50 protein-coding genes and 1 tRNA gene (1 of these 51 running past the window's edge) are annotated in these 57671 nt (G+C 60.4%); 26 read left to right on the top strand and 25 right to left on the bottom strand.

Annotated features, from left to right (window positions below; genetic code table 11):
- Window positions 1-1429: the end of a DUF6923 family protein gene (locus MHK00_RS03395; protein WP_250410456.1), read on the top strand. Its footprint begins 2081 nt before the window's first position; the window shows 1429 of its 3510 coding nt (coding positions 2082-3510); its start codon lies beyond the left edge, outside the window; its stop codon occupies window positions 1427-1429.
- Window positions 1430-1513: 84 nt separating this feature from the next.
- On the opposite strand, the gene MHK00_RS03390 is transcribed toward MHK00_RS03395, so the two are convergent.
- The 3 genes from MHK00_RS03390 to MHK00_RS03380 all read right to left on the bottom strand — a co-directional run bounded on the left by MHK00_RS03390 (window position 1514) and on the right by MHK00_RS03380 (window position 2862).
- On the bottom strand, window positions 1514-2443 hold the full coding sequence (locus MHK00_RS03390) for a class C sortase (RefSeq protein ID WP_005325456.1): 930 nt from the start codon (window positions 2441-2443) through the stop codon (window positions 1514-1516).
- 109 nt (window positions 2444-2552) lie between these two features.
- The gene (locus MHK00_RS03385; RefSeq protein ID WP_005325457.1) at window positions 2553-2741 is read right to left on the bottom strand and encodes a hypothetical protein; all 189 of its coding nucleotides are present in this window, start codon (window positions 2739-2741) and stop codon (window positions 2553-2555) included.
- 47 nt (window positions 2742-2788) lie between these two features.
- A tRNA-Gly gene (locus tag MHK00_RS03380) sits at window positions 2789-2862 on the bottom strand.
- A gap of 65 nt (window positions 2863-2927) precedes the next feature.
- Between MHK00_RS03380 and dcd the strand changes: the two genes are divergently transcribed.
- Window positions 2928-3491, top strand: a complete 564-nt coding sequence (gene dcd / locus MHK00_RS03375; protein WP_239191762.1) for a dCTP deaminase — start codon at window positions 2928-2930, stop codon at window positions 3489-3491.
- Between the two features lie 42 nt (window positions 3492-3533).
- Window positions 3534-4856: a UDP-glucose dehydrogenase family protein gene (locus MHK00_RS03370; RefSeq protein WP_250410454.1), complete on the top strand. Its 1323-nt coding sequence runs from the start codon at window positions 3534-3536 to the stop codon at window positions 4854-4856.
- A gap of 71 nt (window positions 4857-4927) precedes the next feature.
- Here the strand turns inward: MHK00_RS03370 and MHK00_RS03365 are convergent, their stop codons facing one another.
- From MHK00_RS03365 to MHK00_RS03345, 5 genes are all read right to left on the bottom strand, one after another.
- A complete protein-coding gene (locus tag MHK00_RS03365; RefSeq protein ID WP_250410452.1) occupies window positions 4928-6091 on the bottom strand; it encodes a YibE/F family protein in 1164 nt (387 codons plus the stop codon).
- Window positions 6092-6235: 144 nt separating this feature from the next.
- Complete coding sequence (locus MHK00_RS03360) at window positions 6236-7465, bottom strand: pyridoxal phosphate-dependent aminotransferase (RefSeq protein ID WP_179387070.1); 1230 nt, start codon at window positions 7463-7465, stop codon at window positions 6236-6238.
- 55 nt (window positions 7466-7520) lie between these two features.
- Window positions 7521-8162, bottom strand: coding sequence for a DUF1707 SHOCT-like domain-containing protein (locus MHK00_RS03355; protein WP_250410450.1), 642 nt, complete (start codon window positions 8160-8162; stop codon window positions 7521-7523).
- Window positions 8163-8219: 57 nt separating this feature from the next.
- The gene (locus MHK00_RS03350; RefSeq protein ID WP_250410448.1) at window positions 8220-9497 is read right to left on the bottom strand and encodes a cation:proton antiporter; all 1278 of its coding nucleotides are present in this window, start codon (window positions 9495-9497) and stop codon (window positions 8220-8222) included.
- Between the two features lie 34 nt (window positions 9498-9531).
- On the bottom strand, window positions 9532-12360 hold the full coding sequence (locus MHK00_RS03345) for a (Fe-S)-binding protein (RefSeq protein WP_250410446.1): 2829 nt from the start codon (window positions 12358-12360) through the stop codon (window positions 9532-9534).
- A gap of 244 nt (window positions 12361-12604) precedes the next feature.
- Here MHK00_RS03345 and MHK00_RS03340 point away from each other — a divergent pair, with 244 nt between their 5' ends.
- The 3 genes from MHK00_RS03340 to MHK00_RS03330 are packed head-to-tail and all read left to right on the top strand — an operon-like array spanning window position 12605 to window position 14230.
- Window positions 12605-13183 carry a DUF6230 family protein gene (locus MHK00_RS03340; protein WP_250410444.1) on the top strand — a complete coding sequence of 193 codons (579 nt, stop codon included), beginning with the start codon at window positions 12605-12607 and terminating at the stop codon, window positions 13181-13183.
- Window positions 13173-13640 carry a DUF6114 domain-containing protein gene (locus tag MHK00_RS03335; protein WP_239278565.1) on the top strand — a complete coding sequence of 156 codons (468 nt, stop codon included), beginning with the start codon at window positions 13173-13175 and terminating at the stop codon, window positions 13638-13640. Before MHK00_RS03340 ends, MHK00_RS03335 begins: the two co-directional genes overlap by 11 nt.
- On the top strand, window positions 13637-14230 hold the full coding sequence (locus MHK00_RS03330) for a hypothetical protein (RefSeq protein WP_250410443.1): 594 nt from the start codon (window positions 13637-13639) through the stop codon (window positions 14228-14230). Before MHK00_RS03335 ends, MHK00_RS03330 begins: the two co-directional genes overlap by 4 nt.
- A gap of 18 nt (window positions 14231-14248) precedes the next feature.
- Here the strand turns inward: MHK00_RS03330 and MHK00_RS03325 are convergent, their stop codons facing one another.
- From MHK00_RS03325 to MHK00_RS03315, 3 genes are all read right to left on the bottom strand, one after another.
- Complete coding sequence (locus MHK00_RS03325) at window positions 14249-16186, bottom strand: ABC transporter ATP-binding protein (RefSeq protein WP_285439600.1); 1938 nt, start codon at window positions 16184-16186, stop codon at window positions 14249-14251.
- Window positions 16186-17928: an ABC transporter ATP-binding protein gene (locus MHK00_RS03320; RefSeq protein ID WP_250410441.1), complete on the bottom strand. Its 1743-nt coding sequence runs from the start codon at window positions 17926-17928 to the stop codon at window positions 16186-16188. The genes MHK00_RS03325 and MHK00_RS03320 overlap by 1 nt, the downstream gene beginning before the upstream one ends.
- 85 nt (window positions 17929-18013) lie before the next feature.
- Window positions 18014-18433: a methylenetetrahydrofolate--tRNA-(uracil-5-)-methyltransferase gene (locus MHK00_RS03315; RefSeq protein WP_250409138.1), complete on the bottom strand. Its 420-nt coding sequence runs from the start codon at window positions 18431-18433 to the stop codon at window positions 18014-18016.
- Between the two features lie 172 nt (window positions 18434-18605).
- On the opposite strand from MHK00_RS03315, the gene MHK00_RS03310 reads away from it, so the two are divergent.
- The 3 genes from MHK00_RS03310 to MHK00_RS03300 are packed head-to-tail and all read left to right on the top strand — an operon-like array spanning window position 18606 to window position 21573.
- Complete coding sequence (locus tag MHK00_RS03310; protein ID WP_250410439.1) at window positions 18606-19391, top strand: phosphoadenylyl-sulfate reductase; 786 nt, start codon at window positions 18606-18608, stop codon at window positions 19389-19391.
- Entirely contained in the window at window positions 19391-20290 is a 900-nt protein-coding gene (gene cysD / locus MHK00_RS03305) for a sulfate adenylyltransferase subunit CysD (protein ID WP_250410437.1), read from the top strand. The genes MHK00_RS03310 and cysD overlap by 1 nt, the downstream gene beginning before the upstream one ends.
- A complete protein-coding gene (locus tag MHK00_RS03300; RefSeq protein ID WP_250410435.1) occupies window positions 20290-21573 on the top strand; it encodes a sulfate adenylyltransferase subunit 1 in 1284 nt (427 codons plus the stop codon). Before cysD ends, MHK00_RS03300 begins: the two co-directional genes overlap by 1 nt.
- On the opposite strand, the gene MHK00_RS03295 is transcribed toward MHK00_RS03300, so the two are convergent.
- The 4 genes from MHK00_RS03295 to MHK00_RS03280 form a co-directional block, all read right to left on the bottom strand.
- Window positions 21570-21758, bottom strand: coding sequence for a hypothetical protein (locus MHK00_RS03295; protein WP_250410434.1), 189 nt, complete (start codon window positions 21756-21758; stop codon window positions 21570-21572). The two genes, MHK00_RS03300 and MHK00_RS03295, sit on opposite strands and share 4 nt — an antisense overlap.
- Before the next feature lie 199 nt (window positions 21759-21957).
- Window positions 21958-22659 (bottom strand): LppP/LprE family lipoprotein, encoded by a 702-nt coding sequence (locus MHK00_RS03290; RefSeq protein WP_250410432.1) that lies wholly within the window; start codon window positions 22657-22659, stop codon window positions 21958-21960.
- A 102-nt stretch (window positions 22660-22761) separates the two neighbouring features.
- Window positions 22762-23451, bottom strand: a complete 690-nt coding sequence (locus tag MHK00_RS03285; protein ID WP_250410431.1) for an LppP/LprE family lipoprotein — start codon at window positions 23449-23451, stop codon at window positions 22762-22764.
- Between the two features lie 125 nt (window positions 23452-23576).
- The gene (locus MHK00_RS03280; RefSeq protein WP_250410429.1) at window positions 23577-24563 is read right to left on the bottom strand and encodes a flagellar basal body-associated FliL family protein; all 987 of its coding nucleotides are present in this window, start codon (window positions 24561-24563) and stop codon (window positions 23577-23579) included.
- A 372-nt stretch (window positions 24564-24935) separates the two neighbouring features.
- Between MHK00_RS03280 and MHK00_RS03275 the strand changes: the two genes are divergently transcribed.
- Both MHK00_RS03275 and MHK00_RS03270 read left to right on the top strand, forming a co-directional pair.
- Window positions 24936-25919, top strand: a complete 984-nt coding sequence (locus MHK00_RS03275) for a hypothetical protein (protein WP_005325497.1) — start codon at window positions 24936-24938, stop codon at window positions 25917-25919.
- A gap of 23 nt (window positions 25920-25942) precedes the next feature.
- A complete protein-coding gene (locus MHK00_RS03270) occupies window positions 25943-26533 on the top strand; it encodes a nucleosidase (RefSeq protein WP_005329359.1) in 591 nt (196 codons plus the stop codon).
- On the opposite strand, the gene MHK00_RS03265 is transcribed toward MHK00_RS03270, so the two are convergent.
- The 7 genes from MHK00_RS03265 to MHK00_RS03235 form a co-directional block, all read right to left on the bottom strand.
- Window positions 26530-27063 (bottom strand): hypothetical protein, encoded by a 534-nt coding sequence (locus MHK00_RS03265; RefSeq protein WP_005325508.1) that lies wholly within the window; start codon window positions 27061-27063, stop codon window positions 26530-26532. The genes MHK00_RS03270 and MHK00_RS03265 overlap by 4 nt on opposite strands.
- Window positions 27064-27267: 204 nt before the next feature.
- On the bottom strand, window positions 27268-28641 hold the full coding sequence (locus MHK00_RS03260) for an AI-2E family transporter (protein ID WP_250410427.1): 1374 nt from the start codon (window positions 28639-28641) through the stop codon (window positions 27268-27270).
- A 131-nt stretch (window positions 28642-28772) separates the two neighbouring features.
- Entirely contained in the window at window positions 28773-32216 is a 3444-nt protein-coding gene (locus tag MHK00_RS03255; protein WP_250410424.1) for a bifunctional proline dehydrogenase/L-glutamate gamma-semialdehyde dehydrogenase, read from the bottom strand.
- Between the two features lie 600 nt (window positions 32217-32816).
- Window positions 32817-33476, bottom strand: a complete 660-nt coding sequence (locus MHK00_RS03250; RefSeq protein WP_250410422.1) for a response regulator transcription factor — start codon at window positions 33474-33476, stop codon at window positions 32817-32819.
- 11 nt (window positions 33477-33487) lie between these two features.
- Window positions 33488-33640, bottom strand: a complete 153-nt coding sequence (locus MHK00_RS03245) for a hypothetical protein (RefSeq protein ID WP_200435578.1) — start codon at window positions 33638-33640, stop codon at window positions 33488-33490.
- 90 nt (window positions 33641-33730) lie between these two features.
- Window positions 33731-34921 carry a sensor histidine kinase gene (locus MHK00_RS03240; protein WP_250410420.1) on the bottom strand — a complete coding sequence of 397 codons (1191 nt, stop codon included), beginning with the start codon at window positions 34919-34921 and terminating at the stop codon, window positions 33731-33733.
- A gap of 183 nt (window positions 34922-35104) precedes the next feature.
- Window positions 35105-35281: a hypothetical protein gene (locus MHK00_RS03235; RefSeq protein ID WP_179387052.1), complete on the bottom strand. Its 177-nt coding sequence runs from the start codon at window positions 35279-35281 to the stop codon at window positions 35105-35107.
- 454 nt (window positions 35282-35735) lie between these two features.
- On the opposite strand from MHK00_RS03235, the gene dnaK reads away from it, so the two are divergent.
- The 5 genes from dnaK to exaC all read left to right on the top strand — a co-directional run bounded on the left by dnaK (window position 35736) and on the right by exaC (window position 41831).
- Entirely contained in the window at window positions 35736-37586 is a 1851-nt protein-coding gene (gene dnaK, locus MHK00_RS03230; protein ID WP_005325523.1) for a molecular chaperone DnaK, read from the top strand.
- Window positions 37586-38293 carry a nucleotide exchange factor GrpE gene (gene grpE, locus MHK00_RS03225; protein ID WP_005329345.1) on the top strand — a complete coding sequence of 236 codons (708 nt, stop codon included), beginning with the start codon at window positions 37586-37588 and terminating at the stop codon, window positions 38291-38293. The genes dnaK and grpE overlap by 1 nt, the downstream gene beginning before the upstream one ends.
- Window positions 38294-38390: 97 nt before the next feature.
- Window positions 38391-39596, top strand: coding sequence for a molecular chaperone DnaJ (gene dnaJ / locus MHK00_RS03220; protein ID WP_005329343.1), 1206 nt, complete (start codon window positions 38391-38393; stop codon window positions 39594-39596).
- 20 nt (window positions 39597-39616) lie between these two features.
- Window positions 39617-40066 carry a heat shock protein transcriptional repressor HspR gene (locus MHK00_RS03215; protein WP_005329342.1) on the top strand — a complete coding sequence of 150 codons (450 nt, stop codon included), beginning with the start codon at window positions 39617-39619 and terminating at the stop codon, window positions 40064-40066.
- A gap of 244 nt (window positions 40067-40310) precedes the next feature.
- Complete coding sequence (gene exaC / locus MHK00_RS03210; protein ID WP_250410418.1) at window positions 40311-41831, top strand: acetaldehyde dehydrogenase ExaC; 1521 nt, start codon at window positions 40311-40313, stop codon at window positions 41829-41831.
- Between the two features lie 17 nt (window positions 41832-41848).
- Here exaC and MHK00_RS03205 read toward each other — a convergent pair whose 3' ends face one another.
- Entirely contained in the window at window positions 41849-43015 is a 1167-nt protein-coding gene (locus MHK00_RS03205) for an alpha/beta hydrolase (protein WP_250410416.1), read from the bottom strand.
- The gene (locus MHK00_RS03200; protein WP_250410414.1) at window positions 43012-43275 is read right to left on the bottom strand and encodes a hypothetical protein; all 264 of its coding nucleotides are present in this window, start codon (window positions 43273-43275) and stop codon (window positions 43012-43014) included. The genes MHK00_RS03205 and MHK00_RS03200 overlap by 4 nt, the downstream gene beginning before the upstream one ends.
- Window positions 43276-43366: 91 nt before the next feature.
- Here MHK00_RS03200 and MHK00_RS03195 point away from each other — a divergent pair, with 91 nt between their 5' ends.
- Window positions 43367-44182 carry a carbon-nitrogen hydrolase family protein gene (locus MHK00_RS03195; protein WP_250410413.1) on the top strand — a complete coding sequence of 272 codons (816 nt, stop codon included), beginning with the start codon at window positions 43367-43369 and terminating at the stop codon, window positions 44180-44182.
- Here MHK00_RS03195 and MHK00_RS03190 read toward each other — a convergent pair.
- The gene (locus MHK00_RS03190) at window positions 44179-45351 is read right to left on the bottom strand and encodes a 2-polyprenylphenol hydroxylase (protein WP_250410411.1); all 1173 of its coding nucleotides are present in this window, start codon (window positions 45349-45351) and stop codon (window positions 44179-44181) included. The genes MHK00_RS03195 and MHK00_RS03190 overlap by 4 nt on opposite strands.
- A 179-nt stretch (window positions 45352-45530) precedes the next feature.
- On the opposite strand from MHK00_RS03190, the gene MHK00_RS03185 reads away from it, so the two are divergent.
- The 9 genes from MHK00_RS03185 (at window position 45531) to fbaA (ending at window position 57478) form a co-directional block, all read left to right on the top strand.
- The gene (locus MHK00_RS03185; protein WP_250410409.1) at window positions 45531-46898 is read left to right on the top strand and encodes a sodium/glutamate symporter; all 1368 of its coding nucleotides are present in this window, start codon (window positions 45531-45533) and stop codon (window positions 46896-46898) included.
- Between the two features lie 262 nt (window positions 46899-47160).
- Window positions 47161-48573, top strand: a complete 1413-nt coding sequence (locus tag MHK00_RS03180) for a TetR/AcrR family transcriptional regulator (RefSeq protein ID WP_250410408.1) — start codon at window positions 47161-47163, stop codon at window positions 48571-48573.
- Between the two features lie 132 nt (window positions 48574-48705).
- Window positions 48706-51261, top strand: coding sequence for an ATP-dependent chaperone ClpB (clpB, locus tag MHK00_RS03175; protein WP_005329335.1), 2556 nt, complete (start codon window positions 48706-48708; stop codon window positions 51259-51261).
- A 56-nt stretch (window positions 51262-51317) separates the two neighbouring features.
- Complete coding sequence (locus tag MHK00_RS03170; protein WP_005329334.1) at window positions 51318-52175, top strand: sulfurtransferase; 858 nt, start codon at window positions 51318-51320, stop codon at window positions 52173-52175.
- 95 nt (window positions 52176-52270) lie between these two features.
- Entirely contained in the window at window positions 52271-53722 is a 1452-nt protein-coding gene (locus MHK00_RS11910; RefSeq protein WP_285439599.1) for a TtfA family protein, read from the top strand.
- A 55-nt stretch (window positions 53723-53777) separates the two neighbouring features.
- Entirely contained in the window at window positions 53778-54368 is a 591-nt protein-coding gene (pyrE, locus tag MHK00_RS03160) for an orotate phosphoribosyltransferase (protein ID WP_005325539.1), read from the top strand.
- Window positions 54355-55053, top strand: coding sequence for a TrmH family RNA methyltransferase (locus MHK00_RS03155; RefSeq protein WP_250410407.1), 699 nt, complete (start codon window positions 54355-54357; stop codon window positions 55051-55053). Before pyrE ends, MHK00_RS03155 begins: the two co-directional genes overlap by 14 nt.
- A gap of 54 nt (window positions 55054-55107) precedes the next feature.
- The gene (locus MHK00_RS03150; protein WP_250410406.1) at window positions 55108-56298 is read left to right on the top strand and encodes a glycoside hydrolase family 76 protein; all 1191 of its coding nucleotides are present in this window, start codon (window positions 55108-55110) and stop codon (window positions 56296-56298) included.
- 145 nt (window positions 56299-56443) lie between these two features.
- The gene (gene fbaA, locus MHK00_RS03145) at window positions 56444-57478 is read left to right on the top strand and encodes a class II fructose-bisphosphate aldolase (RefSeq protein ID WP_250410405.1); all 1035 of its coding nucleotides are present in this window, start codon (window positions 56444-56446) and stop codon (window positions 57476-57478) included.
- The last annotated feature ends 193 nt before the right edge of the window (window positions 57479-57671 follow it).

Below are 57671 nucleotides of genomic sequence, written 5' to 3'. Positions count from 1 at the left end.
TCACTATGGTGTGAACGCTACCGACCCCACGGCAAAGTTTGAGGGCTTTGGTCCGGGATCTACCGTGGTCAACGGCCGTGGTCCGGGGCCCAATGAGATCAAACCTGAGAGCGGCATTTACGCCGGGATGGACGTGCCGTCAGCCACAAGTGGTGAGGTGGGGTACATGAAGGGTTACGTGGGTACCCTTCCCGGACACGCGAAGGTAGAGTATGTCGTCTCTGCGCCGGTGCGAAAAGATGAGAACGGCAACCTCAAGACGGTGTGTAGTCCCAACAAGGTGGCCTTCCAGGCCACGGACGGGGAGTCGAGCCCGGCTGAAGATGACAACGTTGCTACTGAAGCCTGCTTGAATAAGGTTGCTGTCGACAACACACCGCAACCTGTTCTTGGTGCAGTGAATGAATACACTGCGAAGTACAACGTCGTAGTTGAGGCACCGGACGCACCTGGCTTCGACACCAACGACGTGATCTACGGCAAGCTCACGGACACCCCGAAGTTCGTTGGTGCTGCCACGGTGACTGGAGCCACTGTGGTCTTCAAGGATGAGTTCAACAGGACCAGCCAGCCGCAGTCGTACCTGGGCGCCGGTCCGTACGAACTCAACAAGAATGACACTCCGAAGATCATTAAACCTAAATCCAAGGGTGTTGGCGGAAGTACAGGGCAGCATGTCTACGAGGTGACGGTGCGTTTCAAGCTGGATCGTTCAAAGCTGGACAGCACCTCTGTACCCGCCGGGTACCCGAGCCAACCTGCAGGAAACACCCGCTGCTACACCAAGGATGGCCTGCACGAGCCCAACTTTGGACTCATGAACGAGGCAGAAATAGGCGGCTGGAAGGATACTGACTGTATCCCGCTGGAGACCAAGGAAACTATGGACGTCCTGCTCGAAAAGGCGAGCTATAATCCGGACAACCCGGACGAGATCCAAACCGACGGGTTGCTTGGCGGCGCGCAGTTCACCGTCCACCGCGGTGATGCTAACGGCAACCTGAAGCTAAACGCGGATGGCAGCGTCAACGCTGATGCTAACCCCGTGGTGAAGCAGTCCACGACCACCACCACAGGCCGCGTCAAGCTCGAAGGCTTGGACGCCCCTGGCGTTTATTACCTCATCGAGACCAAGGCACCGAACGGCTATAATCTGCTGCCCGCGCCGATCAAGTTCTCGACGGAGTGGGATCAGAATGGCAATGCAGTCATCAAGGTGCTCTCCGGGGGGACCGCGATCACCAGTAATAGGTGCGCTGAATCTGACACCTCTGCCAACTGTGTGAAGAAAATCGGCGTCCTTCAGGTCGCTGACATCACCAAGGGTGCACTGCCCAAGACCGGTGGTGAGGGCGTAGGCCTGTGGGCGCTCGCTGGTGGCGCGATTGTCGCGGCAGGGTGCCTCGCTTTGCGACGTCGCCCGGCATAGAACCACCGCTTGCGGCAACTTTAGAAAAGGCCCGCTTTTCCAATAACCAGGGAAGGGCGGGCCTTATTGCATGCTCATTGTCGGTTAGGAGTCCTGCGGGTCGTCGTCAAGCGCGGCGCCCTTGCCGTTGCCCACATATTTGCGCCACCAGTAGATGAGAAGAAGCACGATGATGGCAGCGGCAGCCAGAATGGCCCACATCCACCACTGCCAGTGAATACCAGAGCTGTTGAATGCGGCCTCGTCTTCCGGATCCATTGGCACTCGGTGGCCGGTGACGAGCAAGCGGTGGGTATTTACACCGTAGGGGGTGCAGGTAATGAGCGTAACGAGGTCCTGGCCTGGCTCACGGTGGAGCGAGCTGGTGTCCGCAGGCTCGACGACCCGAATATCGTGCACCTCGTACTTGAGCTTCTCGCCGCCGGCGGCGATGTAGAAAGCATCGCCCTTCTTGACCTTGGTGAGGTTGTCCCACAGCGTGGCATTTTGTAGGCCAGTGTGAGCGGAAAGTGCTGCGTGCCGGCCCTCTCCACCACCGACGCCGCCGACAGGTAGGTCCGTGCCATAGAGGTGGCCAGCGCCGCGGGAGAGTGCTTTTTCTGAGGTGCCATGATAAATGGGCAGATCGGAATCGATGGAGGGGATAACAATGCGGCCCATGGCATCGGTCTCCGACAGCACAGACAGGTATTGGCGGTAGCGCTGGTACTCGGGGGAGTCTTCGTTATCGGTGGTGGTCCAAGCGTCTTCCACACTGATTTGGCCCAGCTGCGCGTTGTAAGACTGCGCCTCGTCCCACGCGGTGTGCAGTACCTCAGGCGGGGCTTGCTTTTCCAGCTTGGCGTATTCCTCCGCGGCGCGGGATTGGGTGTGGTTGTTCCACTGCGTGGCCACGACGGGGTAGAGCAAGACACCAAGGCCGACGAGAATCAGGATCAACGCGATGATGGCGTTGTGGTTGGTGCCTTTTTTCTTGGCTGCGTCGGTGTTTTCCGCTGGTTCCTGCTTGCCCATTGTGTCCTTCCTGTGTGGGGTCTGTTGCGGTGCGTCCTGGTATTGGCGTGGGGGTAGTTTTTGAATCTCAGGCTAGGGAAGATGTAGCTCTGAGAGAAAACGTGTCTGTCTAGTCGCCGATAACAAAGCACAGGGCTTCATACCGATTCAGAGTTGCCTCGTCGATGACCAAGATTTGATCAACCGCGCGCTGTTCGTGGAGCTCATCGATTGTGCGGGGCGCAAGATCTTGAAGTACATGCTCACGCTCAGCGCGAAGATCCGCTGTGGTTTTAGGCGTGAAGATAGGGGCTGTCATGGTCCATCCTGTAGGTATGAAATTAGTCCATGAAATGGGAAAACAAGTGGAGCCGACGACGGGAATCGAACCCGCGCCAGCAGCTTGGGAAGCTGCAGTTCTACCATTAAACTACGTCGGCACTGCGCGCTTGCACGCTCCGGCCTACTATACACCGCGGCCTTCGGCATGAGTAGAATTGGGGCCGTGCTTCTTTCAGATCGTGATATCCGTGCCGCCATTGACACCGAAGAATTGGGCATCGAGCCCTTCGACAGTGAACTTATCCAGCCCTCGTCCGTGGACGTGCGCCTAGATAAGTATTTCCGAGTCTTCAATAACTCGCGGTACACGCATATTGACCCCAAAGAGGAAATGCCGGATCTCACCACCTTGGTGGAAGTAGAAGAAGATCAGTCCTTCATCCTGCACCCAGGCGAGTTCGTGCTGGGTGCCACGCTGGAAAAATTCACCCTGCCGGCAGACTTGGCCGGCCGCTTGGAAGGCAAGTCTTCCCTCGGCCGTTTAGGATTGTTGACCCACTCCACCGCGGGCTTTATTGACCCAGGCTTTTCCGGTCACATCACGCTCGAGCTTTCTAATACCGCCAACCTGCCCATCGCCCTGTGGCCGGGCATGAAGGTGGGGCAGCTGGCTATCTTCAAGATGACTTCACCAGCGGAAAGCCCATATGGCACCGGCTCGCTGGGCTCGAAGTACCAGGGTCAGCGCGGACCGACGCCATCGAAGTCTTACCTGAATTTTCGATAGGCTTAAACCGGCATTCACATAGAGCCTCTAATATGGGGCTTTATGCGTATGACTGTAATCGGCACCGGATACTTGGGTGCAACCCATGCTGCCTGCATGGCCGAGCTTGGCCATGAAGTACTAGGCGTGGACGTAGATGACAATAAAATTTCCGCTCTTAAATCGGGCAAGGTTCCGTTCTATGAACCGGGCCTACCGGAGGTTCTCGAGCGCAATATCGAGGCCGGCCGTCTTGACTTCAGCACGGACTATGAAGAAGCAGCCGCGTTCGGCAACCTGCACTTTTTGGGCGTAGGTACCCCGCAGCGCCGCGGTTCCTACGCAGCGGATATGACCTACGTGAAGGCCGTCATCACGGATCTGGTGCCCAAGCTCAAGGGCGATCACATCATCTTTGGTAAGTCCACCGTTCCGGTGGGAACGGCTGCAGAGCTCCAAGAGCTAGCCAATGAGCTTGCCCCAGAAGGCACCACCGTGGAAATCGCATGGAACCCGGAGTTCCTGCGTGAGGGGTATGCCGTCAAGGACACCATCACCCCAGACCGCATCGTTCTCGGTGTGCGCGAGGGCGAAAGCCGTGCCGAAGAGGTAGCGCGCGAGGTTTATGCTCAGCCGCTATCGCAGGACACCCCATTCATCGTGACGGATTGGCAGACCGCCGAGCTGGTCAAGGTCTCCGCTAATGCGTTCCTGGCCACCAAGATTTCCTTTATCAACGCCGTTTCTGAGATCTGCGAGATTGCAGGCGCGGACGTTACCGCTCTTGCCGACGCCATTGGGCTCGACGAACGCATCGGCCGCAAGTTCCTGGGCGCTGGCCTCGGCTTTGGTGGCGGTTGCCTGCCCAAGGACATCCGCGCCTTCATGGCCCGTGCTGGCGAGCTTGGCGCCGACCAGGCGCTGACCTTCCTGCGTGAGGTGGATGCTATCAATATGCGCCGCCGTGACCGCGTGGTGGACCTTGCCAAGGAAGCCTTCAATGGCTCCCTGCTTGGCCACCGCGTGACCGTATTGGGCTGTGCGTTTAAGCCGAATTCCGATGACGTGCGCGATTCGCCTGCCCTTGCCGTTGCCGGTTCCCTGTCGCTGGCTGGCGCGGCAGTAACCGTCTATGACCCAGAAGGCATGGACAACGCGAAGAAGGTATTCCCCACCTTGGATTACGCCGCGGACACTGACGATGCCCTGCGTGAGGCTGAGCTAGTTATTCTGGCAACCGAGTGGAAGCAGTTCAAGGAATTGGATCCGCAGCAAGCGGGCCAGCTCGTGGACAATAAGCACATTATCGATGGCCGCAATGTGCTGCCTGTCGCAGACTGGCAACAGGCGGGCTGGAAGGTCGATGCCTTGGGGCGCACCCTCTAGGTCCGCTACATCTGAGATACAAAGGCTGAGCAGCGTGATTATTGCGCTGCTCAGCCTTCTGCATAAGGGCCCTAAGCTTGTGCGCGCTGTGGCACTGTGAAAGCTGCAATGGCTGTGGTGATGGGAACCGCGAGGGTCAATGCCATCGCACCTACTCCGGAACGCAGCAGCTCCGTTGCGACGAGATCGCTGCTTAAAATCTGGCCTGCGGGGCGCTCCGCTGCGGTGATCAACATGAGCAGTGGCAAGGTCGCACCGGTATAGGTCAGAATTAGCGTATAAACCATTGAGGCAATATGGTCGCGGCCCACCTTCATTGCGGAGAGGAAAAGCTGTGAAGGGCGAGCATCAGGGTCCGCTCCGTGGAGTTCGGTAATGGTGGATGCTTGGGCCACGGCGGCGTCGGCAAGGCTGCCCAAGGCACCGACCACAAAACCGCATAAGAGCACGCCCACGATGGACACGTTGGGCATATAAAGAAGTAGCTTCAGGTTGTCCTCGGAACTATAGCCTTGTAGCTGCGAACTATCGATAGCGGCCCACGCTAACGCTGCTGCAAGAATGAGAGCGATAAGGGAGCCGCCCACCGCCGATGCCGATTTCCAATTCAGTCCATGGACGAGAGGAACGGCGAACAGAATGATGGCGGAACAGGCAACAAGGGCGGACCAGAGGGGGTTATGGGCGTCGATAAGAGCGGGGACGAGGAACGCAAAGATCACGCCTAGGCTAAGCGTCAAGCCGATAAGGGCGCGCACGCCATGCCAGGCCGCAAAAGCGATAATGACGACGGCCACGATAACTGCCCACAGAGCTAGGTTTCCGGTGCGCTGATAATCAGCGAAAGCATAGGACACAGCACCGGAAGGGTCATTAGCCTTGGAAAGAACAATGTTGTCGCCCGGTTTAAGCTGCGGATCGCCGGCATTGCCGTAGGTGACCAATTGGGTCATGCGTCCTTCGTCCTCGCCGGAGGTGATGTTGACTAGGGCACGGTCGCACTGCACTTCCTCAGTCCCAGGAATAAGTGGCGGCGTATCGAAGGCCTGCCCAGTAAGTTCCGATTGGCAAGCCGAGTGGTCTGTCGTATCGACCGTGCCCTCCACCTGTGGGTGGTTGAGGGCATAGGTTTGCTGAAACTCAGTGGAGGTGTGCTCGGAAGCTGGACTCTGAGGCCACAGCAATGCCATGCCCGCAATGGTGGCAATAAGCGCTGTGACGAGCACACCGAGCAAAGTTAATCGCCATGGATGCTGAGTTATCGAAGCAGAGAGCCGACGCCATGAACTAGGGGTCGGCTGAGATTTAGGTCCCGCAGAATGTCTTCCCATGCACCATATTGTTATGGATTATCACTATCGTTAGCAACTGGTGGGAAACTACTGCTTGTAGCTCACTAGGAAGTTACCTAGGCGCTCAATGGCGTTTTCGATTTGGGATGCCCACGGCAGCGTCACCACGCGGAAGTGATCCGGGTTCGGCCAGTTAAAGCCGGTGCCTTGCACCATGAGGATCTTTTCTGCCTTCAAAATATCCAGCATGAGCTTGGCATCATCATGAATCTCATACACGTTCGGATCCAAGCGCGGGAAGAGGTAGAGCGAGCCCATGGGCTTTACCGCAGAAACGCCCGGAATCTCGTTGAGCTTTTCGTAGGCAATATTGCGCTGGCGCAAAAGGCGCCCGCCGGTACCGGTGAGCTCGTAGATGGACTGCCGGCCACCTAGCGCCACCTGGATAGCGTGCTGCGCCGGCACATTCGGGCACAGGCGCGTTCCGGCTAGGAGCTCCAGTCCCTCGATGAAGCCACGGGCGTGGTGTTTAGGGCCGGTGAGCACCATCCAACCAGCGCGGTAGCCACACACGCGGTAGGCCTTGGACAAGCCATTAAATGTGATGGTGAGCAGGTCTGGGGCGAGCGAAGCAATGGAGATATGCTGCGCGCCGTCGTAAAGAATGCGGTCATAGATCTCATCAGCCAAGATGAGCAGGTTATGCTCGCGGGCGATGTTGACAATCTTCTGCAAAACTTCGCGTGAGTAGACAGCACCCGTTGGGTTATTCGGGTTGATGACCACAATGGCCTTGGTCTTATCCGTAATCTTGGACTCGATGTCTTCAATGGATGGATTCCAGTCATCCTCCTCATCGCACAGGTAGTGCACAGGGGTGCCGCCTGCCAGGGACGTAGCTGCGGTCCACAGCGGATAATCCGGCGCCGGAATGAGAACCTCATCGCCATTATTAAGCAGCGCCTGGGTGGTCATGCTGATGAGCTCGGAGACGCCATTGCCCAAGAAGACATCGTTGATATCAAAGGGCGGAAAATCTTCAAGCTCGTAGCGGGTAACAATGGACCGACGAGCAGAAATGATTCCCTTGGAGGTGGAATAGCCCTGGGAAGTAGGCAGGGCAGCGATCATATCGCGCATGATGACATCGGGAGCCTCGAAGCCAAAGACGGCTGGGTTACCGGTGTTGAGTTTTAAGATGGTGTGCCCATCGAGCTCCATGCGTTCCGCTTCCGCAGAGACCTCGCCACGGATGTCATACGCGACGCCCTTGAGCTTGTCGGACTGGTCAAAAATGCGGTGTTTCGGAGAAGTCATGGAATTATTGTGCCACGATTCACAGCCACACAAAACGCTTTAAAAGCAGCGATGACTATTTTTTATTCCACTCGTTGAACTTGCGCTTGGCCAGATCCATAGCCTGCCCGGTAATTTCGCCGGCTTGCATGCGTCGATCGGCCCACATCTTTTCTTCGATCATCTTTTGCTGTGCGCGCTCATGCGCCGTGAGCGCGCGAATCTCGCGCAATTGTTCTTTCTCAATCTGGCGTACAGATGGGGCGTGCCACGAGGAAGGGCCCACCTTGGCAACATAGAGCAGAATCCACAGGATAGGGATGAGCGCGGCTGCTGCCGCGCCTCCGAGCAAAAGCCATGGGCTGCTCAAGGTCGCGCTCATCACGATAAGCGTTGGACTGGCAACGGCAAGCAGCACCGAGCCGGAAAGTGCGGTCGCAAACTTTGGCTTCTTGCCCGCATTATGGGCGCGCGTGACCTCACCGCGAGAATAAACCTTGACCTCGTGGGAACCACGCGCCGGAATGTCTTGAAAGACGGGCACGAGGTCTTGGTGGGTGCTAGCGCGCATGACGTCGTCCGAGCGATCCTCGAACTCTTCCATGGTTAACCGGCCTTCACCCACGGCGCGGGCGAGGTCATTGATGGCATCGTTGCGCTCGGAATCGGACAGGCGCATCGTCCGATTGATAGGGGAAGAACCAAAGCTATTACTCACGCTTCCCAGTTTAGGAAATTTCCTCCCTGCTAGGGACGTGCTCTTAGCGAACGCTGCCTATAGGTCCTTGGGCTCAGTGGTGGAGTTCGCCTCGTCTTTCTTCTCGGGCTGTTTCTTGCCGCCCACCAGGCTGGCGAGGAATGGGAAGAGGGCGACGGTAAGTGCGCCGCCGGAGACAAAGATGGAGGCAATTTCGGGTTCCATAATCTTGGAGTTCACCGCCAAGGTGGTCACCGCCACGATGATCGGCAGACCGGTGGCGGAATACAAGCCCACTTGGAGGCGCTCGCGGATGGTTTCAATATCGGATCCGGTATGCGCTACATTTTCGCGCAGGAAGACCGGCAGACCACGTGTCACCAGAATAAGGGCTGGAATGCCCAGCACCTTCCACGGATTATTGGCGATGGTATCCCAGCTAATGCTCATGCCAGAGACCACGAAGAAAACTGGGATGAGCATGGAATAAAACACCACATCGAGGCGGTGTTCAAGGCGGCGGTGGAATTCATCCGGGATGATGCGGTTCAAAATAATGCCAGCGGCAAAGGCACCGAGCACGATATCGAGTTCAAAGACTGCCGTAACCGCCATGAGGATGGCCAGAATCAGGATGATAAGACGCAAGATCGTCTGGTTGGTGGAGCCCGCACCGGAGATAAAGGCGGTCTTCACCCAAGGGATGGTCGAGGCGATGGCCGCCGGCATAACGGCGACGGCAACGGCGATGATGATGAAGAACAACAAAATGATCATCGTCGTCAGCGTGGAACGAGTACCCAGCAGCAGCGCCATTGCGGTAATGGGGGCGACCTCACCAATGGCACCGTGAATCATCACGGAGTTGCCCACCTTGGTGCCCAGAATGCGGTCCTGTTTCAGCATCGGCGTGAGTGTGCCCAGCGCCGTTGACGTTAGCGCCAAGGCGACGACGATGGCACCGGGGACGTTATCCACCAAGAAGTAGGCGCCCACGCCACAGGCGAGGGCACAGATGATCCAGGTAGATAGTGCCGTGCCGGCTTCTTTGGTTTTGAGGGTAGAGATTTGAATCTCAAAGCCCGCGAGGAGGAACAGCGCGCCCACGCCGAGCTCCTTGAGCATTTCGATGCCTTCATCCTCGGCTGCGAGGTCGAGTACGGAGGGGCCAATTATCATGCCGAAAATCAGCAAGAGGGCCACCGACGGCAGGCGGTAGCCCAACATATAAGAGACCAGCGGCGCGAGTAGAGCCGCGGCCATAATCCAGGCGAAAGAGACTAGGGAATTTGTATTTTCGGTTGCGCCTGCCGCCAGCAGCAGGGCATCGGTGGGGAGTCCCGCATTAAAATGCATGGACTACAGCGTACGCACCAATGCCCCTGCGCGCCTACTCAGATTCAGGTGGCTTTGGCACGCTTTCCGACGCCGGTGGTGCCGGAGCCGCCGGAGGTGCTGGCGGGGTTGGTGCGGCTGGCGGCTCAGCCTTTGGCGGGGTGGACGCAGCAGGGGCCTGTGGCGGTTTCGGCGCCGCTGGAGGCGTCGGTGCTACGGGTGCTGCGGGTGCGTTTGGCGGTGTTGGAGCGGCTGGTGCCTGTGGTGCAGGTGCTGCCGGGGCGCTCGGTGGGGTAGGCGCGCTTGGTGCTGCGGGAGCTGCCGGTGCTTGGGGAGTCTGCGGTGCAGCTGGCGGGGTCGGTGCCGACGGAGCAGAAGGTGCACTTGGCGCGGGCGCAGCCGGCGCTGCGGGTGCGCTTGGTGGTGTTGGAGCGGCTGGTGCCTTGGGCGCAGGTGCCGGCGGGGCACTTGGAGGGGTAGGCGCGCTTGGTGCTGCGGGAGCGGCTGGAGCCGCTGGTGCTTGGGGAGCTTGTGGCGCAGTTGGTGCGGCTGGTGCCGCTGGCGTTGCAGGTGCGCTAGGCGGGGTCGGCGCGCCTGGTGCCTTGGGCGCAGGTGCTGCTGGAGCACTTGGAGGGGTGGGTGCACTCGGTGCCGCGGGAGCCTTTGGCGCTCGAGGAGCTTGCGGTGCAGCCGGCGCTGCGGGTGCGGCCGGTGCTGCAGAAGCGGCCGGGGTGTGGGTGGTGTTTGGGGTGGCGGAAGTGGGGGCGTCGGCAAGCGGGGTTTCTTTGGCGCTGGCCGACTTTTGGTGGCGCACAGGGGTGGAGAGGAAGGCCTTGGGATTGGGCTCCGGCAGGGTGCCTGACTCGTCGAGGGAGATGGAATTGCGCAGCATAACCGCCACGTCATTGACCTTGGTGGTGGGGGTGGAATCCTGCGCCAAGGACTTCACGCCGCCAGTCATCATGACATTGCAGAAGGGGCAGCCGGTGGCGATTTCTTCCGCGCCGGTCTCTAGGGCCTGCTCGGTGCGGAAGTCATTGATGCGAGTGCCGAGCTTTTCCTCCATGAACATGCGGGCGCCGCCGGCGCCACAGCAGAAGGCTTCATCGCGGCTCTTGTCCATCTCGCGCAGCTCCACGCCGGTGGCCTCGAGCAGCTCGCGCGGAGGATCGAAGACCTTATTGTGGCGGCCGAGGAAGCACGGATCGTGGTAGGTAATGGGCTTGCGATTCTCCGGCGTGCGCGGCACCGGCTTGAGCAAGCCCTCGCGGACCAGCCGGTTGAGCAGCTGGGTGTGGTGGAAGACGTCGAAGTGCCCGTCAAAGTCCGGGTACTCATTGCGGATCGTGTTAAAGCAGTGCGGGCAGGTGGTGATGATCTTGCGCTGGCCCTCCGGGACCCCGTCGAAGGCGTTGTTGAGGGTCTCCACGTTTTGCTGCGCCATCATCTGGAAAAGGAACTCGTTGCCGGCGCGGCGGGCAGGATCACCCGTACAGGTCTCACCCGTGGAGAGCACGCCAAACTTCACGCCTGCGGTATGCAGAAGGTCTACTACGGCACGAGTGGTGCGGCGGCCATCGTCATCATAAGCGCCAGCACAGCCCACCCAGAGCAGGTATTCCATATCGGAGAAATCGGCCTCGTCCTCACCAATGATGGGGACGTCGATGCCATCGGCGCGGGCCTCATCGATCCAGGCGCGGCGCTCAGAATTATTCCGGCCCCATGGATTGCCCTTGTTTTCCATATTCTTAAACAGGCCGGTGAGCTCGGAAGGGAAGTCCGATTCCGCAAGCACCTTGAAGCGGCGCAGATCCGCAATGTGATCGATGTGCTCAATATCGGTAGGACACTGATCCACGCAGGCACCGCAGTTGGTACAAGACCAGAGCACGTCATCATCGATAACGCCGGCCATGGACAGCACATCCAGGCCCTCGTGCGGATTGTAGTTATCCAGTGCGCCCTGGCGCAGGTCCATCATGAACTTTTTGGGGCTCAGCGGCTTTTCGGTATTCCACGCCGGGCATAGCTCTTGGCAGCGGCCGCACTCGGTACACGAGGTGGAATCCAGCAGCATCTTCCAGCTACCCGGGGTGATGTCTTCCTCCAAGTCCGGGGTGGGCAGGGATTGCAGCGCCTTTTCACCGGTGGCGTTGCGCTGGAAGAAGATATTGAAGAAGCTGGTGAAGCGGTGCCACATCACGCCCCACTGGAAATTGCGGGAAATAAAGACAATAAACAGCATGCCGGACAGCAGCTTGAACAGGGCGAAGAAGCTCACCAATGCTGGGGATGCAGGGAAGAGCTTGGCAAGGTGGACGCTCAAGAAATCCGCCCAGGCGGAGCCGCCGCCGTAGGTGGCGATCTTGGTGGACTTCACCAGGATCATGCCGAGTCCCTCAGAAAAGACAATGAACTCTACCCAGCGCGCCGCGGCGGTCTGGGAGTTGAAGAAGCGGCTGCCCCGCTCAGTATCGCCGAGTTTGAGGCGCACGCCGATGAGGAAACCAATACCTAGGACCGTCGCGATGCCTAAGACTTCCTCGACGAAGTGGTAGACCGGCCAGTGGCTGAGCCACGGCCAGCCCTTATCCGGCGCGAAGGTTTGGATATAGGCCTCAAACCACACCAAAATGCCAAAGAGGAAGCCCACCATTACCAGCCAGTGGGCGGCATTGACCAGCGGTTTACCCTTGAAGTGGGAGTGGCCAAAGACCTCCGCAATTACGCGCCATAAACGCTTACCCGGACTATCGGTGCGCTTGAGCTGGGTGGGTCCGCCCGAGCGGATGAACTTAAAGAGGGCCCATACGCGGGTGAAAAAGTACAGCCACACCGGAATCGATGCGGCTATAGCTATCCAACCGAACACGGTGGTCATGCGTGCTCCTTTATTACTGATGCTCCACGTTGTTATCTACCTTAAAGCCTAGGGGTGGAAATCAGAGAGTCTGCATTCAGTGCGGTATCACGGCAGGGTGGGCTGTACACTGTCAAGATGAGAAACTCGGCCGCCATATTCTGCTAAACGTGCTGTGCACGGCGGCGGAATAATACAGTGTCGGCGTCCGTAATGTGGCCGGGCAAGAAGAAGACCGAGACTGCCGCAGAAAGGGTAAACCGCCATGGGCAAAACCAATATCACCAAGGCCGCGGTGGCCTTGACCGCAGGCCTTGCTGCCTTTGGTGTTACTGGATTCGCCGTGGCGCAGGGCGGCTTGACCGCGAACCTGGCCCTTTCCGGTAGCTTCTTTAGAATCACCATGGGGCACTTGGATGGAGAGGGCTTTTCGCTTTTTGTTGATGATGATCAAAAGGCCGAAGAGCACCTTCCCGTCGCGCGTATCAAACTGGAGCATGCGAAGGTCTCTGATCTCTGCCTTTCCGTGACGGTTCCCAAGGTGCCCGGCGTTGGTGGGGAGGCCACCCTAGCGCTGAAGGCTGAGGGCGAGGGCAGTGTGGAATCCGATAGCCTGCTGGTCGGTGCGACCGACGTGGATGGTTCCTTGGTGATGCAGGATGTCAACGTGGGCATCGATGCGAATCAGCTCAGCGATACCGCCGATCCCGGCGCCTGGGGTCTCTATTCCAAGCAAGTTTCCCTCAAAGCGGATGATGTGAAGGCCACCTCCGTGGGCGCGCAGCGCCTTTCTGCCAAGAATGTGGGAGTGACGGTGAGGAGGGGGTCCGATAATGGCTGCTGAGTCCAGCACGGAAGAAACACAGACCCTCCCGGCGGCGGAGGCAACGGGCGAGGAGGAATCTAAGCCCAGCCTGTGGCAGCGCTTCCGCCACTGGCGCAGTGGTCGGCCCTTCCTTCCCGGGCTATTGCTTATTTTGTCCGGCATCATCATTGCCGCGCCGGCCTATATCACCATTCGGATCTCTGACCTTTTGGTGATGATTTCCACCATCTCTGGCGTCTCTACGCTGCTTATCGGCGTCTTGTTGGCCATGTTCGGCCTTGGTGCGTGGTTCCAGCCGGCAACCTCGACTTATGTCGGTGTGCTAGGCATCATCGTGGCCATTATCGCCTTGCCGACGTCCAATTTGGGCGGCTTCGTCATCGGCTCCCTGCTCGGCATCATTGGCGGGGCCTTTACCTTTGCGTGGCAGCCGGGGGAGCAAAAGCGCCGCCCTAAGGAAGCAGCAGAGCAATGACGAGGGCGATGCCGCGGGCGGCGCGTAGCTGCTTGGCCGTACTCACCTGTGCCCTGGTGGTGGGTGGTGTGAGTGGTTCCGAACGGGTTAATGCGCAAGATGCCCCGGCGGTTCCGTACTTCAGTACCGTCTTCGCGGATAAGGTGACGCTGACGAAAAATGTCACCGTTTCTTTGGGTACTTTCCCCACCGCCAGCGGTGATGTGCGGGTTCTAGAGCTGAAGGGCGAGAACCTCGACATCGACAACCTTGGCATCACGCTGCCTGGCCGCTACGGCGTTGGCATGCTGACCACGGGAGGGGATACCACCGAGGTACGCGGCGGACCGGTGACCATTATGGCTACCGAGCTCACAGCCACCCCGGCGGTGGGTAAGGTTTCTGCACCCCGGGCGAATATCGATTTAAGCCGCGACGATATCAATGCCGTGTTGGACAAACTTGGTGTTCCAGAGCCGCATCCCGTCCCCGATGCGGAAGTGCCCGACGTAATCATGGAGCACATTGAGCTGCGCGATGTCACCCTTGAGCTGGTAAACCTCAAGGGTGCTCACTTTAACGCGCCGACCGTGACGGTAGGGCTGGAGTAGCTCGCCGCCGGGGAAGGTCTACCCTTGAGCGAACTGGGACTGGTGTAGACGCCAGTATGCGCCTTGTGCCGCAAGGAGATCGTCGTGCGAGCCCTGTTCCACGATGGTGCCGTCTTCCATGACGAGGATGAGGTCAGCATCGCGAATGGTGGACAAGCGGTGGGCAATGACGAAGGAGGTGCGGTCTGCACGTAGCGCGTTCATCGCCTCCTGGACGAGGACCTCGGTACGGGTATCGACCGAAGAGGTGGCCTCATCGAGGATGAGCAGCGCGGGCTGGGCCAAGAACGCGCGGGCGATGGTGATGAGCTGGCGCTCGCCGGCGGAGATTGCGCCGCCGTCTTGGTCGATGATGGTGTCGTAGCCGTCGGGCAGGGCGTGAACGAAGCGGTCCACATAGGTTGCCTTTGCCGCCGCGATGACCTCTTCGTCCGTCGCATCCAAGCGGCCGTAGCGGATATTCTCCATGATCGAGCCCTTAAAGAGTACGGCGTCCTGGAGCACCATGCCCACCTGGGAACGCAGGGTATGGCGCGGCATACGGGCGATATCGTGCCCATCAATGAGGATCTGACCGTCATCTAGCTCATAGAAGCGCATGAGCAGGTTGACCAGGGTGGTTTTGCCGGCACCGGTGGGGCCGACAATGGCCGCGGTCTGGCCAGGCTCCACGCGCAGGTTGAGGCCGGTGATGAGCTCCTTATCCTTTGCGTAAGAGAAGTCAACGTCCTGGAACTCCACGAGCCCTTGGGCGCGGCCGGGAAGGTCCTCGTCGGTGGTGTCGGGGGCTTGCTCTTCGGCGTCGAGAAGCTCAAAGACGCGCTCGGCCGAGGCCACGCCGGATTGCACCTGCTGCATCATGCCGCCGAGCTGGCCGAGCGGCTGGTTGAACTCGCGGGAGTACTGGATAAACGCGGTGGCAGCGCCCAGAGTCATGTGTCCATTGGCCACGCGCAGGCCGCCCAGGACCGCAATGGCCACGTAGGACAGGTAGGACAGGAACTGCATGATGGGCATCATGATGCCCGAGAGGAATTGTGCCTTAGCTGCGGAGTGGTAGAGCTCCTCGTTGCGCTTGTCGAATTCCTCCGTCATGGCCTCCGTGCGGCCAAAGACGATGGCGAGGTCGTGGCCGGAGAAGGATTCTTCTACCTGGCCGTTGAGTTGACCGGTGGAGCGCCACTGGGTTTTGAACTGGCGCTGCGAGCGGCTACCGATGACACCAATGACTAAGCCGGTAAGCGGCAGGGACAGGAGGGCCACCAGAGCGAGTTGCCAGGAGACGCTGAACATCATGATGGTGATGCCAATGACCAGCAGCGCGTCATAAAACAGCTGCGATAGCGCCTGCTGCAGGGCCTGCTGCACGTTGTCGATGTCATTGGTGGTACGCGAAAGGATATCGCCGCGCTGCTGGGAATCAAAGTAGTTGAGAGGTAGCGCATTAATCTTCGCCTCCACGCGCTCGCGCAGGTCAAACACGGTATCCATGCTTACCTGGTTGAGGATGGCTCCCTGCCACCACTGGAAGCCAGAGGAGACGATGTACATCGCGATCACGGTGATGATGAGCGTGCCCAGGTGGTTAAAATCGATGCCTTCACCGGGGACGAAGTCCATCGCGGAAGCCATATCCGCAAAGCGGTCCTGGCCCTCAGCGTGCATGCCCGCAATGGCTTGCTCGGCGGAGATATTAGAGGGCAGGTTGCGCGAAATGACGCCGGCAAAGATGACGTCCATGGCCTTGCCCATGATCTTCGGGGCTACCACGGCCAAGAAGATACAGACTATGTTCATTGCCGCGACGGCCCACAGACTGCGCTTGAAGGGAGCAAGCAGGGAGAAAAGGCGTTTGGTGGAGGGCCAGAAATTCTTGGCCTGGCGGGGTGCGGAGCCGCCCATCGGATCAAAACCGGCATCCGTGGACTCGGCGGTAGAAGTGGTGTTCTCAGCCATTAGTTTTCGCCTCCTGCAACACCGGCGGTTTCTTGGGAATCAACGATTTCTTGGTAGACCGCGCAGCGGCCAAGGAGCTCCTCGTGCGTGCCACGGTCAACGATGCGGCCGGCGTCCAGCACCAGGATTTGGTCGGCATCTCGAATGGATGCCACGCGCTGGGCGACGATAATGCTGGTCACCGGCTGCTCGCGCTCGGCAAAGGAGGCGCGCATTGCGGCGCGCACCTTGGCATCGGTGGCCACGTCCAGCGCGGAGAAGGAATCATCGAAGAGATAGACCAGCGGGCGGGCAACAAGCATGCGCGCAATGGACAGGCGCTGGCGCTGGCCACCGGAGACGTTGGTGCCGCCCTGTGCGATGGGCATGTCCAAGTCTTCTACGAAGTCCGCCTGAGCCACGCGCAGCGCCTCCCAGAGCTCGTCATCGGTGGCTTCGGGGCGGCCCAAGCGCAGGTTGGAGGCCACAGTGCCGCTAAATAGGTAAGCCTTCTGCGGGACGAGGGAGACGCGCTGGACGATGTCCTGGCGGGCCAGGGAGGTGGTAGGGGTGGCGTCGATAAGCACCTGGCCCTCCGTCGGCACGTACAGGCGTGGGATGAGGGAAACCAGGGTGGTCTTGCCCGAGCCCGTGGAGCCGATGATGGCGGTGGTGGTGCCGGGCTTAGCGGTAAAGGAAATGTCTTCTAGCACCGGCGCATCCGCACCGGCATAAGAAAAGCCCACGTTGCGAAATTCCACCGTGCCCGCGCAGGCCTCCGGAGAGGTGGTGGAGCTGGGTGGGGTAATGGAGGGCTCGTGCTGGAGCACCTCGGTGATGCGGCGGGCACAGATGATGGCGCGCGGCAGCATCATCGCCATGAAGGTACCCATCATGACCGCCGCCAGAATCTGCAGCAGGTACTGCAGGAATGCGGTGAGCGAGCCGACGTTGACCAAGCCCTCATCTACGCGGTGGCCGCCGAACCACAGGACCGCGCCGGTGGCCACGTTGAGGATCACCGTAATGAGCGGGAACATCACCACGAATAGCCGGCCGATGTTCAAGGACAGGCGGGTGATGTTTTTATTTTCCTCGGTAAAGCGCTCGGACTCATAGGCCTCGCGCACGAAGGCACGCACCACGCGGATGCCGGTGATCTGCTCGCGCAGGGTGCCATTGATGGAATCCAGCTTGTCCTGCATGGAGCGGAAGAGCGGCATGAGGCGGGAAATGATAACGGAGATGGTGCCGAGCAGTACCGCTACGGACACCCACACCAGCCAGGACAAGCCTGCGTCTTCGCGCACGGCCATAATGATGCCGCCGATGGACATGATGGGTGCGGTCACCATGAAGTTCAGCATCATCATGTAGACCATCTGCACCTGCTGGACATCATTGGTGCCGCGGGTAATGAGCGTAGGCGTGCCAAAGCGGCTCATGTCCTCAGTGGAGAGGGAATTAACGTGGCGGAAGACCTCGCCGCGTAGATCTCGGCCGACACCCATGGCGGTGCGGCTGCCGCACCACACCGCGCCAATGGCGGTGATGACTTGGGCAAACGCGACGGCCAGCATGATGCCGCCGGTGCGCCAGATGAAGTCCACATCGCCCTGAGATACACCTTCATCGATGATCTTGGCGTTAAGCGATGGAAGGTACAGCGTGGCGGCCGTAGATAAGGCCTGCAGGACAAGTACCGCGATGAAATACGGCGTATATGGCGCCGACCGTGTAACGAGAATGCGAACCAGGTCCATGGACTCGCGCCCCTTTCCTTGCCGTGGCTGGGTAGCCGTGCAAGTTTATACCGGTGGTGGGTGGGGCGCTAGTTGATAACTGCTGCTAAATCCCCACGTGAGCCAGCTGTGCGCGGGTGATGACGCTGCGCCAGTCTTCAAAATCCTGCAGTGGGGCGCATAGGCCCTCCCACGTGGTGACGGCCACGCCGCGAGCCTTGAGTTCCAAGACGAGTAGCTCGCGGTCGCCAGAGGCGGCCAGGCGGTGGATTTCATTATGCGTGATATCGCCGTCTGGTCCTACCCGCACGTTGCCGATAAGGCGCAAGCGGGGAGTGGTGCCGGGGTCGCAGTGGGAGCCCGTGACGGCGTCGCCCAGCACGCCTGCCAAGCCCGCAAAGCGGCGAAGTAGACCGAATGGTGCGGTGCATTGGGCAATGAGGTCCACACACATGCCAGCGCTGATAAGCTTCTCGGCGGTGGATAGGGCTGCCGGGCCCTCCCCGATGATGGCTATACGCTGCATGAAAGTGCCTCCTTGAGCGGGGCGCGGACGCCCGAAATAGACTGTCTTGTCTGTAAATCTAGTCCGCTTGGTACGGATTGGAAACTTTTTATTCGCACCTCCCGCCAAGCTCAGCGGCTTTTCGCCCAAAATCCGCTGCGCCGCCTCGGGGTTTTGCCTAATGTGTGACGGCATGAACCCAACGACGAACCTGCTGGACGGTGGCAAGAACTACCGCGACCCCAGCATCTCCCCGGAAGGCACGCGCGATACCGCGCCGCTGGACGCCGAGGTAGCCGCGCGCAACCAGCAATTGGTGGACCAGTGGGCTGATAAGCTTTATGACGCCTCAGCGGAAACCATTACCGAATGGGCTGCCGAGCACGCACCCGGCCGCTTGGCCGTGACCATGTCCATGGAGAACACGGTCTTGGCCGAGCTCGCCCACCGCGCCGGGCTCGATGCAGACCTGCTTTTCATCGATACTGGCTGGCACTTCCAGGAAACACTGCAGGTAGCCGATGAGGTAGAAAAGCGCTACCCGGACCTGCCCCTAGTGCGCGTGCTCCCGTTGCTCAGCCCAGAAGAACAAGACGAGGTATACGGCCCGCGCCTCTACGCCCGCGATACCGCGGCGTATAACCGAATGCGCAAGGTCGAGCCGCTAAATATGGCGATGGACCCATATGCTGGCTGGGTCACCGGCCTGCGCCGCGCCGATTCCGAACACCGCGCCACCGCCCCGGCGCTGAGCCTCGACCGCACCGGACGGTTGAAGATCTCGCCCATCATTATCTGGGATTTGGACGATACGGACCGCTATATCGAGGACAACGACCTCATCATCCACCCACTCACCCTGCAGGGATACCGCTCCATCGGCTGCGCCCCGCTGACCTTCCCGGTTGGTGAAGGCGACGATGCCCGATCCGGGCGCGTATTTGCAGACGGCAAGACAGAATGCGGGTTACACGAATAATGAGCACACTTTCTCCACACTTAAAGGACCTAGAAAACGAGTCCATCCACATCCTGCGCGAGGTGGCCGGGCAGTTCGACAAGGTAGGCATCCTCTTTTCCGGCGGCAAGGACTCCGTCGTTGTCTTCGAGCTAGCCCGCCGCGCCTTCGCCCCGGCCACGGTGCCGTTTGAGCTGCTCCACGTCGATACCGGCCACAACTTCCCTGAGGTCATCGATTTCCGCGACCGCCTCGTGGAAGAATCCGGCGCTCGCCTCCACGTCGCGCGCGTCCAGGATTGGATCGACCGCGGCGACCTGCAGGAGCGCCCCGATGGCACCCGCAACCCGCTGCAGTCCGTGCCGCTGGTGGAGACCATCGCCGAGCGCGAATATGACGCCGTGTGCGGTGGTGCCCGCCGCGATGAGGAGCGCGCCCGCGCCAAGGAACGCATCTTCTCCATCCGCGATTCCTTCGGCGGGTGGGATCCCCGCCGCCAGCGCCCCGAGCTGTGGGACCTCTACAACGGCGGCAAGATGGCCGGTGAAAACGTCCGCGTCTTCCCCATCTCCAACTGGACCGAGTCCGATATTTGGGAATACATCGGCGCCCGCGAACTGGAGCTGCCCTCCATTTACTACTCGCATGAGCGCGAGGTATTCAAGCGCAATGGCATGTGGCTAGCGCCTGGCGAATGGGGCGGCCCGGCCGAGGGCGAGGAGCTGGAAGCCCGCACCGTGCGCTACCGCACCGTGGGCGATATGTCCTGCACCGGCGCCGTGGAATCTACCGCATCGACCCCGGACGAGGTGCTCGCGGAGATCTCCATTTCCACCCTTTCCGAGCGCGGCGCCACCCGCGCCGATGACAAACTTTCCGAGTCCGCCATGGAGGACCGCAAGAAGGAAGGCTACTTCTGATGACCACGACCCTCGCGCCCAATGTTGGCGCCCTCAAGCAGCGCGATACCCTGCGCCTGTGCACTGCCGGCTCCGTTGATGACGGCAAGTCCACCTTCGTCGGCCGCCTGCTCTATGACACCAAGTCCGTGCTCGCGGACCAGGTCGAGTCCATGGAGCGCACCTCCACCGACCGCGGCTTCGACGGTATGGACCTTTCCTTGCTTGTCGACGGCCTGCGTGCCGAGCGCGAGCAGGGCATCACCATCGACGTGGCCTACCGCTACTTTGCCACGGATAAGCGCACCTTCATCCTCGCCGATACCCCCGGCCACGTGCAGTACACCCGCAATACGGTCACCGGCATGTCCACCTCCCAGGTGGTGGTGCTTCTTATCGACGCCCGCCATGGCGTTGTCGAACAAACCCGCCGCCACCTCAACGTGGCCGCCCTCCTCGGCGTGCGCCACGTGGTCCTCGCGGTGAACAAGATCGACCTGGTGGACTACGACGAGCAGGTCTTCCGCGATATCGAGTCCGAGTTCAACCAGATCGCCACCCGCCTGGGTATCACCGATACCACCGTGGTACCGATTTCCGCCCTCAAGGGCGATAACGTGGTCGAGCGCTCCACCACTATGCCGTGGTATACCGGCCCGACCGTCCTCGAGGTTCTCGAGACCGTCCCCGTGGCCACCGGCCGCGCCGATGAGCTGGACTTCCGATTCCCCATCCAGTACGTCATCCGCGAGCACGCCTCCGATTACCGCGGCTACGCCGGCCGCGTAAAGGCGGGCTCCATCTCCGTGGGCGACGAGGTCCGCCTCCCTGAAGGCCGCACCAGCACCATCACCCAGATCGATACCGCTGACGGTCCGGCCGACTCCGCCGCTACTGGCGACTCCGTGACGCTCCTGCTTGCCGACGACGTCGATCTCGCCCGCGGCGATCTCCTCGCCGGCCCCCAGCGCCCCGCGTCCACCCGCGAATTCGACGCCACCGTTGTGGGCCTGACCGAAAAGGACATCAAGCCCGGCCAGATGCTCAAGCTGCGCTACGGCTCCTCCCTAGTCAAGGCCCGCGTTGCCGCCGTCACCCGCACCCTGGATCTTGATGGCGTTTCCGATGTCGAGGACCCCGAGTCCGTCGCCATGAACGACATCGCCCACATCAGCATCCAGACCCAGGCCGAGCTCCCCGTCGAGGACTATGCCGCCCGCGGTGCTGTGGGCAATTTCCTGCTCATCGATCAATCCTCCGGCAACACCCTTGCCGCCGGCTTCGTAGGCCACCGCCTGCGCTAGTCACCCTTTGTGCCGCTGCTGCTTCTCTCACCGAGCATCATTATGATGCCCGTGATGCCGAGCAGCAGCGGCGTGGAGATACCGAACACCGTAGGCCCTACTACGGTCAAGTTCACGATCAGCAGGACAACCGCCGCCACCAGCGCGAAAGCCCCGAACTTCTGCTGAAACGTCTTCTCGCTCATTCCTATCTCTCCTTCGGCTACGTTACGGCCACGATAACCGCTCCTGCTTCCCGCGAAAAGCCTAGAACGCGGCCATTTCTTGGCTTCCCGCACCCCCTTGATGCCCCACAGTCGCTTGGCGTCACGCAGCGCACAAAACAAGCACGTTTCGCCGCCTAGCTGGTGAAATTTTAGCGAAACGTGCTTGTTTTACATCGAGCTATTGCATAGGCGGTACGTCGCCGGACATGACTACCTTTTGCGCACCTTCATCCCAGCGGAAGCCGGCTTGTGTTGTCCCCGATGCCTCAGCGTTGCCCTCACCTTCCTTTGGCCAGCGGTAGGTGACTGCAATCTCGGAATCATCCACTCGGCTGACCTTTGGCGAAAACCCGTATGCCTTTGCAGTGGCCGTTCCTAGGTATTCGCCATTGTGGAAAAGCAGGATGTGATATGGCGAGGAAGCAGTCGCTCCTTCAAGCGTGACGGTTATCCACGAAAGATCTGCGCACGGGTCAAAATTGGAGTCAAAAGGCCTCCACGGCCTATTAAGTCCTGGATATGGTTCGACCTGAGCGATTGCCTTTTCATAGGCACTCTCGTCATTGTCGGAGCTGCACTCAGAAGAGCCACCATTGTCTTGACCCCGGCTAGGTGCACTCTCGTCCTGCTTCTTCTCTGGAGGAGTTTCGACTACGGTAGTGGTCTTTTGTGCGGGCTTTTCTTCAGTATTTCCGTCGGCGGAAGAGGGAGCTTGATTCGCTTCTGGAGCGCTTTCCTTTGCAGCAGAGAAAGAAGGCGAATCTTCTGGATCCGCAGAATCACTTCCACAGGCTGTTAAGGAAAGGCAGAGAACACCGGCGCTAGCCACTGCTGCTGCGGAACGCAGTTGAAGCAAGAAATGGTCGAGGCTGTTGAGCATGGTCGAGTTTCCTTTCGCGGGACTATTAGCAGGAAGCCGAGTCAAACCCGAGAATAGCAACAGGGCTGGCCAAGACAAGCCGAAATGACGATCCTAGACTCTTTATCCCGTTGGCGGTACGTCGCCGGACATGATGACCTTTTGCTGTCCTTCATCCCACCGGAAGCCTGCATCGGTCGTGCCTGAGCGGTTGGCATTGCCTTCACCCTCGCGCGGCCAGTGGTAGGTTACCGCGATCTCGGAATCACTCACGCGCTCAATAGTGGGGGCGAATCCATAGGGCTTTGCCGTTGCGGTGCCTAAGTATTCGCCGTGATTAAACAGCATGATGTGGAAAGGCGAAGAACTAGTTCCTCCCTCAATCATTAGGGTTTCCCACGATAGGGACGCGCAGGGGTCATAGCCGGAGGAGTCAAAGAGCTCCCATCCAATGGTGCCCCACGGAGCGACTTGGGATACTCCCTCAGTGAATGCTGTTTGGGCATCAGCTGCGCCACACGACGAAGTGGTGTCGGCTTCTGGACTCGGCTGCTCGTCATCCATCACGACGTTCGGTGGCACCGGCCGAGTAGGTTCTTCTTCCGTCGCAGCAGAGTCAGTGGGCGATTCTTCCGGCTTGGCATCGCTGTTTACTTCTGTAGTGGACAGTGTCGTCGACTCAACTGAAAACTCCTGTGCGGTTGTATCCGATGTTTCGTCATCGCAGGAAGCCAGGGAGAAACTAATGAGGGCGGCGCTCGCCGCAATGCTTATACGGCTAATTCGGCCTAGGTGGGCAGATGATTTAGGCATAAAATACTGCTTTCACATTGAGGCGGTAGATGAAAGGTCAAAGGGGCGCACGCTGCGTTGTAGCGGGGGGTAGGGAGTCAACGCAGCAGAAGGGGAGTGACAGGGAATTGAACGCGGAATCTGGGTTAGCAGGGGTCAGAGAAATCCGCGTCGTTATTGAGGGAACGGGCATTGCCGCCGTACTTAGCCTTGAGCTCGCAGACCTTGTCCACGCTGTGGCCGGCTTCGTAGATGATGGCATAGACAGAGCCGCTTTCAGTGCGGCTGCGCAGGGAACTACATGTGCCGCCCTTGATGATCTTGGAGCCTGGGTACTTCTTGTGTACTCGGTAGGGTTCAGAAATCGGATCAGTTGCCGGCGGGATGATGACCGATTCCGCGATGAGTACATAGCTGCCGTCGCATTCGCCGTACCAATAATCTTCGGGCGGAAATTCCTCTTCAGCGGTAATGGGCTTGTCGCGGACCTTGGGGGTTGGAGTTGCCTGAGAGTCGCAGAGTTGCAGCTGGTTGGTCAGCTCCCTCGGGGCGCCTGCCTTGTCCAACTTGCCCTTGTCGTAGCACTGATTGACGGAGTCTCCAGTCGTATCGTCATACCGGTACACCTTCCACTCATTATCGGTCCAATAGAAAAGTCGGTAATTCGAGGAATTCTTTTGCGCGAGGTACTGCCAGGTGCCGTCGCAAAACAGCTGAAGCGTGCCACCAGGCGCGTCCATTTTGTTATTGGCTAGAGTTCCGCACTTCTCCTCTGTAGAGGGGCCAGTGCTAGCGCCCTTAGCTTGTGTAGTCTTAGCTTTCTTCTCAGGCGTGGATTCTTTCTCAGAAGTTGCCTCTTCGGTGGTTTCCTCGCTGCTGTTTTCTTGAGAATGAAAATTCGGTTCAGCGCTGCTCGAACCATCAGAATCCTTGTTTCCCGTTAGCGCCCAGGCGCCACCGCCAATAAGCGCAATGATGGCGAGAGCGGCAACGACAATAATGGCGGTGCGCGTGCCTTTGCCTGAAGATTCAGTGCTTGTTCCTGTGCCGGGGTCCTGCATAGGGGAGGCAGGCCCGTTCGAATCTGAAAGTGGGGTTGAGTCTGGTGGACCCCAAGAATTCTTGTCGTTCAAAGGTAAGGCTCCTTTGTGCGCTGTCCAGAAAGAGAAATGCGAAAGAAAGAGAATGATTAAGAATCATTCCGCGTCATACTATAGGCATAAGAGTTGCAAAGATTCTCTCGAATGGGACTATGAAAGGGGTATTTGCAACGTGCCACTTTTCTATTATGTAACTCGTAGGGATTAAGTACGTCATAATTTGCTTGACCGAAAGACCAACAGCGACGAAGCTGAGAAGTCCCAAAACCTCCTAGAAAGGCTTCATCTGACGCCTACTTTCCGAGACAAGACCCCAATGAAGGACACCGGGTAAGACCAATGTCCGGCTTAATCCCAAGCATGACCAAGAATTAAATCCCCGATGAGGGGGAGAAAGGAGCCCTCGTGGGCCTGGACCGCAATCTCAACGCCGCGGAATTGCACGCGACCCGCAACCGGGTGAGCGTGTCCCCGGATCTCATCCGCCGCTTGGGCAGTGCCCTGGGGTATGACGCAATTGAGGCTTTTGGCTCAGAGGCGCATACAGAATTGAGCAAGGTCTTTGATTTGGGAGACATCATCGATTTGATGCTGCTTAGCCAGTTGCCGGAGATGGAAGTCGCGCCGGGAATGGAGCAGCAGGTAGAGGGGGACATCGCTAAGCAGCTGCTGCGGCGCATCAGCGCGGGTGATTATCTGACGCGCGAGCAGGTGCACGACCGCCTGCCGCGGGCGACGGTGATGCTGTACCGCATGGGACATCCGCGCCTATGGGCTTTTGCCGCCCGCCAGCGCCTGCCCCAGGACGCGGAAAGAGCCGTGCCGGATTCCTTCCACCGTGATATCACCGGCCCGTACACCACTCCGGAGGAAGCGTGGCTGGGCATGTACGTGGCCGATGCCACGCGGCTCGGGGAGCTAAAAACCCAGGTAGATGGTGCTGGGTTGGACGAAGACAGGCAGCAGCGCTTGCGTCTGGGTATGAGCTTGGCCGATACCTACCGCCAAGTCTGGAGCTCCGCGCGCGGCCATTGGCGCGTCAGCCCCCAGACGCGCTATATCGTGCCTTCGCGTTTTGGCTATTGCCCCTTTGTCTTCCGCGTGGCCGAGGGCGGGTGGCGCCGCGATTCCTTCGACGGGAGCCACGATCGCTTCATGGCCACGGAGGGCTATTGGATTGATGTGGAGCGCGAGCGGCTCATTCACCTCGGCGCGCCAGACCCGCATGATGCTTGGCTGCCTACGGCGCGGGTCGCGGCCGAAGCACCGACGGAGGAAGACCTGGCTGTCGCCCGGGTGCTCAGCGGGAAAATCATTGCCCTTGGTGCCGGCCAGAAAAACATTACGATTCGCCTGCGCCAGAAGAACCGCACATTGAACTTTGACTAGGGCGGGCAGGTATTCTCGCAGGCATGGAGAATCTCAACGGACGCACCCTTTTCGTCGCCGCTGTGGATGCGGAAGCCGCCCACATTCCGGAAGGCGAACCCCTGCTCATTACCGGAATCGGTACGGTTCCGGCGGCCATTGCGCTGACGGAAGCTCTTGCCGACGCCCGCGCTAACGGCGCCCTTCCCGATCGCGTGGTCAACATTGGCACGGCCGGCGCGCTTGTCGACGGCATGGCTGGCGTCTTCGAAGTAGACAAGGTCACCAAGCATGACTTCAAGCTAGAAGTGCTTACCGATATCAACCGCTACCTGCTGCCAGAGGCTATCGAGCTCGAGACCTCCGGCCGCCTGCCGGTGCGCGGACTGGCCACGGGCGACATGTTTGTCTCCGATACCGCCCTGCGCACCGAGCTGGCCAAGAAATCGCAGCTGTGCGACATGGAAGGCTATTCCATCGCCGCAGTATGCCAGCGCTTCGATGTGCCCTGCACCCTACTTAAGCAGGTGTCCGATTCCGCCAATGAGGAATCCAAGGGCACCTGGGCCAACGTCCTTGACCGCGGTGCGCGCCAGCTCGCCTCGGCCGCTACGGACCTAGGCTTTCTGCGCTAAAACTTGATACCGAACTGCGCAGCCATCTTGCGCAGCTGTGCTTCAGCCTGGCGGATCTGCGCTTCAAACTGCGCCTGCAGTTGAGCGATGGTCGGCAGGCCGAACTGCGAAGACAGCTGAGAGATCGGATCCTTGGCGCCAGCGCGCAGGCAGGCGTTCATATCATTGCGCTGAGTCTGCAGCTGACCGCGGAAAATCTTAATACGGTCGATGCGGCGCTGCTCGTCAGGGGTTACGCCATTGCGCTGGTAGGTAGCGATCTGCTTATTGGACCAACCGATGAGATCGTCGTGCTTGCTAATATTCCAGCGCATGTAATCATCACTGAGGAAATTCTTTTCCTGATCTGAGCCCCAGGGAGTGGCCTCACCGACTAGTTCCTCGGGAACTACTAATTCATCCTTCTCCGAAATCGCCCAGCAGCCGCCGTCCGCCCGCTCAAAAGTCGTGACCTTAGCCTCTGCGGCAGGAATAGCGATGGACGATGCTACGAGAGTGGCGGCGAGAGCGCCTACAAATTGCTTACGCATGAATACTCCTTGATATGAAATAGAAAGAGAAATGGGCGTCTTCTTGGGCCCGTTGACAATGCTAATTTCACGGGAGGCGGCCGCAACTGCAAGCGGAGGAAATGTCTTGTGCGCAGCCCAATTGCACTCTTTTAGGGGTAAGTGTGTCGGGGAAAATAAAAGCGCGCCGGGGAGGGCCGGCGCGCTGCTAGTGGTGGCTGAGTCTTAGCTCAGCGGGCTCATGGACTGGTAGAGCTGCTCTACCTTGTCGCGTGGAGTTTCGTCATGTTCGTAGGTGACGTCGCTGAAGTCTTCAGGATCATCCTTGGAGCCGGTGATGATGTCTATATCGGAGGCCTCGACTTCGCCGGAGCGCAGCGCGGCCATCTCGGCGTGGTAGCGCACAACAACAGCGATGGTTGCGGCCACGGGGACGGCGAGGAAGGCGCCGACGATGCCTGCCAGGGTAGAGCCGACGGTGACGGAGAGTAGGACAACGGCCGCGTGCAGGCCCATGGCCTTGGACTGCAGCATCGGCTGGAGGACATTGCCTTCCACCTGCTGGACGATGATGATAAGGGCAAGCGCCAGCAGCGCGTTGGTCAGGCCATTGGAGACCAGCGCGATGATGATGGCGAGGGCACCAGCGGTGACCGCACCGATGATCGGGATGAAGCTGGCGAAGAACGTCACCACGGCGATGACGAGCGCAAGCGGAACTTGCAGAACCCACAGGCCAAGGCCAATGAGGACTGCGTCCACCATGGCCACGGCGGCCTGCGCCTGGATGAAGCCGGACAAGGTCTTCCAGATGCGGGCACCGAGTTCAGTGACGTGCCAGCCGGTGGAATTGCCGGTGTACTTGCGCAGCCACGGCAGGAACTTGTCGCCGTCTTTAATGATGAAGAAGGTGACAAAGAGCATGATCAGCGCGGCCACCACGATGGAGCTGGCCATCGAGAAACCAGAGATAACGCCGGTGGCGATGGTGGAGGCTTGGCCCTTGGCAAACTTGACCACGTCCTGGAGCACGGACTGTAGCTGGTCACTTTGGATATCGATGGGGGACTTTTCCACCATCTCCGTGAGCTGGTTGATGCCGTCTTCGGCTTGATTAATGAGCGTTTGGCTTTGGCTGGTGACTACGGGGGCCATGGCGGCAAAGACGCCGCAGAAGACAATGATGAGGCCGAGCAAGGTGCTCACCGCCGCAAGCGAGCGCGGGAATCCCTTACTGCGCAGCCACGCGCTGATGGGGTAGAGCACGGTGGAGACGAGAATGGCGAGCAAGACCGGCAGCAGGCCTACCCAAATGAACTTGAGCAGGTAGCCGGCCAGCGCTAGGCCGGCGACGATGAGGATGAAGACTACCGAGACCTTGGCCATGGTGCGGAAGTCCTTGGCCAGGACGGCGGATTTATCGTCGCGCTCGGCAGGGTGCTCGCTGGCAGCCTCTGCACCAAGGTGCGCGTCATCATAAGCGACGAGGGTATGAGAATCTTCCTCGCCCGGCTTCTGGATCTGGGTTGCGTTGCCTTTTTCCTGCGCAGACGGGCGCTTGGCCTCGTCGCGGGAAGACGAATTATGTGACGTAGACATTGTCTACCACTATGCCACATAAAACTCGCAGCGCATATACGAAAAAGGAGGTAGCGGCCCACGGGCGGGGCGCTACCTCCCTTCAGTACCTTTAACGCGTCCTTTAACGCGTCCGCTGACGCGGCCGAGAATTACTCGTCACGCAGGTTACCTACGTTGCGGATAATGCCGAAGCGGTGCATGGTAACCGAAACTGCCTGCTCAAGCAGGTAAGGCATGAGCTCACGGCGGCCGTCGGCAAGCACGGGCTGGTCCAGCACCACGGAGTTGGAGCGCACCGCGGCCTCGTAGATGGAATCCGGCACGGTGCCCAGGGCGCGCACGCGGGAGGAGGCGTCATTGGCCACGTCGGTAGCAAAAGCCTCGTCGGTGATGGCCTTGACGTCGAAGCCCAAGTCCTGCAGCTGGGTGGCAACCTCCGGGGTGGCGGAGATTTCCGTGCCGGTGCCGGTAATTGCGGCGGCCAGCACCTGACGAGCAACCTCGCGCAGCTCGTAGCCTTCGCCCACGCGCACGCGCAGCTTGGTCAGAAGTGGGCGGTAGCGGAAGATATTGGCCTCAGAAACCAAACCGGTGCGGTCGTGGTTGCGGCCAAACTCTTCCTGCCACGCCACCTGGTCCAGCTCAGCGGCGCGCCATAGCCAGGTGATGTCCTCCTCGGTGAGCTTGCCAGAGAGGTTATCGCGCAGGCGGTGCAGCGCAGCGAGGCTTGCTGGGGCAATGTCCACGTTGCGCGGCTTGAGCTCGCCATCGGCCCACTCACCCATCTGTGCCACGTAGTTCGGGCCGCCAGCCTTGGCGCCCGGTCCCATGACGGACTTCTTCCACCCGCCGAAGGACTGGCGCTGAACAATCGCACCGGTGATGCCGCGGTTGACGTAGGCATTGCCCACCTCAACGTTGTCGATCCAGTACTCAATCTCGGCGTCGTCAAGCGAGTGAATGCCGCCGGTCAGGCCATAGCCGGTGTCATTTTGCCAGGCAATAGCCTCTTCCAAGGTATCGGCGTACATGATGCCCAGGACGGGGCCGAAGCACTCGTTCTTGTGGTACCAAGAGCCCGGCTGCACATTATCGCGGATGCCCGGGGACCACAGGGTGCCTTCCTGGTTGAGCTTTTCCGGCTTGAGCAGCCACTTCTCGCCCGGCTCGAGCTGGGTCAAACCGCGCAGGAGCTTCTCGCTCGGCGCTTCCGCCAGACCGTTCATGGTGGTAGTGATATCGAAGCCCGGGCCCGGCTTAAGGGTCTTGACCGCGTCCAGCAGCTGGGTGCGCAGGCGCTCGGACTTGCCGGCCGCGCCGACGAAGATAACCAGGGAGGCCGCCGAACACTTCTGGCCGGAGTGGCCAAAGGCGGAGTTGTAGAGGTCATCGATGGCCAAGTCAGGGTCCGCAGCTGGGGTGATGATGAGCGCGTTCTTGCCGGAAGTTTCTGCCATGATGTTCATCTTGGGCTTCCAGGAACGGAAAAGCGCACCAGTATCGGACGCGCCGGTGAGGATGACATTGTCCACGTCATCGTGGGAGAGCAGGGCCTTTCCGGCCTCGGCTTCATCAGTAAGCACCAGCTGCACCAAATCTGGATCCAAGCCCTGGGCCTCGAGGGCGGTGCGGAAGGCCTCCACCACGAGCTTGCCACAGTGAACTACCTGCGGGGCTGGCTTGACGATAACCGCCGAGCCCGCTGCCAAGGACGCCGCAATGCCGCCGGTAGGGATAGCAATGGGGAAGTTCCACGGCGGGGTCACCACGGTGACGGTGTGCGGGGTGAACTCGGAGTAGGACTCTTCCAGCAGGCGCGCGGACTGGCCGTAGTAGGTGCAGAAGTCAATCGCCTCAGAGACCTCAGGGTCGGTCTGGGTAACAGTCTTATTGGCCTCATACGCAGCCACGGAAATGAACTTGCCGCGCTGGGACGCAATCTGATCCGCCACGGCCTCCAGTGCGGCGGCGCGCTCGGCGGCAGGGCGCTTGCCCCACTCGGTGCCCAGTTCCTTGGCGCGGGCGATGTGGCCTTCGACCGCGGCAGGGTCGGTGACCTCCGCGATGCCGTGCTCGCCCGGATTGCGCTTGAGAGCTTCCTGCGCCCACTGGCGGTTCGGCGCGAGCGCCGGGTCAGTATCTGCCTCGTTGGTAAAGCGGCCGGTGCGCGGTGCCTGGCGGCCGTCCTCCTCAAGGCGGTTCTGGGTGCGACGGGCACCAGCGAAGGTTTCCCAGCGCTTGGCGACGGCCCGACGGAACGTCTCTTCCTGGTCCGCCAACGGCTCCTCGCCCGGGGCGAAGAGGGCGTAGAGGAAGTTCTGCGGCGCGGAGTTCTCCTCTAGGCGGCGCACCAGGTAGGACACGGCGACGTCGAAGTCATCTGCGTGGACAACCGGGGTATAGAGGATTTGGCGGCCGTCAAAGACCTTGCGTACCGCTGCCTGCTGGGCAGGGGACATACCCTGCAGCATCTCCGAGTCCAGCATGTGCAGCACGCCGCGCTTCTTGCCCAGCTCGTAGGCCATGGCCGCGGTGTATAGGTTGTGGGTGGCTACGCCGATGCGGACGCTATCGGCGTATTCCTCGCGCAGGATGAAATCCAATAGGCGGTAGTAGTTAGCGTCCACGTCGAGCTTGTTGGTGTAGGTAGCCAGCGGCCAATCGTGGACCTCGCCCTGCACGTTTTCCATGGACAGGTTTGCGCCCTTCACGATGCGTACCTTGACCTTGCCGCCGCCCTTAGCCACGCGCTCCTTGGCAAAATCGGCGACATCCTTGAGCGCATCAAAGGTATCCGGCAGGTAAGCCTGGAGCACGATGCCGGCGTCCAGGGTGAGGAATTCCGGCTCGCTGAGCAGCTCCTTGAACAGGCGGATGGTTAGGTGGAGGTCGTGGTACTCCTCCATGTCCATGTTGATAAAGACCTTGTCGGTACGGTCGGCCGCAGCCTGGTACAGCGGGCGCAAGCGCTCCTTGAGGCGCTCTACCGAGCCATCGATATCCCAGTGGTTGAGCTGGGCCACCATGGAAGAAGCCTTAACCGATACGTAGGTCACGCGGGGGTTTTTGATGAGCTTGAGGGTGCGCTCCGCGCGGGACTTCGCCTCTTCCTCACCGAGTACGGCCTCACCCAGCAGGTTGAGGTTAAGCTGCTCACCGGATTCGGCGGCCTTGTCCAGGATCTTGTTGAGGGCATCAGACTCGGCGTCTAGAACCAGGTGGCCAACCATCTTGCGCATGTATAGGCGGGCCACCGGCATGACCAGGTTCGGCAGGATGGGGCCGAAGAAACCACCGGCGCCTACCAACGCACCATTGATGCTGCCCAGGAACGACGGGTCATAGTGGGAAGAAATATCCTTCAGCGCGTGCGCGGCAACCTTGTCATCTTCTGGGCGCATGACGCGGTCGACGAAGTCCATGGTGAACTTCACGCCGTCCTCATCGCGCAGCAAGTCCGCGAGCTGTTCGGTGGCCTTATCTTCTTCGTCCGCAGTGGACTTCAACCAGTCGTGGGCGCGGCTGATAGCTGCGGGCAGGACTGCCTCCACATCATCAGAGATGGGCAAGCGGGTATTTGCAGGAGAAGTCATATGGGTTCTACCTCTATTTCAAACGGGTCACATCCCAGCAGCCACCCTTCACGCGGGAGTGAAGGTAGATGTATCTGCGCCGGTCTGGGACTGCCGGGCGATACGGCGTCTGGATGGTGAGCGGTGAGCTATGTGGTGCTGCAGAGTGCAAGCGGGGTGAGGAGCGAACACGCGGGTGCGCGCGACGCAATGTGAGGGTCGCAGGGATTCAAGATGAAGTGCGATGTTCAGCGGGCCATTATGCGGGCCGAATGTGGACGGGAGGCCTATCGCTGCTGCGACGAACGCGCGCCAAGTTGGTGTTCAACACTCACCTGCTTTCTATGACGTGGCTATGGGTGGGCAGAGGAAGAAACGCGAGCGGCTTAGCGCCCTGACGTGCGGCAACCCTGCAGGTTCAGGCTGCGATTGTTGCCTAGGAAATACTATGAACTTTGGTGTTGTCGTAATTATAGGGAAGCACCAAACGTGATGCTAGTCTCCTTTGCAAAACGGTATACGGGGGTAGAAAAACAAAAATAAACCCCAGCATGTGGGGTTTAGAGGGGGTATTGACGCATCCGGGGGTAGTCCACCCCCGGATTGTCCAACAATCGGGGTTTAAGAACCGTAGCCGGCCTTGAGCGCCTTCACTGCCAGCTCAAGCCGCGACTTGGCGTGGAATTCACTGAGTAGGGTGGATACATACTTCTTCACCGTGCCCGGTGCATAATGCGTACTCTTGGCAATCTCTTCGTTGGACTTGCCCTGGCAGACCAAATCCAAGACCTGCTCTAGCGCAGGAGAGATGTGGTGATTGTCCTTGATCTTTGCGTTTGCGGCTGCCGCATTGGCGCCTGCTCCCTCAGCGTTCCAATCGGGAAGCTGCTCAAACAAACGGGTAAGCGACTGCGGGGTGACAACCGTGCCGCCGCGTACGGCCTCGCGCACGGTATCCAAAATGTAGACCGGCTTGGAGCTTTTCAAAATATAGGCCGCCGCCTTATTGGACATGACCTCTTTGAGGGTCTCGTCATTGTCCATCGCGGTCATCGCAACAAAGACCGGCGGGTCTTCCAGCTTGTTGACCTCGCGCAAGAGGGTCGTGCCATCCATCTCGGGCATATGGATGTCCGCGACAATGACGTCGAAGTCCTGCTCTTGCAAAAGCTCGAGGGCGACCTTGCCATTTTCTGCGGTGGCGCGCACCTCCATGTCCTCAGCCGAGGCGAAATAGCGCCCCAAGGCCTCAAGGACAAGTGGGTCGTCATCGACGACCAAGAGGGATGTTTTTACTTCACGCACCATGGGGAGGGGCAACCGAAAGCGAGCTCGACTGCAGACTTGTATTCGGTGGTGGCTGGGAGATCGCCCGGGGTAAGGCCACCCAAGAGGGAGGAGGACAGCATGAGTGGAGTGAGAAGACTTGCGAGTGCGGCCTGCATTAAGGCGCTCCTTTTGTGAAAGTTTGAATAGGCAGAAACAAACGAAAGCTTAGTGTATGGATTAAGCCTTTGCTATACATCGTGGTGGAACTAACGCCGCTTATGGGCACTGGGCGGCAGAGATAAGATCAATTCCCATTTCCCCGATTCCAACTCTGTGTCTAATCGTGCGTCAATCGTGGCTGCAATCCGGTTCATGGAGGACATGCCTATACCCGAGGACATTTCAATGTTCTTGCTTGTTGGTTTAGCTACGGGGTTAGTGATGGTAATGACCGTCCAGCCCATATGGGGTTGAACAGAAATTACAATCTCTGCCCCTGGTGGGGAATACTTCACCGCGTTTAGGCAGGCTTCTGTGGTGATGGCTGCAATGGAATCGAGAATGGCTTGCGGGAATTCCGGTGCAAACTCTTCCCCTGTGACTTCAACAACGGGTGATCGATTGAGGCGGGAAAGGCGTTCTTCCTCCTCCGAAATGAGCTGGGCAAAGCTCGATGGCTTTGTGGTTGTGCCAAAACTCATGCCATCGTTAATCCCATCGATATTATTTCGCAGGACCTTAGTCAGTGCCCGTACTTCCGACATGGAAGAGCGCATGGAATCGCTGAGCTCATCGAGTTTCTTCGCTAGCTCTGGCTGCTTGGAATATTCGAGGCTCAGGGCCTCTAGCTGCATGGTATTTACCGTGAGGTTAGAAACAACCGAATTGTGCAAGGTTTCTGCGAGGTCGGATTGGCGGCGCTTCACGTCGTCGTTCCATTCCACCATTGCATTTTTGTAGCGTCGAGCGGAGTGTGCGAGAGTAGCGCCAATCACTGCGCCGACTCCGATAAACATGGCCCAAGTAAAGGCCGAGGCGGGGTTAAAAACTAAACTACCGGCCTCTGGATCGAATTGGCCTACGACCCACAGGATGAAACCAACACCGAGAGTTTGAGCATGTCTTTCGTGAAAAGCCACCACTGCCAGGAAGACAGGGGTAAGGAAGACGCAGGTTAGGTAAGGTGCTTCTGCCGTTATGGTTGCCCCGAGCCATACCAATACGAAAAGCGCCGCCATAGCGAGCGGCAGTCGAAAGGCGAAAACGGTGATTGTGCTCAGAGCAAGACCGACGACCGCGGCAATCAACTGATACTCAGTGGGCGTGAAGAATGCGCCAAGTAATGTCAGCGCCACGCAAATCACCGCAGTTAAAGCGGCTGTTCGCTGCAGGGTCATGGCCGCGCGGATGCGTTGGTGAAGGGGCGGCTGTGAAGGTTTCGACACGGTACGGTCCACGCTTCCTGGATGCTAAGGCTCAATGGGTTTTATCTCCCTAGTGTAGGTACAGCGAACGTGAAACAGCGATTGAAAACAGCGAAACCCCCGCACCTTCGTGCGCGGTTCCTTGTGGTGGGTTCCGAGCGGAGGAAGAAGGTGAGGGGGTTTAGCTGGTCTTCATGAAGGAGTACAGAAGGCTAATTACTTAGCTTCTGCGGCAGCCTCTGCGTCATCCTTGGAGGACAGGCCCTCGAATACGGAGGACAGGCCCTCGGAGTCGGTGTTGGACTCGGAGGAAGCCTCGATGAGGCCCTTGATGCCCTTGATGAGTGCCTCGAAGTCGATGGCGGAGCTGAGGTCTGCGAGGGTATCGAACATACACATTCCTTTCGGATCGGCGGAGTAAAACTACAATCTCTCTCTGGGGTAGCAGCTCTTAACTGCTGTGATTCCTAGTATGCGGTAGCAGGGGCGGGCTGCCAATCCTCTTTTGGATCCTTTCTGAGGTGACTTTTGGATCCTCTTAGGGTTATTTAAGGGGCTCCGTTTGGGTATGGGGCAGTGTTGGGTGAAGGGGGGGTGATCGTGTGGAGGGTAGGGGTGGGCGTCGACAAGAGCGCCGCTGAGCTGCACAAAAGGAAAGTTTAGAAGAAAAGTTGAGTCGCGGGGAATAAGTTTTGTAGGCTACCTGTTGTAGAGATTGAGTGACATGGACTCAAGGTTGTGTGACCGGACGTAGAAGTTCTGTTACAGTAGCGCTCGGACGCAACGAGAAGTTGAGTCACTAACGGTCAACTTTATTAATTACCCCAAGATAAAAGGAGAAGAAGTCATGGGACGCGCAGTAGGTATTGACCTTGGTACGACGAACTCCGTCGTTTCCGTACTGGAAGGTGGCGAGTCCACCGTTATCGCTAACTCTGAGGGCTCCCGCACCACGCCTTCCGTCGTTGCTTTTGCAAAGAACGGCGAAATCCTGGTCGGCCAGTCCGCTAAGAACCAGGCGGTAACCAATGTTGACCGCACCATTCGCTCCGTCAAGCGTCACATCGGTACCGACTGGAAGATCAACATTGATGATAAGGATTACACCTCCCAGGAGATCTCCGCTCGCACGCTGATGAAGCTGAAGCGCGACGCAGAGGCTTACCTCGGTGAGGATGTTACTGACGCCGTTATTACCGTTCCTGCATACTTCGAGGACGCACAGCGCCAGGCCACCAAGGAGGCTGGCCAGATTGCAGGCCTGAACGTGCTCCGTATCGTTAACGAGCCAACCGCAGCTGCTTTGGCTTATGGCCTGGAAAAGGGCGAGCAGGAGCAGACCATCCTGGTATTCGACCTGGGTGGCGGCACCTTCGACGTCTCCTTGCTGGAAATCGGCGATGGCGTCGTTGAGGTTATGGCCACCGCCGGCGATAACGAGCTGGGCGGCGATGACTGGGATCAGCGCATCGTCGACTGGCTGGTAGACCGCTTTAAGACCTCCCAGGGCGTTGACCTGACCAAGGATAAGCGCGCCGTGCAGCGTCTGCGCGAGGCTGCAGAGAAGGCCAAGATTGAGCTGTCCTCCTCCCAGCAGGCCAACATTAACCTGCCGTACATCACCGTTGACTCCGACAAGAACCCGCTGTTCTTGGATGAGACCCTGACCCGCACCGAGTTCCAGAAGATCACCCAGGATCTGCTGGACCGCACCAAGGCTCCGTTCAACCAGGTCATCAAGGACGCTGACCTTTCCGTCGGCGATATCGACCACGTTGTTCTCGTTGGTGGCTCCACCCGTATGCCAGCCGTATCTGACCTGGTTAAGGAACTGACCGGCAAGGATGCCAACAAGGGCGTTAACCCGGACGAGGTTGTTGCAGTCGGCGCTGCCCTGCAGGCAGGCGTGCTGCGCGGCGAGGTTAAGGACGTGCTGCTTCTCGACGTCACCCCGCTGTCCCTCGGCATTGAGACCAAGGGTGGCGTGATGACCAAGCTCATCGAGCGCAACACCACCATCCCGACCAAGAAGTCCGAGACCTTCACCACCGCGGAAGACAACCAGCCTTCCGTACAGATTCAGGTCTTCCAGGGCGAGCGCGAGATGGCTACCGCTAATAAGCTGCTCGGCTCCTTCGAGCTCGGTGGTATTGCTCCGGCACCGCGCGGTGTTCCGCAGATTGAGGTCACCTTCGATATCGACGCCAACGGCATCGTCCACGTGACCGCAAAGGACAAGGGCACCGGCAAGGAAAACACCATCAAGATTCAGGATGGTTCCGGCCTGTCCCAGGAAGAGATCGACCGCATGGTCAAGGATGCTGAGCAGCACGCCGAAGAGGACAAGAAGCGCCGCGAGGAGCAGGAGCTGCGCAATAACGCAGAGTCCACCTCCTACCAGACCCGCAAGTTCTTGGATGACAACGCTGACAAGGTATCCGAGGATGTTAAGACCAAGGTCACCGAGGCTGCTGACGCCGTTGATGAGGCGCTGAAGGGCGATGACCTCGAGGCCATCAAGTCCGCAGTGGAGAAGCTGTCCACCGAATCCCAGGAGATGGGCAAGCAGATCTACGAGGCACAGGCTGCTGAGGCCGGCGCTGAGGGCGCTGCCGATGCTGGTGCTGCGCAGGGTGACCCGAACGTCGTCGACGCTGAGGTCGTTGACGAGGACGAGAACAAGGATGGCAACAAGTAATGACTCAGGACAGCGGAATGCCGCACAACCCAGGCGACCCGGAAAACACGGATCCGGAGGCTACCTCGGCTGACCGCGCTGAGGCTGCTGCCGAGCAGGCCGAGGAGGCCCAGGCTGCGCAGGAAGCGCAGGCTGACGCCACCGAAGAAGCCGAGCTGGATCCCACCCTCGATGCTGACCTCGAAGAAGCGCTGGCAGATGTCAACGCTGATGAGGTAGAAGCCGAAGCAGCGGGTGAGGAGCCCGCAGGCACCGGCGCCAGCGATGTGGAAGCACAGTTGGCAGAACGCACGGAAGACCTGCAGCGTCTGAATGCGGAATACACCAACTACCGCCGCCGCACCGAGCGCGACCGCCAGGCCGTAATCGAGACCGCCAAGGCCAAGGTCATCGCAGATATGCTGCCTGTCCTTGATGACCTGGAACTGGCTCGTGAACACGGCGACTTGGAAGGCCCGCTCAAGGCATTTGCGGATAAGTTCTACAGCACGCTGGAAAAGCACGACCTCGCTGCCTTTGGTGAGGAAGGCGATGCCTTCGACCCTGAGGTCCACGAAGCCGTGCAGGACTTGTCCTCCGGCGATGAGCAGGTGCTTGGTACCGTGCTGCGGAAGGGCTACCGCGTAGGCGACAGGCTCGTGCGCAATGCCATGGTCATCATCGCGGACCCCAGCGATGAGTCCGGCAGCTCGGAAGATTCCGAGTAAATAACATAAAGGGCGCCCTGGGAATTGATAAGTGACCTTCCCGCGGCGCCCTTTTACTTAACTTGTATCGATTCTCTTTGAAAGGAGGAGATGCCCAGTGAGCGCTAAACCCGAATGGGCAGACAAAGATTACTATGCGGATCTGGGGGTCTCCTCGTCCGCAGACCAGAACGAGATTAAGCGTGCTTACCGCAAGCTAGCGCGCGAAAATCACCCCGATACCCACCCGGACGACCCCGCGGCAGCGGAACGGTTCAAGAAGGTTGCGGAAGCCTACGACGTGCTTTCCGACGCCACCGAGCGCAAGGAATACGACCAGTTCAAGGCCATGCTCCGCAATGGAGGCGGCTTTGGACGGATGGGAGGCGCCGGATTTCCCGGCGGGTTTCGATCCACGCGCATGGGTGGACAAGGTGCGCAAGAATTCGACCTCTCGGACCTCTTCGGAGGATCCGCTGGAGGATCGGCTCAAGGCGGCGGTGTTGGGGATATCTTCGGTAGCGTTTTCAACCGCGGCGGTAGTGCTGGCCACTCAGCTAAACCGTCGCGGGGGGCCGACGTCGAAACGGAAATAACCCTCGACTTCCGCGAGGCCGCTAAGGGAACCACCATTCCCCTGGCACTCAGCGGCAATGCGCCGTGCACCACGTGCCACGGCTCGGGTTCCGCTTCCGGCAAGACCTCTACCTGTGGCACCTGCAGTGGTACCGGTTTTACCTCGGAGAACCGCGGCGCTTTCGGTTTCTCTGCCCCGTGTCAGGACTGCGATGGTACCGGCCGCCGCATCACGGATCCGTGCAAGGATTGCCACGGCACCGGCACGGTTCACCGCACCCGCAATATCACCGTGCGCATCCCCGCCGGCGTCATCGATGGGCAAAAGGTCCGCCTCGCCGGTCAGGGCGAAGCAGGTCCCAACGGCACCCCGGCCGGTGACCTCTTCGTGGCGGTAACCGTAAAACCAGACAAGGTCTTTACTCGCGAGGGCGATGACCTCCATGTCACCGTTCCGGTTTCCTTCACGGAGCTGGCCTTGGGCGATACCATCGCGGTTCCTACTTTGGATAACCCGGTGCGTGTGAAGATCCCCGCTGGAACGCCGGATGGACGCACGCTGCGGGTGCGCGGAAGGGGCATCGCCAAGCGCGGTGGCAACTCCGGTGATCTGCTGGTTACCGTGCAGGTTACCGTGCCCACCAAGCTCGATGCCGCTGCCTCTAGCGCCCTGCGCACCTATGCTCAGGCGGAAAAGGACTCCGGTTTCAACCCGCGTGCGGGTTGGGCCGGCGCCGAGAATGCTTAAGGCAGGAGGTGTGTTAAGAAATGAGCACTGGAAAGGCAGAAGATTCCGGCACCGCGGTTTACGTCATCTCCGTAGCTGCAGAACTATCCGGAATGCACGCCCAAACCCTGCGCACCTATGACCGCATGGGCTTGGTCTCCCCGGCCCGCACTCGTGGCGGTGGCCGCCGCTACTCCGACCGGGACATCGAGCTGCTGCGCAAGATTCAGGCGCTGTCCCAAGACGATGGCGTCAACCTTGCCGGCATCAAGTCCATCATCGAGTTGACCGAAGAACGCGATCGACTCGAGGCGGAGCGCGACGCTTTAGCTGAAGAGGTCCGGGCCCTGCGCGAGCAGGCCGCAGGACGCCGCCCGCGGCGCAGCGGTGAGCTTGTCCATGTACCACGGTCCACCTCCGTGGTGATGTGGAGCCCGCGCACCGCGCGTGAGCGCAAGCGCGCCCGCGGCCGTGGATACGGCCAAGACTAACTCTCGCTCTGCAGACGAGTACACCCAACCCCGCAGCCAGCTTCCCCGCTGGATGCGGGGTTTTCTTCTACTCGCGTACTCGCGGTGTCATGTGAATATTTGCAAAGGGGGCAACCGTAATCAGTGCGCATTGCAAAGTTTAGGGTTAGGATGACTAGCAAGCAGGTGACACACAACACATACATAAGAAATAGTGTGGTACAACACCTTCACCTGTAATTTTCTCTAGGAAAGGACACGCACCATGACCCTGTATGCAGCCCCCGGAACCGAAGGCTCCATCGTTGACTACCGCGAACGCTATGACAACTACATCGGCGGCCAATGGGTGGCGCCCGTCGATGGTGAATATATGGACAACATCAGTCCGGTAAACGGCGAGGTATTTTGCCAGGTAGCTCGCGGCAAAGAAGCCGATATCAACTTGGCTATCGATGCCGCTGAGAAGGCCTTCGAAACCTTCGGTAAAACCACCCCGGCCGAGCGTGCGTTGCTCCTGCATCGCATTGCGGACCGCATTGAGGAAAACTTGGAAAAGATTGCGGTTGCGGAAACTTGGGAGAATGGCAAGGCCGTACGCGAAACTCTGGCCGCCGATATTCCGCTCGCGGTAGACCACTTCCGCTACTTCGCTGGCGCCATCCGTGCCCAGGAGGGCCGCCTATCCCAGCTCAACCAGGACACCGTGGCCTATCACTACCATGAGCCGCTCGGCGTCGTAGGCCAGATTATCCCGTGGAATTTCCCGTTGCTCATGGCCGCCTGGAAGATTGCGCCAGCGCTGGCTGCTGGAAACTGCATTGTCATGAAGCCGGCTGAGCAAACCCCAGCATCCATCCTGTTGCTCATCGATATCATCGGTGATCTTCTTCCTGATGGCGTGCTCAATATCGTCAATGGCCTAGGTGATGAAGCCGGTGCGGCACTATCCGGTTCTGACCGCATTGCCAAAATTGCCTTCACCGGCTCTACCCCGGTGGGAAAGATCATCAACAAGGCTGCCGCTGACAAGGTCATCCCCGTTACCTTGGAGCTGGGCGGTAAATCCCCGTCCCTCTTCTTCAAAGACATCATGGATGAAGACGATTCCTACCTGGAAAAGTGCGTAGAGGGCTTTGTCATGTTTGCCCTTAACCAAGGTGAGGTCTGCACGTGCCCATCGCGCGCGCTGGTGCACGAAGACATTGCGGATAAGTTCTTGGAACTGGCCGTTGAGCGCGTCAAGAAGATTAAGATTGGACACCCGCTTGATACGGAAACCATGATGGGCGCGCAGGCCTCCCAGGAGCAGATGGACAAGATTAAGCAGTACCTGGAAATTGGTCCACAAGAAGGTGCGGAGACTCTTGTTGGCGGCCACGTGAACAAGGTGGAAGGCCTAGAAAAGGGCTACTACATCGAGCCCACCGTGTTTAAGGGAAATAACGACATGCGCATCTTCCAGGAAGAGATTTTTGGCCCGGTGCTCTCCGTAGCTACGTTCAAGGACTATGACGAGGCGATCGAAATCGCTAACGCCACCAACTTCGGCCTTGGGGCCGGCGTGTGGTCGCGCAGCCAAAACATCTGCTACCGCGCAGGCCGCGATATCCAGGCCGGCCGCGTGTGGGTCAATCACTACCACGACTACCCAGCGCACAGCGCCTTTGGCGGCTACAAGGAATCTGGCCTTGGCCGTGAGAACCACTTGATGATGCTGGGCCACTACCAGGAGACTAAGAATATGTTGGTCTCCTATTCGGATCAGCCGGCTGGTCTCTTCTAAAGGCCGTTCCCTTCGGACTAGTTCGCGCGTGCCACTTGGCCTAGGCCACGCAAGAACCGTGGGTCCTCCCAATAGGAGCCATGATCGCCAGGGAGGCCATCCGCACCAGGAAGGGGAGTGGCACCAAAGGTATCAATGGTCGGATCGGGGCCATGGATGCCGCCGTTAGGCCCCGTCGCAATAGCGATGGGGTCGTTGGCGTTGGTCGCGGCCCAGATGCGGCCATGCAGTTCTGAGGCATGGTCAGCGCCGGTGCCAGGGCTGCCGACGAGCACTACGTCCTCAGCAATTCTTTCCTGCTGTGCGGCATGCCCGGTGACGACAGAACCATAGGAATATCCCACGACGGTGCGCTTGGCCTGCGGATAGCGTCTACCGAGCGAGCGTTGAAACCGGGCGAGTTCTTGACTGGCAGTGCGTGCGGGAGTGGCGTGAACCGCACGGGGCAGGGAGGATGGCGCCTGGTAGCCCAACCACACCACCGCCGGTCCGCCGCTGGCCTTAGCTAGATTGCGACCGCGGTCTACCGCGCGCTGCCAGGTTTCTGGATCGGAGGAGTGAACTCCTTCCACAAAGGTGGTAAGCGATGCCGGCGTAGTCCGAAAGCCGCCGGGGTCCACCATGGCTACGAGCCGTCCTTCACTAGTTTCTAGCACCCGCATATCTGGGTTCTGCGCGGCTAGCTGAGACACGTGCTCGCTGGCTTGGGCGAGGTTGATTTCGTGGACTGCATCCAACGGAAGATCGGAAAAATCCTCGAACCGGGCGGGTGGTTCCACCCCAGCAGGTGTACACAGCGCATCGATCTCTTGGGCGCACAACCAATCGAGGGAATCGCCCAGCGCCCGCACCTGATTCAACAACAGCCCAGCCGTGCTGGCAGCTACCCCGCTGCGCTCATCCACCTGGCCGAGGAATGCGATGATGCGGTCCTCGAGTTCCTCGCGGCGGGCCTGCAGGCTGGCGTGGAGTTCAAGGGTGGTGGCAACCTGCTCCATCTGGTGCAGCGGCTGGGCCAGCCAGTCGGTGTAGCCTGCCAAACTGGAGCGGGCGGCGTCACCAGCGGGGCCTCCCAGCGATAGGCTACGCCAATCCTGGTGAGCGTCTAAAAATCGAAAGCGCAGTTCAGCGCGTTCGCTATGCAACGTACTGGCGCCATTTCTTAAAGCCACGGATAGGGTCATCGTGCATCTCCCAATGCCTGGCCCAGGCGGGAATCCACCCCGGCGGCAGTGTCGAGGAAGGCCTCAATGGAGCGCAATTGCTCGGCCGTGGCGTCCTCCGTTGCGGCCACGGCGCTGGACCAGGTGGCACGGGCTCGCTCCAGTGCGGCCGCGGTGCGGCAGGCGGTATCGAGCGCGGCCGTCGGCGGTGGCAGCGGAGGGCGCGCCATGAGGGAGCGGACGTAATCGGGCAGGTGCGTGGGAATTTCTACATAACTCATGCCCCTAAGCCTGAAGGACCGCACAACGCCGCGCTAGGGGTAAAGACGCTGCCTGTGGATAACTCCGCCCTGCTTCATTATTTTGGGAGGCATGAAGGTAGCAGCAGTGCAGTTAACGTCCACCGGTAAAATTACCGAAAACCAGGAACTGGCCCTTGCCAAGATCCGTGAGGCGGCCGGAAACGGGGCACGGTTAATAGTGCTGCCGGAGGCCACGGCGCAGAATTTCCGCTCCGGGCGCCTTGATGAGCAGGCGCAGACGCTCGAAGGCCCGTTCGCCACGGCGATTCAAGCGCTCGCAGAGGAGCTCGAGGTCACCGTCGTGGCCGGCATGTTCTGCCCAGCCGATACCGTGGAGCGCGACGGCAAGACCATTAATCGCGTGACCAATACGGCGCTCATAGCAGGCCCTGGCGTGCTGGGCGGCTACGACAAAATCCACACCTATGATGCCTTTGACTACCGCGAATCGGATACGGTCTTGGCCGGCGAATCGCTCGTGGCCTTCGACGTGGATGACCTTATTGTGGGCGTAGCCACCTGCTATGACATCCGTTTCCCAGAGCAGTTTAAGGAGCTGGCCAGCCAGGGTGCGCAACTCATTGTAGTACCCACGAGCTGGGCGGATGGCCCCGGAAAGCTGGAGCAGTGGCGCCTGCTCACGGCCGCGCGTGCCTTGGACTCCACTAGCTATATCGTCGCGGCCGGCCAATCGCGCCCGGGCGGTGACGCTGAGGCGGGCAATCCTTCCGGACCAACGGGCATTGGCCATTCCACCATCGTTGATCCGAATGGCGTGCGCATGGCCGAGGCCGGCTACGAGGATGACATCCTCTATGCCGACATCGATCCGAATGAGGTAGCGAAAACCCGCCGCGCCCTGCCGGTTGTAGCCACTGCGGACTAGGCCAGCGCCGCGTAGTCTTCCGGCTGCCAGCGCCCGTCGCGGCCCCAGCTAAGGACGTCGATCTGCTGCTTGCCGACGCCCCTGTGTACCAACCTTTCCGCGCCTTCCATAACCTCTTCAGCCGGTCCGACGAGTAGGAAGCGCGGGGGAGTGCCTGTGGATAACTCCACCTCGTTGACTACTACATCGGTCGGTTCCCCGGAGACTACATAGTCGGCGCCCGGCGCCAATTCGCGGGCATTGAGCAACCACGGGTCTTGTTCTTCCCGCACGATGCGGCGCACCGGTACGCCAAGGGCTGCCAGGTTCTGCTGGAAGTAGGTGTCATAGTGGGCGCCGGGGCTGCCCGCCACGGCAAAGAGGCGCGGTACTCGGCTGCGGTCTTTATGGCCCAGTGCGGCGAGCGCCGCGCAGCGGGCCGTGGCCCAGCCGGTGCCGTAGGCGATGATGACCAGTTCACCTGCGCCGGCGTTCTGGAGGCTAATGCCGCCGGCGGGCTGGCCCAAGGTCCACCAGTCGCCAGGCTGCGCGTGCGCGAGGGATCGGGAAGCCTCGCCCGCGGTGGAGACATGAAAGACCACCTGGCCGGTTCCGTCGCTCGGCTGCGCAGGGGTGAGCATCCGCCATTGTCCCGGCAAGTACTGCGTGGTCACCGGAAAGTGCTGCCCCGGTTGATAGGGCACAGCCAAGCCAGCCTCCACGCGGATGATGGACGTCTCGCGAGTGGGGTGATCCACCGCCACCACTTGCGCCGAGTGCGCCGGTGCTTCGCCGGCGGCGTCGGATTCCCGGGCGGCGTCTGCCATCGTGGCGCACACCTGGTGAATGACATCGCAGGCAAAGTTATATTGATACTGCGTCAGCGCCAAAACCCGCAGTCCCGCCACGAGGGCATCGTCGAAGCGGGAATAGATTTCGGCCGGAAACCCATGCCGACGGTGATCGCGGGCGAGCTGGGTGAGCTTTGCGGAGACGTCGGCAAGCAGGGGCTCCCCAGGCTCCGTATGCTCAATCGCCCACGCCAGCGCAGGCACCATCGAAGTATGGGTATCGCGCATGGACAGCGCAAAAATCTGGCGGGATTCAGGTACCGCGTTAAAGAAATGCTCGTGCACCGCATCGCGGTACTCGTCTGCGTAATTTCGAAAATGCTCGCCCAATTCCCACATGTTTGACCATCCTAATAGTCCGCGCCCAACCGGGGGTCGAGCTACCTACTGAAAGCTGTAGTGGGGGTGAAAACGGGAGCCTATGTTGTGGATCACTTAGCGGAAGGTATTGTATTCCCTATCCGCTTGCCCTCTAACGGGGGCAAGCCGTCATAATTGCACAGCTAGAAAGGGTCCCCATGGAAGATTTTTCCGCTTATACGCTCATGCTGGATGTGGGCTGGATTTCTTTGCTCATGGTCATCGGCAACGTCCTGCGTCACCAGGTGAAGTTTATCTTCCAGGACCTGCTGCTGCCTGCCCCGATTACCGCCGGCCTCATCGGCCTGCTGGTAGGCCCAAACGTGCTGGGCTGGATCAACTTCTCCGATAATTTGGGTGACTACACCTCCATCCTCATCGCGGTGGTCTTTGCGTCTATGGCCTACTCCATGGAAGTGGGCGGCAACATGGGCAAGGGCGCGCGCAATATGTGGGGCTATTCCACCATGATGTTTACCGGCCAGTGGGGCCTGTTCATCGTGTTGGGCCTTTTCCTCTTTGCGCCGCTTTTCGATACCCCGAATTGGTTCGGCATGATGCTGCCCGTCGGCTTCACCGGCGGCTTCGGTACCGCCGCGGCCGTGGGTGGTGCGCTCGAGGGCGTGGGCGCCGATGCCGCCTCCTCGCTGGGCTTTACCTCCGCGACCGTCGGCACGCTGGCCGCAATCATCGGCGGCGTGATCGCCGGCAACTGGGGCATCCGCAAGGGCAAGGTCTCCCACGTGCCCAAGGAACTACCAGAAGAGCTGCGCCGCGGCTACATCAAAAACATCGATGAGCGCCCGTCGCTCGGCCGCGCTACCACCAACCCCTCCTCCATTGAGCCGCTCGCGTTGCACTTCGGCTTCATCATCCTGACCGTGATGACCGCCTACGGCATCAACCAGGGTTTGAGCAGCATCTGGGAGAATGTCTCCGTGCCGCTTTTTGCCATGTCCATGGTGGTGGGCCTAATCTTCCGCGCACTTATGAACTTCGTCGGCGCTGAGGACTACCTGGATAAGGACTCCATTTCCTCCATCTCCGGCGCGGCCACGGACTACCTCATTGCCTTCGGTGTGGCCGCCATCGTCCCGGCCGCCATTGCCTCCTACTGGCAGGCACTCCTCCTGCTCTTCGTCCTGGGCACCATCTTCTGCGTATTCTTCTTGCTGTGGTTCCCGGCCGAGTTCTTTGGTGAGCGCTGGATTGAGCGCGGCATCTTTGGCTGGGGCTGGGCCACCGCCACCGTGGCGACCGGCATCGCCATCCTCAAGATTGTGGATCCCAAGCTCAAGTCCGGCACGCTGTCCGAATACGGCATGGCCTACATCGGTTTCGGCCCATTCGAAATCTCGTGGACCATCATCGCACCTATGGCTGTGATGTACGGATTCACCGGAGCCTTCGGCGCCATTTCCCTGGCGATTTCCATCGGCGTCTACATTGCCTTCAAATCCATGCGCCTTATGCCGCCGCGCGGCACTATCTTCCAAGAGGGCATCGGCCATGTAGGACAGAAGTAGGCATAGCCTCGCTTGCCGACGCCCCCCCTTCGTCAACCTTAAAAACCTATGAGATTGGCCGCACTAAAGTTAAGAAAATAATTCGCCGGTGGGGCGTGATGAGAATACTCGCGGCCGTGACCTTGGCCTATCGGTCGCACTACCACCGTTAACATCGGTGAGAAATGGCTTTCTCGAAAAGAGCATTCGATTGGGACTATCCCTGTACCTTAAATTTTGTTAGAATCAGCGGGTATCAATCTCTGTCTTGATGAGGAACTAAATGTACCAGTTGGATGGGGCTTCCAGGCGGGTGATCATCCTGGAAGCCGCTGTTTATGTAGCGGCCTGCGAAGGCGAGCGGGCCGTTACCGTGGAATCTGTGGCGGACCAGGCTGGTCTCTCGCCGCAGGCGGTGGCTGAGGAATTCGCCACCGGTGCCGACATGCTCGCGGAAATCCCCGCCTTCTTGGATCGTCGCATGTCTGAATACATGGTGGAAGCGGCGCGCCACCTGCCGGAGGATAATTCCGGCGGCGATGTTCTCATGCAGCTGGCAGAGGCCTATTTTGCCTACGCGCAAGACGAACCCGCCATCTACCACTATCTTTTTGAGCAATACGATGCCCTCGATGAGGAGCACGTTTGCCAATTCGCCAAGGGGGAAAAGTCGGGGACTCCGGGTGCGGACATGGCGCTGGACGTCGTCAAGCGCTTTGCCGAAGAGCAAGGTGCCGTCGTGGCCCACGACGGAGACATCTCTCCCCTGCAAATCGGCCGCATTACCTTGGCGTGTTGGTCGGTCATCCATGGCATGGGCCACTTGAGCGTGGTAGGTATCCTGCGCCTGCAACATGCCGTTATTCGCGCGGCCAACCTCAAGCAGGTCGATCGGCTCGTAGTCGATGCCCTGCAATATTGGTTTAAGAATAAGCAGATCCCACAGCGTCGCCCCATCATGAACGATGCCCGTGCCATCGTAGAAGGGGTCATGGGCAGCGAGCGCGAAAAGCCTTTCGTAGCTCCGGAAAACCTCGAGCAGATGGATCCGGAGGAGGCCAAGCGGGTCGTCATCGAGGCTTCCTTGCGCGTCGCCGGCCGCCGCGGTGTTGACCGCCGCTTCTTTGATCACGTGGCCGACAGGCTCGGAACTTCCAAGGATTTCCTGGCCACCATCGTGGACAATGACTTCGCGTTGCGCGAGGCGGCCGAAACCCTTACGACCATGGAGATGGCTCAGGTCTTCGAGGATTGTCTCGCCGCGCTTCCGGAGGACACCCCCACTGTAGACCAACTGCAGATTGTTGCGGCTGCCTATTTTAATTACGCGATGATGTACCCAGAGCGTTTCAGCTCCATTATCGCGCTGGCCAGCGGTTCCATCGTTCCGCACAATGGTGATGGCAGCTCGCACGAGGGCATGACTAAAAACTTCGCCATCATGATGGACCTGTTGCGCAAGTTCGTCATCGAAATGGGCATTACCCCCACCGACCAGCTGGTCTATATCAGCACGCTGGCCGTGTGGGCCGGTGCCAACGGCATTGCACACCTGTGCAGCATTGGCGATTTCAAGAGCTTCAATGAAGATCTCAAGTGGGCGCTTTTTGTCCAGGTAGTGACCGTGTCCTTCTTCGCCATTGCCCATAGCTTGCAGATCCTGGGTCACGAAAACGAAGAGTACAAGCAGGTTTAAGAACCCTGCGCAAAGTTGAGCGGCCTACGCTCAAAAATGTTTAGGTTGAGTGGAATAGGCTCAACTCTGGGTGCGTTGTGCTAAGTGAAGCCCTACAGTGGGTGAATAAATCTTAGAAGGAGCAACGCACACATGAACTCATTTAACCCCACCACTAAAACTCAAGAGGCCTTGCAGGACGCCCTGCAAACCGCCTCCTCTAATGGCAACCCGGATATCCGCCCGGCCCATCTGCTGGCGGCCATTCTTAGCCAAGAAGGTGGCATTGCCGCCCCAGTTCTTAAGGCCACCGGCGTAGACCCGGATACCGTGCTCAAGGAAGCCCGCGAGCTCGTTGATTCTTATCCCAAGGCCGAGGGTGCCAATATGGCCAACCCGCAATTTAACCGCGATGGCCTCAACGTCCTGACTAAATCGCAGGAGTTGGCCGGGGAGCTGGGCGATGAATTCGTCTCCACCGAGGTCCTCCTCGCCGCGATTGCCGGCTCTAAGACCGACGCCGCCGAGCTACTTACCGGCCGTGGTGCTACTTATGACGCCATCAAGGGTGCCTTCCCCTCCGTGCGCGGCGCTGCCAAGGTGACCTCCGAGAACCCAGAGGACCAGTTCCAGGCCCTAGAAAAGTACGCCACGGACCTCACCGCGCGCGCCCGCGAGGGCAAGATCGACCCGGTCATCGGCCGTGATCAAGAAATCCGCCGCGTGGTCCAGGTGCTTAGCCGCCGCACGAAGAATAACCCAGTGCTCATTGGCGAACCCGGCGTGGGCAAAACCGCCATCGTGGAGGGCCTGGCCCGCCGCATCGTGGCTGGCGACGTCCCCGAGTCCCTCAAGGGAAAGACCCTCATCAGCCTGGATTTGGGCTCCATGGTCGCCGGCGCGAAGTACCGCGGCGAATTCGAGGAACGCCTCAAGGCCGTGCTCGATGAGATTAAATCCTCCGAGGGCGAGATCATCACCTTCATCGACGAGCTGCACACCATCGTTGGCGCCGGCGCTACTGGCGACGGCTCCATGGACGCCGGCAACATGATTAAGCCCATGCTGGCCCGCGGCGAGCTGCGCTTGGTGGGCGCCACCACCCTGGACGAGTACCGCAAGTACATCGAAAAGGACGCCGCCCTCGAGCGCCGCTTCCAGCAGGTCTACGCCGCCGAGCCTTCCGTGGAAGACACCATCGGCATCCTGCGTGGTCTGAAGGAGCGCTACGAGGTGCACCACGGCGTGCGCATCATGGACTCCGCGCTGGTGTCGGCCGCCGAGCTATCCAACCGCTACATCACCAACCGTTTCCTGCCGGATAAGGCCATCGACCTCGTTGATGAAGCAGGCTCCCGCCTGCGCATGGAGATCGATTCCTCCCCGCAGGAAATCGACGAGCTCGAGCGCATCGTTCGCCGCATGGAGATCGAAGAGCTGGCGTTGAAGAAGGAATCTGATGCCGCCTCCCAGGATCGCCTGGCTACCCTGCAGGGTGAGCTCGCGGACCAGCGCGAGAAGCTCGGCGAGCTCAAGGCCCGCTGGGCCAACGAAAAGAAGGCCATCGATGATGTCCAAAACATCAAGGAAGAACTCGATGACCTGCGCCGCCAAGCCGAAATTGCCGAGCGTGACGGCGACCTCGCACTGGCCTCTGAGATCAACTACGGCAAGATTCCACCGCTGGAAAAGGATCTCGCGGCCGCGGAGGTCAAGGCCGCCGAGCAGCGCAATACGATGCTCGATGAGGAGGTAAGCCCGGACACCATCGCGGAGGTCGTTTCCGCCTGGACCGGCATCCCAGCCGGCAAGATGCTACAGGGCGAGACCGAGAAGCTGCTGAACATGGAATCCGTGCTGGGCAACCGCGTGGTCGGCCAGAAGGAAGCCGTCACCGCGGTTTCGGACGCCGTTCGCCGCTCCCGCGCGGGCGTGGCCGACCCCAACCGCCCGACCGGTTCCTTCCTCTTCCTCGGCCCCACCGGTGTGGGCAAGACCGAGCTCGCGAAGGCCTTGGCGGACTTCCTCTTCGACGATGAATCCGCCATGGTGCGCATCGATATGTCCGAGTACGGCGAGAAGCACTCCGTTTCCCGCCTCGTCGGTGCCCCTCCGGGATACGTCGGCCACGAGGCCGGCGGCCAGCTCACCGAGGCCGTGCGCCGCCGCCCTTACACGCTCGTGCTTTTCGACGAGGTAGAAAAGGCCCACCCCGACGTCTTCGACGTCCTCCTGCAGGTCCTGGATGAAGGCCGGCTTACCGACGGCCAAGGACGCACCGTCGACTTCCGCAATACCGTCATCATCCTGACCTCCAACCTGGGCGCCGGCGGCACCCGCGAGGAGACCATGGACGCGGTGAAGAAGGCCTTCAAGCCCGAATTCATCAACCGCCTCGATGATGTGGTTATGTTCGAGCCCCTTTCGGAGGATCTCCTGCGCGGAATCGTCGACATCCAACTGCGCGGCCTGTCCGAGCGCCTCGACGCCCGCCGCCTGACCCTGCAGGTCTCGGATTCCGCCAAGTCCTGGCTGGCCGAGCGCGGCTACGACCCGGCCTATGGCGCCCGCCCGTTGCGCCGCACCATCCAGCAGGCCATTGGTGACAAGCTCGCCAAGAAGCTACTGGCCGGCGATATCGTTGATGGCGACACCGTCCACGTGGACGTCGCCGATGGCGGCGCCGAACTAGACATCGCCGCGCGCTAGTCGGCCGCGCAGCGCCCGCCGCGCCAAATCCTGCTCATGCCCCTAGACTCGGGGGCATGAGCATTTTGGTCTCCCCACAAGAACTCCGCGAATCCATTTATCACGGCGAGCGTTTCACCCTCTTGGCCACCCACTGGCAGCCCCAGCTGCGCCAGAGCTACAACGAATTCACCTCCCTGCACATCCCCACGGCACTGTTTAGCGATACCGCCAATTCCTTCGCCGGCCTGCCCGGTTCACAGGTAGGCCGTAACCCGCTGCCGGATCCGGATAAGCTGCAGGAGCACTTCCGCCAGTGGGGAATTCGCGAGGACCGTCCCGTCGTGGTCTATGACGAGGGCCGTGGCCTTTTCGCCGGCCGCGCGTGGTGGACCCTGCGCTGGGCTGGTCTGGACAACGTCCGCATCCTCGACGGCGGCTTGGCCAATTGGCGCCACCTGGGCTATACCACGCTGACCGGCCCTGGCAACTTCGCCGTCGGTGCCACCGCCGAGGTCAACCCAGGCCAGATGCCCGTGGCCACCATCGATGACGTGCGCAATCACGATGGCCTGCTCATCGATACCCGCACCCGCAACCGCTTCGCCGGCCGCCGCGAGAACCTCGACCTCAAGGCCGGCCACATCCCCGGCGCCGTCAACGTGCCGGAGCGCCTGTTCCACAACGATGGCCTGCGCACCTGGAAGTCTGCGGGCGAAATCCGCGAAGTGCTTTTCGACGCCGGCCTCACCCCCGACAACGTCCAAGGCGCCATCATCTACTCCGGTTCCGGCAACCACTCCGCCCTCGCCCTCGCCGCCATGGAAGACGCCGGCTTCACCGGCCTGCGCCACTATGTCGGCGGCTGGTCCCAGTGGTCCGCCAACCCCCACAACCCGGTGGAGCGCGGCGACCGCCTCACAGTCAACGGCTAACTGCCCCAGCCCGCCCCCTCGCCTTCGCCCTCAGCCTCGCGCGTCCGCGCGCCGAGCGCTGGGGGCTTGCTCGTTCCTACTACTATCGTGGGGTGATGGCTTTTCTAATCCTTGCTCTCGCGGTTCTTCTCGGCATTGCTGGCGGTGCCCTGCTGCTTTACGACGGCAAACAGCGCACCTCCACCCCTACACCCGCCACCGACGCGGACCCCAGCACCGCGGCTCCCACCCCCGCGGATCCCACTCCCGCGGACACCGAGCGCGCGGACGCCGAGCGCGCGGACGCCGCCCCCGCAGATCCCACTCCGACGGACTCCGCATCCACCGACGCCGCGCCCGAAAGCGTCGCCGCGGCCGAGCCTGCCGATTCGGCCACCCCAGCCACCGAAGCAGCTGCGCCAGCTCCCGCGCCGGAACCCGCTCCCGAGCCCGCGACCGAGACCCCGGCCCAGCAAGAACCTGAGCCAACCGACGAACCCGAGCCGGCCCCCGAGCACGAACCGACCCCCGAACCGGAGCACCGGCCGAGCCACGAGTCCGCGAGCGAGCACCCCGTGCTTTCCAAGCCACACGCACGCCACCGGCCGATCCTGCCAGGAACCATGCGCCGCGAGCGCCGCAATTGGGCGGAAGCCAAAGGTTTTGAATTCATGAAAGCCGACCCTTACCTCGTAGACGAATGGACTAGGGGAGTGGCCTCCACGGGCGCGGCGCCCAAAGACATTGTCGCCGGCAACGTGTATGGCCACGAGATGCTGTTGATGGATATCGATGGCGTCAACGTCATGGCCATGCGCACCGGAGCGGCTTCCGACATGGTGGTGGACTTCCGCCGCTTCGACCGCGACGACGCTAAGGCTTCCGAGGACCTGCTGTTGGCGATGACCATCGAGGGTTTCGATGTGTATTCCTCGGATAGCGCCGTGACCGAGCGCATGGTGGATGAGCGCGTCCACGTCGCCCTGCAGCAAATGCCCGAAACCGTTACCGCACTGTGGATGGAAACGGAGTGGGTCTTGGCGCAGACCACGAAGCAGGCGCGCTCCGCGGAATGGGACGCGATGCTGCCACCTCTTGCCCTGCTTGCCGACGCCGCCCGCGTCCTCCCCCCGCGTTCCTCGGCCACCCACGTGGTGCGCCTTGAGGAATTGGACCCAGCCCGCGAGATTCCCGCCCAGCCCATCGTCGAGGTCGTCGGCGGCGCGCCGGCCGCAGGCGCGCCCGAATTCGAGCGACCCGTCATCCAACGGCCGGAAGAGCCGTTGCAAATGCCGTCTCGGGCCTACTCCGAAACCCGCGGCCCAGTTGAGCACAGCGCCCTCGGCGGCGATGAGGTAGACGCCATTGCCGACGGCCGCGAGCGCCCCACCCCCGATTCCCACACCGCCCGCCTGCCGCGCCAGCAGTTCCGCGCCGCCTCCATCTTCGACAGCCCCTCCGCCGACTCCACCACCGACGGCCCCCGCGCGGCCGACCCCAACCCAGTCGACCCCACCCCGGCGAGCGACTCCGCGGCCGAGGAATCGGACCCGCGCCGGGGAGAGTAGCCTAGAGTCCGATACCGGCGGCCGGCCGCCGTCCCCGAACCACAACAAGGAGCAGATGACTGTGGATTCTCACACCACCAACGCCCAGAACGCGCATGCCCAAAACCTGGACGCCGAGAAGAAGGCCCGCCTCGCAGAACTAGTCAAGGAACTGGCCGTCGTCCACGGCAAGGTGACCCTGTCCTCTGGCAAGGAAGCTGATTACTACGTGGATCTCCGCCGCGCTACCTTGCATCACGAGGCCTCCCGCCTTATCGGTGCCCTGCTGCGCGAGCTGACCGCAGATTGGGATTTCGCGGCCGTCGGTGGCCTGACCCTCGGCGCCGACCCGGTTGCTACCTCCATCATGCATGCCGAAGGCCGTGATATCGACGCCTTCGTCGTGCGCAAAGAAGCCAAGAAGCACGGCATGCAGCGCCGCATCGAGGGCGCCGACGTAGAAGGCAAGAAGGTTCTTGTCGTAGAAGACACCACCACTACCGGTAACTCCCCGCTGACCGCCGTGGCCGCGCTGCGCGAGGCCGGCGCCGAGGTCGTGGGTGTGGCCACCGTTGTGGACCGCGAGACCGGTGCCGGCGACGTCATCGCCGCAGAAGGCCTCGAGTACCGCTCCCTGCTGGGCCTGGGCGACCTTGACCTCGCCTAATTCAGATAGCGCGGCCGACCAGGCCAAGCCGGACGAGGCCAAGGGGCCGACCGAGTGGAACGAGGGCCGCCATGGCGTAGGTCCCTGGGAAGGTCCGCTGCCGCAAGGACCGGAGGCCGCGAAGTACGATCCGGAGCTGCTCGCCGAAGGCGACCGTCGCAACGTCGTCGACGCCTACCGCTACTGGAGCAGGGAAGCGATCAAAGAGGACATCGATAAGCGCCGGCATAGCCTGCACATCGCTATCGAGAACTTCGAAAACGACGCCAATATCGGCACCGTCGTGCGCACCGCCAATGCCTTCGCTGTCGATACCGTGCACATCGTCGGCCGGCGGCGGTGGAATCGCCGCGGGGCAATGGTCACGGATAGGTACCAGCACTTGATGCACCACGAGAGCGTCGAGAAGCTTATTGCGTGGGCGGCCGAGGAAGGCCTTACCGTCGTTGCCATCGATAACACCCCCGGTTGCGTGCCCCTGGAAACGGCCGAGCTGCCGGAGCGCAGCTTGCTGCTCTTCGGCCAGGAAGGCCCCGGCGTGACGCAAGCGGCCCAGGATGCCGCGGTGATGACCTGCTCCATCGCCCAATTTGGCTCCACCCGCTCCATCAACGCGGGCGTTGCGGCCGGCATCGCCATGCACGCCTGGATCCGCCAGCACGCCGATCTGGCAAATTCCTGGTAGGAAGATCGTTACACTAGCTATATCTACCCGTGCGACTGGAGTGATTGAGGAATCGTGGAAGAAAAGTGGGCCCACCGCGCCGAACTCGCAGAGGCCGCCATCAACGAGCGCCACGCGCACTCCGTATGGGGCCTGCCGCGCACCAATCTTGCCGTGGTCAGCTGGCCGCCCACCACGAAGGAAAAGCTCTTTGTCCACTGGCACTACTGGTGGCAGGCCCACTACTTGGACTGCCTCGTTGATGCGGCGCTGCGCAATAACACCAAGGTGCGCCGCCACCGCATTTATGACACCTTGCGCGGCATTCGCATCCGCAACCTCGCGCAGCTGACCAAGAATAAGTACTACGACGACAAGGCCTGGCTCGCGCTGGCTTTCGGCCGCGTGGAGGGACTGAAGAAGACAAAGACGCCCAAGCGCCTCGCGGCCCTGCAGCGCAATATCCACGAAGGCCTCGATGAAACGCTTGGCGTGCTGCCGTGGCGCCTGGGCGAGAATTTCATGAACGTGCCCTCCAACGGCCCGGGCGCCATCATGCTCGCGCGGATGGGGCGCATTGAGGAAGCGCGCCGCATCGTTGACTGGATCTATGACCACCTGCTGGACGACGACGGCTACATCATGGACGGCGTCCGCATGCGCATGGACGGCCCTGAGGTGGTAAAAAACATCCACCCCTACTGCCAGGGCGTGGTGCTCGGCGCGTGCCTGGAAATCGTGCTGGCGCTGCGGGAAAAGGCCGGCGTGGGCGATTTGGAACAGATCGACAGCGTGTACGAGGCCGAGATGGCTTCCGAGATGATGGATTACATCATCCGCATCCGGGGCTTGGTGCAGACCGTGGCTTCGGGCATGGCTACGCCTTCGGGCGCGGTGGACTGGGAGACCGGTGATGGTGACGGTGGCCTGTTTAAAGGCATTTTGATGCGCTATCTTGCCGACGTCGCCGTGCGCCTGCCTGGCGATTCCCCCGCCAACCGTGCGACGAAGAAGCTGGCCGCGCGCATGGTGGTGGCCTCGGCCGAGTCGGTGTGGGAACACCGCCTCGAGGTCGACGGCCTGCCGATTTTCGGATCCGACTGGTTGTCCGATGCGCGCCTGCCGCATAACTACGGCTTCGGCCGGCGCACCATGAGTGAGAAGGTCGGCATCATTCGCGTAGATGAGCGCGATTTGTCCGTGCAGCTTTCCGGCTGGATGCTGATGGAGGCCTGCGCCCGCGTGGCGCGATATTTGGCTAAATAGCCCACGCTTGTCGGGGTGGATTGGTCCCGGAAATGACCGGGTTGAAAATGTCACACGGTTTTTGCGGCAGAATTTCCGTGAAACGGGCATACTTGGCTGTTGGAACGTGTTTGACCACAAACCCACTTTTTAAGGATGGAAACTCATGCCAATTGCAACCCCTGAGGTCTATAACGAGATGCTGGATACCGCGAAGAAGAACGGCTTCGCGTTCCCAGCTATCAACTGCACCTCATCTGAGACCATTAACGCAGCTCTGAAGGGCTTTGCTGAGGCCGAGTCCGACGGCATCATCCAGTTCTCCACCGGCGGTGCCGCCTTCGGCTCTGGCCTGGCACTGAAGGACAAGGTCAAGGGTGCTCAGGCACTGGCCGCATTCGCTCATGAGGCCGCCAAGCACTACGGCGTGAATATCGCGCTGCACACCGACCACTGCCAGAAGGAAGTACTCGATGAGTTCGTCCGCCCGCTGCTGGCCATCTCCCAGGAGCGCGTCGACCGCGGCGAGAACCCACTGTTCCAGTCCCACATGTGGGACGGCTCCGCTATCCCTATCGACGAGAACCTAGTCATCGCCCAGGAGCTGCTGGAAAAGGCTAAGAACGCGCACGTCATCCTCGAGGCCGAGATCGGCGTCGTCGGCGGCGAAGAGGACGGCGTCCAGGCCAAGGCGGGCGCTAACCTCTACACCTCCCCGGAGGACTTTGAAAAGACCATCGATGCCCTGGGCACCGGCGAGAAGGGCCGCTACTTGCTGGCCGCAACCTTCGGCAACGTTCACGGCGTCTACAAGCCAGGCAACGTGAAGCTGCGCCCAGAGGTTCTGCTCGAGGGCCAGAAGGTGGCACAGAAGAAGCTCGGCCTGGGTGAGGACGAGTACGCCTTCGACTTCGTCTTCCACGGTGGCTCCGGCTCCGAGAAGGAAAAGATCGAAGAGGCTCTGGGCTACGGCGTCATCAAGATGAACGTGGACACCGATACTCAGTACGCCTTCACCAACCCGATTGCTCGCCACATGATGACGAATTACGATGGCGTCTTCAAGATTGACGGCGAGGTTGGCAACAAGAAGGCCTACGACCCACGCTCCTACCTGAAGAAGGCAGAGCAGGGCATGTCCGAGCGCGTCATCGAGTCCTGCCAGGACCTGCACTCTGTGGGCAAGTCCCTCTCCAAGTAACTTGGCCGCGATGCCCTAAGTTGAGGCAGCCTCGTACATAGGCATGCCGAATGAGCCGCTTCCCCGCGTGGGAGGCGGCTTTTTCGTACTTTCGGCCGGGGCGGCTCCGGACCGGGTCTGGGCGGCGACTCGGTGAGCGGCCGGCGCAGTTAAGGGTTGTGTGTGGGACGGGGGCTGGGGCTGTGGTTAGGGG

Origin of the sequence: Corynebacterium tuberculostearicum (assembly GCF_022347385.1) — a bacterium.
GTDB lineage: Bacteria > Actinomycetota > Actinomycetes > Mycobacteriales > Mycobacteriaceae > Corynebacterium > Corynebacterium tuberculostearicum_M.
This window is presented reverse-complemented; position numbering and strand designations above follow the sequence as displayed.

Excerpts from the sequence above, each read along its gene's own strand:
- MHK00_RS03390 (WP_005325456.1), bottom strand. The coding sequence starts at position 2,443 with ATGGGCAAGCAGGAACCAGCGGAAAACACCGACGCAGCCAAGAAAAAA.
- MHK00_RS03385 (WP_005325457.1), bottom strand. The coding sequence starts at position 2,741 with ATGACAGCCCCTATCTTCACGCCTAAAACCACAGCGGATCTTCGCGCT.
- MHK00_RS03370 (WP_250410454.1), top strand. The coding sequence starts at position 3,534 with ATGCGTATGACTGTAATCGGCACCGGATACTTGGGTGCAACCCATGCT.
- MHK00_RS03360 (WP_179387070.1), bottom strand. The coding sequence starts at position 7,465 with ATGACTTCTCCGAAACACCGCATTTTTGACCAGTCCGACAAGCTCAAG.
- MHK00_RS03350 (WP_250410448.1), bottom strand. The coding sequence starts at position 9,497 with ATGCATTTTAATGCGGGACTCCCCACCGATGCCCTGCTGCTGGCGGCA.
- MHK00_RS03345 (WP_250410446.1), bottom strand. The coding sequence starts at position 12,360 with ATGACCACCGTGTTCGGTTGGATAGCTATAGCCGCATCGATTCCGGTG.
- MHK00_RS03340 (WP_250410444.1), top strand. The coding sequence starts at position 12,605 with ATGGGCAAAACCAATATCACCAAGGCCGCGGTGGCCTTGACCGCAGGC.
- MHK00_RS03335 (WP_239278565.1), top strand. The coding sequence starts at position 13,173 with ATGGCTGCTGAGTCCAGCACGGAAGAAACACAGACCCTCCCGGCGGCG.
- MHK00_RS03330 (WP_250410443.1), top strand. The coding sequence starts at position 13,637 with ATGACGAGGGCGATGCCGCGGGCGGCGCGTAGCTGCTTGGCCGTACTC.
- MHK00_RS03325 (WP_285439600.1), bottom strand. The coding sequence starts at position 16,186 with ATGGCTGAGAACACCACTTCTACCGCCGAGTCCACGGATGCCGGTTTT.
- MHK00_RS03320 (WP_250410441.1), bottom strand. The coding sequence starts at position 17,928 with ATGGACCTGGTTCGCATTCTCGTTACACGGTCGGCGCCATATACGCCG.
- MHK00_RS03315 (WP_250409138.1), bottom strand. The coding sequence starts at position 18,433 with ATGCAGCGTATAGCCATCATCGGGGAGGGCCCGGCAGCCCTATCCACC.
- MHK00_RS03310 (WP_250410439.1), top strand. The coding sequence starts at position 18,606 with ATGAACCCAACGACGAACCTGCTGGACGGTGGCAAGAACTACCGCGAC.
- cysD (WP_250410437.1), top strand. The coding sequence starts at position 19,391 with ATGAGCACACTTTCTCCACACTTAAAGGACCTAGAAAACGAGTCCATC.
- MHK00_RS03300 (WP_250410435.1), top strand. The coding sequence starts at position 20,290 with ATGACCACGACCCTCGCGCCCAATGTTGGCGCCCTCAAGCAGCGCGAT.
- MHK00_RS03295 (WP_250410434.1), bottom strand. The coding sequence starts at position 21,758 with ATGAGCGAGAAGACGTTTCAGCAGAAGTTCGGGGCTTTCGCGCTGGTG.
- MHK00_RS03290 (WP_250410432.1), bottom strand. The coding sequence starts at position 22,659 with ATGCTCAACAGCCTCGACCATTTCTTGCTTCAACTGCGTTCCGCAGCA.
- MHK00_RS03285 (WP_250410431.1), bottom strand. The coding sequence starts at position 23,451 with ATGCCTAAATCATCTGCCCACCTAGGCCGAATTAGCCGTATAAGCATT.
- MHK00_RS03270 (WP_005329359.1), top strand. The coding sequence starts at position 25,943 with ATGGAGAATCTCAACGGACGCACCCTTTTCGTCGCCGCTGTGGATGCG.
- MHK00_RS03265 (WP_005325508.1), bottom strand. The coding sequence starts at position 27,063 with ATGCGTAAGCAATTTGTAGGCGCTCTCGCCGCCACTCTCGTAGCATCG.
- MHK00_RS03260 (WP_250410427.1), bottom strand. The coding sequence starts at position 28,641 with ATGTCTACGTCACATAATTCGTCTTCCCGCGACGAGGCCAAGCGCCCG.
- MHK00_RS03255 (WP_250410424.1), bottom strand. The coding sequence starts at position 32,216 with ATGACTTCTCCTGCAAATACCCGCTTGCCCATCTCTGATGATGTGGAG.
- MHK00_RS03245 (WP_200435578.1), bottom strand. The coding sequence starts at position 33,640 with ATGCAGGCCGCACTCGCAAGTCTTCTCACTCCACTCATGCTGTCCTCC.
- MHK00_RS03235 (WP_179387052.1), bottom strand. The coding sequence starts at position 35,281 with ATGTTCGATACCCTCGCAGACCTCAGCTCCGCCATCGACTTCGAGGCA.
- dnaK (WP_005325523.1), top strand. The coding sequence starts at position 35,736 with ATGGGACGCGCAGTAGGTATTGACCTTGGTACGACGAACTCCGTCGTT.
- grpE (WP_005329345.1), top strand. The coding sequence starts at position 37,586 with ATGACTCAGGACAGCGGAATGCCGCACAACCCAGGCGACCCGGAAAAC.
- MHK00_RS03215 (WP_005329342.1), top strand. The coding sequence starts at position 39,617 with ATGAGCACTGGAAAGGCAGAAGATTCCGGCACCGCGGTTTACGTCATC.
- exaC (WP_250410418.1), top strand. The coding sequence starts at position 40,311 with ATGACCCTGTATGCAGCCCCCGGAACCGAAGGCTCCATCGTTGACTAC.
- MHK00_RS03205 (WP_250410416.1), bottom strand. The coding sequence starts at position 43,015 with ATGACCCTATCCGTGGCTTTAAGAAATGGCGCCAGTACGTTGCATAGC.
- MHK00_RS03200 (WP_250410414.1), bottom strand. The coding sequence starts at position 43,275 with ATGAGTTATGTAGAAATTCCCACGCACCTGCCCGATTACGTCCGCTCC.
- MHK00_RS03195 (WP_250410413.1), top strand. The coding sequence starts at position 43,367 with ATGAAGGTAGCAGCAGTGCAGTTAACGTCCACCGGTAAAATTACCGAA.
- MHK00_RS03190 (WP_250410411.1), bottom strand. The coding sequence starts at position 45,351 with ATGTGGGAATTGGGCGAGCATTTTCGAAATTACGCAGACGAGTACCGC.
- MHK00_RS03185 (WP_250410409.1), top strand. The coding sequence starts at position 45,531 with ATGGAAGATTTTTCCGCTTATACGCTCATGCTGGATGTGGGCTGGATT.
- MHK00_RS03180 (WP_250410408.1), top strand. The coding sequence starts at position 47,161 with ATGTACCAGTTGGATGGGGCTTCCAGGCGGGTGATCATCCTGGAAGCC.
- clpB (WP_005329335.1), top strand. The coding sequence starts at position 48,706 with ATGAACTCATTTAACCCCACCACTAAAACTCAAGAGGCCTTGCAGGAC.
- MHK00_RS03170 (WP_005329334.1), top strand. The coding sequence starts at position 51,318 with ATGAGCATTTTGGTCTCCCCACAAGAACTCCGCGAATCCATTTATCAC.
- MHK00_RS11910 (WP_285439599.1), top strand. The coding sequence starts at position 52,271 with ATGGCTTTTCTAATCCTTGCTCTCGCGGTTCTTCTCGGCATTGCTGGC.
- pyrE (WP_005325539.1), top strand. The coding sequence starts at position 53,778 with ATGACTGTGGATTCTCACACCACCAACGCCCAGAACGCGCATGCCCAA.
- fbaA (WP_250410405.1), top strand. The coding sequence starts at position 56,444 with ATGCCAATTGCAACCCCTGAGGTCTATAACGAGATGCTGGATACCGCG.